Source organism: Novosphingobium sp. ES2-1, assembly GCF_015169775.1.
Lineage (GTDB): Bacteria > Pseudomonadota > Alphaproteobacteria > Sphingomonadales > Sphingomonadaceae > Novosphingobium > Novosphingobium subterraneum.
In genome coordinates this window covers 1,350,932-1,405,993 of record NZ_CP063445.1, presented here as the reverse complement: position 1 = coordinate 1,405,993, position 55,062 = coordinate 1,350,932, and the positions used below count along the sequence as shown (strand labels likewise).

Sequence of the window (55,062 nt, the reverse complement as noted above, 5' to 3'; positions counted from 1 at the left end):
GGCCGCGGTGTCGCTCCTCGCGGATGCGCTCGTTGATAAGCACGTTGGCGTCAACCGCCGCGCCGATTGTCAGCACGAAGCCGGCGATGCCCGGCAGCGTCAGCGTGGTGCCGATTATGCCCATGATGCCAAGGATCATGATCACGTTGATGATCACGGCGAGGTTCGCGTAGACGCCAAAGCGGCCATAAGTGACGAGAATGAACACCGCGAGGGCCAGCGTGCCGACGCCCATCGCGATCACACCCTTGCGGATCGAGTCTGCACCAAGGTCAGGCCCAACGGTGCGCTCTTCCACGACCTTCAGATCCACGGGCAGCGCGCCCGAACGCAGCGAGATCGCCAGCGCGTTGGCGCTTTCCGTGGTAAAGCGGCCAGAAATGATCGCGCTGCCGCCAAGGATGGGCTCGTTGATCGTCGGGGCGGAAAGGACCTTGCCGTCGAGAATGATGGCGAATTGCTTGCCGACATTCTGCGTGGTCAACTTCGCGAACTTCGCGCCACCGTCGGTGTTGAAGGTGATGTTGACGACCGGCTCGTTAGTCTGCTGGTTGTTTGTCTGCTGGGCGTTGGTCAGCTGATCACCACGGATGCCACCAAGTCGCTTGACTGCGATCGACGGTACGCCGCCGCCTTCTGCAGGGCTGACGAAGGGCACGATCTCGCTGCCCGGGGGCGCGATGCCTTTCGCCACGTCAGAAGGCAGTGCCGAAGTATCGACGAGCTTGAACTCGAGCTTGGCGGTCTGACCAAGCAGGTTCTTGAGCGCCTGCGGGTCCTGCAGGCCGGGAACCTGCACGACGATGCGCGTCGGCCCCGAACGGATGATCGTTGGCTCCTTCGTGCCGAGTGCGTCGATGCGCTTGCGCACGACTTCGACCGCCGTGTCCATCGCTTGGGTAACGGCCTGCTGGATACCGGCGTCGGTCGGCTTCAGGACGAAGCGGTTGCCATCGACGACGTTGATGTCCCAATCACGTTGGCCGGTGAGCCCTGCCCCGTTGGTCAGCGGCAGCACCGCTTCGCGCACTGCATCGACTTGCGAGGCATCGGCGACAACGAAAGTCAGCGCACCATCGCGGTTGGAAATATCGCTGATGCGGATGTCTTTGCCATCCTGCTTCAGCTTGTTGCGAACCGATTCCTCCATGCCTTCGATGCGCTGCTGGCGCACCTGCGAGGGATCGGCTTCAAGCAGGATGTGGCTGCCGCCCGCAAGATCGAGGCCGAGGTTGACCTTGGGCTCGGGCAGTGCACTCGGCCAACCAAGGCCCATGGTTGCAGTGAGCGACGGGATGGCGGCTGCAACGCAAACCAGCGTTATCAGCCAAAGCCAGATCACCTTCCAGCGCGGAAATTCGAGCATGGGCGTTCAGCCTTCAGGAAAGTGAGATCAGTCGTTCGCAGGCGAAGAGCCGACAGGCGGCACGATGTCGCCAATTGTGGCGCGCACGGCCTTGACCTTGACGTTCGGCCCGAGTTCCAGTTCGACGTAGTGATCGTCGAGCTTGATCACCTTGCCGATCAGTCCGCCGGCAGTGACGACCATGTCGCCCTTCTTCATGCCTGCGATCTTTGCCTTGTGCTCCTTCTGCTGGCGCATCTGCGGCCGCAGGATCAGGAACCAGAAGATGAAACCCATCGCCACCAGCGGCATGAAAGTCATCCAGGCAGGCGGCTGGCCGGCATTTGCTGCGGCGGCGGAAAGAGTGCTGAGCATCATGGGTCCGTTTCTGGGATCGCAAGGCAAGGATTACAACCGGGCCGACTGCGGTTATCCCGCATTTACCGGCCCCGGCATGAACAAGCGGCGCGGTTAGCAGTTTGAACTGCGCAAGGCAATCTGACGCGCTGGCCGAGAGGCTGGGCACGCCGCAGCCGATCCTCCGAACCTTTCGCCAATCTCGCGCTTGCCATCCTCAAAAGTGCTGCCTATAGGCGCGCTTCCGGTCGGGACGTAGCGCAGCCTGGTAGCGCATCACACTGGGGGTGTGGGGGTCGGAGGTTCGAATCCTCTCGTCCCGACCAATTCAAAAGGCCCGCGAAGCGCATTGTGCTCGCGGGCCTTTTTGCTGTCTTCGTTTTCCTACACCGCGTCTTGTGGTTATATGCACCCGCGTCCCGCAACCTGGAAGGACGCAAGCATGGCAAACTCCGAAGCCCTGATTTCATCGGTTTCTGCGATTATCGACAAGATCATCCCCGATGCTGCCTCGCGCGATCAGGCAAAGCTCGAACTGCTTCGCCTTGAGAGCGCACGAGAATTGAAGCCGCTGAAGGCGCGCATCTCGGCGACCCTCGCCGAATCCCGCGCTGACGATCCGTGGACTCGCCGGGCGCGCCCTGCCTTTCTCTATGTGATGTACGCCGTGATCCTGTGGGCCTTGCCCATGGGCCTGCTGGCCGGGCTCGATCCGGCTGCTGCGCGGGCGATCATGACCGCGACGAGCGCCTATCTCAACGGCTTGCCCGAACCGCTCTATGCCTTGTTCGGCACCGGCTACCTTGGCTATACTGCGGCACGGCAGTGGGGAAAGGCCCGAGGAACGGACCGCTGAATGCGCAACGCCTTGGTTAGTTTCTGGTAACCTCCGCCTGATATGAAAGCAGGCATGAGAACGAGGTCGGACCGCTTTTTGATGCCTTTGCTGGCCGCAGGCAGGCGCGCGCCGCTTGTGGCCAGCCTTGCTCCGCTTGGCTTGATCCTTGCGCTGGGCGGCTGCGGATCCTCCGACAACGAAAAGCTCGAAGCGCGGATCGCAGCGCTGGAGGCGAAGGCAGACGCGGCCGACAAGCGCTCGCGGCAAGCGTTGAGCATGGCGGCCACCAGCAACCCCGCGCCAGTTGTCGAGAGCGGCACCACCGACAGCTTCGGCGAGCCCTCGCTGTCCGATGAAGTCACCGACGGATCCGCCGACAGCGCGATATACGAAAACACGATCGAGGCACCTGCGGGTCCCCCCATCGCCCCCGGCTTTTAATAATCACCTCCCTCTTGCCCTTGCGACTTTGCCCGCATTGTCTATCACGACAGGCATTCGCGATCGGGGGATCTGATGACACAAGCTTCCGGCCAGGGCACGACCGTCTATGTGCTCAATGGCCCCAACCTCAACCTGCTCGGCCTGCGTGAACCGGAAATCTACGGTTCGCAGACGCTCGACGACATCGCCGGCATGCTCGAAGATCACGGCCGTGAACTGGGTCTCGAGATCGACATGCGCCAGTCCAACCATGAAGGCCATCTGATAGACTGGCTCCATGAGGCGCAGGCCGAGGGCGTAAAGGCCGTGCTGCTCAACGCCGGTGCCTACACCCACACCTCGGTGGCGATCCACGATGCGATCAAGTCGATCAAGGTGCCGGTGATCGAGGTTCACCTGTCCAACCCGCACAAACGCGAGGCTTTCCGCCACCATTCCTATGTCGGCATGGCCGCGCTTGGCACTGTCTGCGGCTTCGGCGCAAACAGCTACCTCGCGGCATTGGACGCCGTTTCGCGCCTTTGAAACAGGCGTTTTTCCACTTTCACTGATCGCTGCCACTTGCCAGTCCATCGCGTTGGGGGCATGGCGCGCGGTCAGAATTCATACCCCGCGAGGAAATTCAAATGGGTCACGAACGCGGCGACAAGGCCGAAAACATGGCGATCGACGGCAAGCTTGTACGCGAACTGGCAGAGCTTCTTGCCGAAACCGGGCTGTCTGAAATCGAGGTCGAGGATGGCGAGCGCAAGATCCGCGTAGCCCGTCAGCTGACTGCTGCGCCGGTCGCTCAGGTTGCGGTTGCAGCCCCGGCCCCGGTCGCTGCACCTGCCGCGGCGGCAGCACCTGCTGCGCCTGCCGCTGCTCCTGCAGAAGACCATGCCAACGCCGTGAAGTCACCCATGGTCGGGACCTGCTACCTCGCCGCCGAACCGGGCGCAGCGAACTTCGTCGCCGTCGGCCAGAGCGTGAAGGCGGGCGAAACCCTGCTGATCATCGAAGCGATGAAGGTGATGAACCCGATCACTGCGCCTGCCGCGGGCGTGGTAAAGGCGATCCTGGTCGAGAACGCGCAGCCGGTCGAATTCGACCAGCCGCTGGTCGTGATCGCGTAAAGGTCCGCTGATGGCCATCAAGCGCCTGCTTATCGCCAACCGCGGCGAAATCGCGCTGCGCATCCACCGCGCCGCGCACGAAATGGGCATCGAGACGGTCGCGGTGCACTCCACCGCGGATGCCGACGCGATGCACGTGCGCCTCGCCGATCATGCGGTGTGCATCGGTCCGCCCGCAGCGAAGGATAGCTACCTCAACGTCGCGGCGATCATTTCGGCAGCCGAGATCACCCACGCTGACGCGATCCACCCGGGCTACGGCTTCCTTTCGGAGAATGCCAAGTTCGCCGAGATCGTCGAAGCCCACGACATCACGTGGATCGGCCCCAAGCCCGAGCACATCCGCACGATGGGCGACAAGATCGAGGCCAAGCGCACCGCTGGCGCGCTCGGGCTGCCGCTTGTGCCGGGTTCTGACGGCGCGGTTTCGGATCTCGAGGAAGCCAAGGCCATTGCCGAAAAGGCCGGCTATCCGGTGATCATCAAGGCAGCATCGGGCGGCGGCGGTCGCGGGATGAAGGTCTGCAACAGCCCGGAACAGCTTGAAACCCTGATCCAGCAGGCTGGCAGCGAAGCCAAGGCCGCCTTCGGCGACGCCACGGTCTACATCGAGAAGTACCTCGGCAACCCGCGCCACATCGAATTCCAGATCTTCGGCGATGGCAATGGCAACGCCATCCATCTCGGCGAACGCGACTGTTCGCTGCAGCGCCGCCACCAGAAGGTGCTTGAAGAAGCGCCCTCGCCGGTGATCTCGACCGAAGAGCGCAACCGCATGGGCGGCATTGTCGCCAGGGCCATGGCTGACATGGGCTATCGCGGTGCGGGTACAATCGAGTTCCTGTGGGAAAACGGCGAGTTCTACTTCATCGAGATGAACACCCGCCTGCAGGTGGAGCATCCTGTTACCGAAGCAATCACCGGCGTCGATCTGGTGCGCGAACAGATCCGCATTGCCGATGGCAAGCCCCTGTCGGTCAGCCAGGACGAGATCGAGTTCAAGGGGCACGCGATCGAGTGCCGCATCAATGCGGAAGATCCGTTCACCTTTGCCCCTTCGCCCGGCCTGGTTAAGAGCTATCACGCCGCGGGCGGCATGCACGTACGGGTCGATTCCGGGCTCTATGCCGGGTACAAGATCCCGCCGTACTATGACTCGATGATCGCCAAGCTGATCGTCTACGGCCGTACACGCGAAGGGTGCATCATGCGCCTCAAGCGCGCGCTTCAGGAAATGGTGATCGAAGGACCCAAGACCTCGATTCCGCTTCACCAGCGCCTTTTGAACGAGCCTGATTTCCTCTCTGGCGACTACACCATCAAGTGGCTGGAAGAGTGGCTGGCCAAGGACGCCTGATCCGCCATCTTCCCAAACAAAAAGCCCCCGCATTGCGGGGGCTTTTCCGTTCTGCTCAGTCCATGACCGGCAATCTTGCACGAATGGCCCGCCAAGCCGGCTCGGGCCGGTCGTTCTTCACCAGGATCGCTTCCACCTCGTCGAATTCCTCGAGTTCGAGCGCCTCTGTCACGCTGAGCGGAAAATAGACATTCTCGTCGTTGTCCATCCGCACGGCATAGGCGCCGCGCCCTTCCTCGCTTTTCGTAACGATGCACATCGCCTTCACTGCCATGGACAATACCTTTTATTTCGTAGCGTTACATAAGACCGCCAATCCGGCAGGCTTCGAGACAAAGCCCGCAAGGCGCCGCATAGTCAACCCTAGCGCTCGCGCGGCTTCCACGTAAGTACGCGCCCGACATAGCCGATAAGCACGATGACCAGCGTCGCAGTCGCGATCGGCCCGGTGTACTTCTCGATCTCTCCAAAGTTGCGCCCGAGGTAATAGCCCGCGCCACTCAGGATCGCATTCCAGATTGCAGCGCCAGCGAAGGTGAACAGTAGAAACCGTACATGCCCCATGTGCGTAAGACCGGCTGGCAATGAGATCATCGTGCGCATGAACGGGGCAAACCGCACAGCGAAGACTACCCACTGGCCATGCCGCCGAAAGAACCGGACTATTGCCTCTACGTCCTCCCATTCGACGGTAAGCCAGCGCCCGAAGCGACCGACAAAGGGGCGCAGTCTCTGATAGCCCAACGTCCGGCCGAGGAGATACCAGCAATAGTTGCCCAACGTCGATCCGACAGTGCCTGCCAGCATCAGCGGCCAGAATTCCATTCGGCCCCGCGCCACGGCGATCCCGCCCAGCCCCATGATAAGCTCGGATGGAATTGGCGGAAACACGTTTTCGATGACCATCAGGAACGCGATGCCCCAATAGCCACCGCCTTCGATCAGGTGGACGATCCAGTCATTCATGAGAAGGGTAACGATTCCAAACGGCCAAAAGCTCCTGCTTCCGATGGAGGAGCCCGGATGCCCTTACAGCCGCCGCTCGATCGCGTCCCAGATCATCCCCGGCGTATCGGTGCCGTTGAACTTGTCGATCGCGACAATCCCGGTCGGCGAAGTTACGTTGATCTCGGTCAGGTACTTGCCGCCGATCACGTCGATGCCAACGAAGATCAGGCCAAGACGCTTCAGCTGCGGCCCGAGCGCTGCACAGATTTCCTGCTCTTCCGCCGTCAGTTCCGTCTTTTCGGCATAGCCGCCGACCGCAAGGTTCGAGCGGAACTCGCCCTCACCCGGCTTGCGGTTGATGGCGCCGGCGATCTCGCCATCGACCAGCACGATACGCTTGTCGCCCTTGGCGACCTCGGGAAGAAACGCCTGCACCATGTGCGGCTCGGGCCAGGTCTGGTTGAACACCTCAAACAGCGCGCCAAGGTTTTCGCCTTCGGGCCCGACGCGGAAAATAGCCTTGCCGCCATTGCCGTGGATGGGCTTCACGACGATCGCGCCATGCTTCTTCTGGAACAGCCGCACTTCCTCGACCGAGCGGGTGACGATCGTTGGCGGCATGAAGCGCCGATAATCAAGCACCATGACCTTTTCAGGCGCATTGCGAACGCTCCGGGGATTGTTGACGACCAGCGCTTCACCCTCGATCCGCTCGAGCAGATGGGTGGCCGTGATGTAGCCCATGTGGAACGGAGGGTCCTGCCGCATGAGGATCACGTCGATATCGCGCCCAAGGTCGAGCCGGCGCACGTCGCCTGTCTTGTAGTGGTCGCCCTCCACGCGCTGCACCGTCACCGGACGGGCATGAGCGATCAGCCGGTCATCCTCGTCCAGCGTCAGCGAGCCTACGTCGTAATGGTAAACCTCGTGCCCGCGCTCCTGCGCCGAAAGCATGAGTGCGAAGCTGGAATCTCCAGCGATATTAATCGAGTGGAGCGGGTCCATCTGGACCGCAACGCGAAGAGTCATGCTTGCACTGATCCTCAGGGGTTTATCTCAGGTGCGCCTTAAAGCCGATTTGTAGCTTGTGCGACCATTTTCAGATCGCGCCTCGAAGGCGCCCCCGAAATCCAAGGAGCCATTGATGCGCAAGCTGTTCACCGTTGCCGCTGCCGGAATCGCCGTTCTCGGCTGGTCGTCACAGGGCGTTGCCAACCCCGACCCGCACCCCACCAGCGCCCCGAAGGACGATCACAAGGGCGACAAGAAGGACGAGCATCACGACGAGCACAAGGACGGCGAACACAAGGAAGAGCACAAGCCCGCCCACTAAGCGTCGGTCAGGTGCCGGGTTGCCAGGCGTTGGCAATCCGGTACGGCCACTTTCCCTGTGCCATCAGGATAACGTCAATTCGGACGTCATCGCCAGGCCTTGCATACTTTCCGGCAAGCATTTCCGCCGCCCTTGCGACGCGTCGCAGGCGGTGAGCGTCAATCGCGGCGCCCAGTTGCCGGGCATCCTTGCGCCATTTCACTTCGATGAACGCAACCGTTCGCCCTTTTTGCGCGATCAGGTCGACCTCGCCTGCCATGAGCTTCACCCGCTGCGCCAGAATGCGCCAGCCCTGAAGCCGCAGCCACCACGCTGCCAGCCATTCGGCCCGCCGTCCTTGCTGCTCAGCCTCGGCACGCCTCATTCCTTGAGTGCCATGGCCCGTGCGTAAAGCACCTTGCGATCCAGCCCAAGCGCCTTTGCCACCTTGCCTGCCGCTTGCGATGTAGACATCTCGGCCAGCGCCGCGCGCAGTTCCGCGTCGATGACGTCGTCCTCGGGCGCTTCGGCCTCTCCGGGTGGCGCAATGAGAAGCACGATCTCACCTTTCGGCGGCTGCGCCGAGTAGTGCGCCGCAAGTTCCGCTGCAGAGCCGGAACGACACTCCTCGTGCAACTTGGTCAGCTCACGCGCAACCGCGACCTCGCGTCCGGGCAAACGCTCGGCGATTGCTTCCAGCGAAGCCACAAGGCGGGGCCCCGTTTCATAGAATGCCAGCGTGGCCGGGACGCCGGATAGTTCGGTCAGGACATCGCCCCGCGCCTTCTCCTTGTTCGGCAGGAACCCCGCAAACAGGAACCGATCCGTCGGCAACCCCGCCATCGACAAGGCGGTCACGACCGCGCTCGCACCGGGCAACGACGTGACCGATATCCCCCGCGCCCGCGCCTCTCGCACCAACCTGTAACCCGGATCGGAGATCAGCGGCGTTCCGGCATCCGATACCAGTGCAACCGCCTTGACCGCCATTTCTGCCAGCAGCGCTTCCCTCGCGCCGTCGCTGGCATGATCGTCATACCGTCGCATCGGCTTGTGAAGGCCCAGCAGATTCAGCAATTTCCCTGTCACCCGCGTATCCTCGCAGGCTACCAGATCGCAGCGCCCAAGCGTGTCTGTGGCGCGACGGGTCATGTCACCAAGATTGCCAATAGGCGTGGCAACAATATAGAGACCGGGTGCAAGAGGCGACGTATCCATGGCTTTTCCATGGACCGGCGATGACAGAGCGACAAGAGGGTGTGCAGGGAATGATCGAGGGACAATTGGGCGACTGGCGCGAAACTGGCTTGCGCCGCTCCCGCAGATGGGTTGTCACCGGCACGCTGGCCCTTCTGGCAGGTTGCACCGTCATCCCCAAGGGCACTGGCCCGATCGCAGAACCGACCGAAAAGGCTCCTGACGCAAACGTCCTGCCAACCGATGCCGGCCGCCATCGTGTCGCGCTGCTGGTGCCAATGACAGGGCCAAACGCATCGGTTGGTCAATCGATAGCCAATGCTGCAACGATGGCCGTGCTCGATACCAGCGCGGCAAACCTGCGCATCACAACATATGACACAGCAACGGGCGCTGGCAGCGCGGCCGCCCGCGCCATTGCCGACGGCAACAAGCTGATCCTCGGCCCCCTGCTGTCCGATGATGTCGTTCTGGTCTCAAATGTTGCGCGCCCGGCCAAAGTCCCGATGATTACCTATTCGAACGACAGTGCCGTCGCTTCGCGAGATGTCTTTGTCATGGGTCAGGCCCCCGGCCAATCGATCACGCGCGTTCTCGGCTTCGCCAAGTCGCGTGGGATCAAGTCCGTTGCCGCAATCATCCCGACCGGTGATTACGGGCAGCGGGCGACCGCAGGGTTGACCGAGGCCGCGCGGGCCAATGGCGTCGCCGTCACCGCCATCGAAACCTATGATCGCGGCAATACGTCGGTTGCCAGCGCAGTACGCCGCGTCAAGGACAAGGGCCGTTTCGACGCGCTGCTGATCGCGGATGGCAGCCGCATCGCGCTTCAGGCGGGTCCGCTGGCGGGCAAAGGCGTCAAGCTTCTGGGAACCGAACTGTGGAGCGGTGAAGGCGCGATCGCGAAATCTGTCGCCATGCGCGGCGCATGGTTCGCTGCCGTCTCCGATCAGCGCTTCGGTCAATTTGAAAAGAGCTACGCCACACGTTTCGGCGCGACGCCATCGCGGCTTGCAACGCTGGGCTACGACAGCGTCCTGCTGACGCTCAACATTGCCCGAACATGGAAGCCGGGCACCACCTTCCCAACGGCGAAGCTCTACGATCCGCAGGGCTTCATCGGCCTTGATGGCGTCTTCCGCTTCACGGCAAGCGGCATGGCCGAACGGGCGATGGAGGTGCGTGAAGTTGGCACCGGCACCTTCACCACCGTATCGCCCGCTCCGGCAAAATTCTGATAGGCCGAAAGCGGGGGATTTCGCAGGATAAGGCGGCATCCCCGCTTGCGCCGGGATTCCCGTGTTCTATACCCGTTCGCATGTCCGACGACCTTTTCGACAAGCTCCCCGCCACCAGCGCAGCCGAGGCCTATGACGGCTCCGCCATCGAAGTTCTCGAGGGCCTCGAACCGGTCCGCCGCCGCCCCGGCATGTACATCGGCGGCACGGACGAGCGCGCGCTGCACCACCTCGCCGCCGAAGTGCTCGACAATGCGATGGACGAGGCGGTCGCCGGCCACGCCAACCGCATCGAGGTCATGCTGGAGGAAGGCAATCGGCTGACCATTTCGGACAATGGCCGGGGTATCCCCGTTGACGAACATCCGAAATACCCCGGCAAGTCGGCGCTGGAAGTCATCCTCACAACGCTTCACTCCGGCGGCAAGTTCTCCGGAAAAGCCTACGCAACCAGTGGCGGTCTGCACGGCGTCGGCGTTTCGGTGGTCAACGCGCTTTCCTCACTCACCCGGATCGAGGTGGCGCGAAACAAGGAGCTATACGCGCAGGAGTTTTCGCGCGGAAATCCGACGACCAAGCTGTTGAAGATCGGCAATGCCCCCAATCGGCGCGGCACGCAGGTCACGTTCATCCCCGATCTCGAGATATTTGGCGAAGACGCGAAGTTCAAGCCTGCCCGCCTGTTCCGGCTGGTCCGATCCAAGGCCTATCTCTTCGCAGGCGTCGAAATCCGCTGGAAGTGCGCTGCCTCGCTTGCCAGCGAGGAAGTGCCGGCGGAAGCCGTCTTCCAGTTCCCCGGCGGCCTTGCCGATCATCTCGCGGAACAGGTCTCGGGCCGCGAATGCGTCACCTCCGTGCCTTTCGCCGGCCGACAGGACTTCCCGCTCGGCCCCAATGGCGAAGAGAACGGCCGCGTAGAATGGGCTATCGCCTGGCCACTGTGGTCCGATGGTTCCTATTCGTGGTACTGCAACACCATCCCCACGCCCGATGGCGGCACCCACGAACAGGGCCTGCGTGCCGCACTGACCAAGGGCATCCGCGCCTTTGCCGAACTGATCGGCCAGAAGAAGGCCAAGGACATCGCGCCAGAGGACATGATCACCGGCAGCGAGATCATGCTTTCGGTCTTCATCCGCGATCCGCAGTTCCAGAGCCAGACCAAGGACCGCCTGACTTCGCCAGAGGCAGCGCGCATGGTTGAAGCTGCGGTGCGCGACCATTTCGACCACTATCTCACCGACAACATGGAGCGCGGCAAGGCGTTGCTCGGCGCGGTGATGGAGCGCATGGACGAACGCCTGCGCCGCAAGGCGGAGCGCGAGGTCAAGCGCAAGACCGCCACCAACGCCCGCAAGCTGCGCCTTCCCGGCAAGCTCACCGATTGCTCGGGCGAAGGTGAAGGCGAGACCGAACTGTTCATCGTCGAAGGCGATTCCGCAGGCGGCAGCGCCAAGCAGGCGCGTGACCGCAAGACGCAGGCAATCCTGCCAATCCGCGGCAAGATCCTCAACGTCGCCAGCGCCACGGCCGACAAGATCCGCGCCAACCAGGAAATCGCGGACCTCGCACTCGCGCTCGGCTGCGGCATGCGCAAGGACTGCAACCCGGACGCGCTGCGCTATGATCGGGTAATCATCATGACCGACGCCGACGTCGATGGCGCACACATCGCCACGCTGCTGATGACGTTCTTTTTCCAGGAGATGCCCGAGCTGGTCCGGCGCGGCCACCTCTACCTCGCCCAGCCTCCGCTCTATCGCCTGACCAGCGGCAGCACCTCCGCCTACGCCAAGGACGACGCCCACCGTGCCGAGCTGGAAGCGACCAAGTTCAAGGGCAAGAAGGTTGAAGTCGGTCGGTTCAAGGGCCTTGGCGAAATGAACCCGCAACAGCTGCGCGAAACCACGATGGCGCCTGCCACCCGCAGCCTCATCCGCATCACCCTGCCGCCTGAATACGAGGGCCGAGCGGCGGTGAAGGAACTCGTCGACCGCTTGATGGGCCGCGATCCCGCCCAGCGCTTCATGTTCATCCAGAACCGCGCGAGCGAGATCGATCCGGAGTTGATTGACGCGTAACCTCCCGGAAGGCGTCGTCGGCGTCATCCAAGCAGCCACTACAGAAAATGGCTGCTTACCGATCGATACGCCTAAACAAACGCGCCAGCGCTAGCCATGCTTGTCCTGCGCGGGTTTGGCAGGTTGGACAGTCCATTCAGGGGGCGTATCGTTCGGCTCATCGGCTTCGGCTGCCTCCTTCGTAGGATGCACGCGCGATGCGGCATGGTGGACAGGCGCGTAAATCGTATAGAGCTGGATAGGCTCGTCGCCGATGTTCGTGACGTTGTGCCAGGTGCCAGCGGGCACCAAAACGCACCAGCCATCCGACACTTGCCGCTCGAACGTCAGCTCATGCTCGGTTGGCCCCATCTGCACCAGGCCTTTTCCCGCGTCGAGCCGTAGGAACTGGTCCGTCTCGGGATGTGCTTCCAACCCGATGTCTCCGCCGACAGGAATCGACATGAGCGTTACCTGCAAATAGCGCCCCGTCCAGGCGACCGAGCGATAGTCGCCATTGGTCTTGGTCGCCACTTCGATATCGAAGGCTAGGGGTTGCGGGCCGATATCCTGAATGCGTTCTCCACTACTTGCCATGAAACGATCCCTTCGCAGTTTACAGTGATCGTTACCCGCCAGGGGGACTATGTTTCCGCACCACTTCCCATTCGGGTTTAGCCAGCAACTTGACGATCAGGATCGCCCTTTTTCGCTCGGAAATCAAACCGTATCCGCACCCACTCCCCGATCTGAGGCTTTCCATTGACCCTGGGTGGTCGCACCAAAAACTGCCAGCTCGCCTGCCGGATCGCGCGGGCAAGGCCTGATCCCGGCGGGCTTTCGCCAAGTTCCTGGCAATCCTCGACGTGGTACTTCTCCACCGTCCTGCACGCGATCATCGCCCAGTCCCCCTGCATCCGGCGCTGGGGCAGGTAGGGGCCGATCTCGGCATCGGTGGGTTCGCGATACCATTGCGCGGCAAAGAGCCGCACGCCGCCCGGTCCTTGCCCTACGCTGGCGGAATCGCCCGGACTGCCCGCGCCCACCTGTTGCGCCCCGCCGGACTCTGCCCGCTTCATGTTGCTGATGTCGGTCGCGCGGTAGTCGTTGCGCGACAGCTCGATGAATCCTTCGGGCCATTCCACCTTGCCAGGCACTGGCACTTGAGGCGGCGCAGCCACCGGCTGGCTCACAGCGGCTTCGGCGGATTCCGCCTGCTTCTGCCGCTTCTGCTCCTGCTTTTGCGCCTTCTCTTCGTCCTGCCCCTGAGCGGATAGGTCGATCGCGGTCAGGTGCGTGCCCTTCCCATCGCCGAAGCCGGTAACCGCGCCCATTCGCCACATGATCAGGAACACCAACAAGGTTGTGACTGCGGCAAACGCCATTGCTCCAGCCCGCTCGCGCGGCGATGCCTGATAGCCTTGCTTCGCCATGACATTGCGGGGTGCGACCATTCCCGCGTCGCTACACGGCGGTTTCGGGCACTTCAATCGCCGAGACGGCCAAGCATAAGTTAGCGACAATTTGACACGACATACATGACGGATGCGTCACCAACCAAGTTCAAAAATGACGCGTGCGTCATCAACATGCTCCGAAACTGACACGTGCGTCTAACTATGAGTTCGAAGATGACGCGGCCGTCAGTTCAGCAACCCCCTTGCGCCGCACTCTCAGCCGCCTTATCGCTTAACCGAACGATTAAGCACACAGGAACCGCCGATGCGCTTTGAAGGCACCAGCAATTACGTCGCTACCGAAGATCTCAAGGTCGCCGTCAACGCAGCCGTCCTGCTGCGCCGCCCTCTTCTGGTAAAGGGAGAACCCGGCACCGGCAAGACCGTGCTCGCTCATGAAATCGCGAAGGCGGTGAACGCGCCGCTTATCGAATGGAACGTGAAATCCACCACCAAGGCGCAGCAAGGCCTTTACGAATACGACGCAGTCGCCCGCCTGCGCGACGGCCAGCTCGGCGATGAGCGGGTGCACGACATTCGCAACTACATCAAGAAAGGCAAGCTGTGGGAGGCCTTCACCAGTCCCACCCTTCCCGTTCTGCTGATTGACGAGATCGACAAGGCGGACATCGAGTTTCCGAACGACCTCCTGCAGGAGCTCGATCGCATGAGCTTCGACGTGTACGAGACGCAGGAGCGCATCGAGGCGCGTGAACGCCCGATCGTCGTGATCACCTCGAACAACGAGAAGGAACTGCCCGACGCCTTCCTGCGCCGCTGTTTCTTCCACTACATCAAGTTCCCGGACCGCGACACGATGCAGGCAATCATCGACGTCCACTTCCCCGGTATCCAGAAGACCCTGGTGAGCAAGGCGATGGAGGTGTTCTACGAGATCCGCGAAGTGCCCGGCCTCAAGAAGAAGCCCAGCACTTCCGAACTGCTCGACTGGCTCAAGCTCCTGCTGAACGAGGACATGCCATTGGACGTCCTCCAGAACCGCGATCCGACCAAGGCGATCCCGCCGCTTCACGGCGCGCTGCTCAAGAACGAGCAGGACATCATGCTGTTCGAGCGCCTGGCGTTCATGGCCTGGCGTCCGGGGAACTGAGGAAGATTGCCATGCCCCATGTCGGCGGATGCCTTTGCGGCGCGGTGCGCTACACCATCTCCGCCGACCCACTGGGCGCCCGCATGTGCTGGTGCCGAGATTGCCAACGCATCGCCAGCGGATCGGCTACGGTGAACGTGCTTTTCCCGGAAGCCGCCGTGGCGATCGAAGGCAAACTCGGAACCTTCGTGATGATTGCCGACAGCGGCAACACAGTCGAACGTGGCTTTTGCAATGTCTGTGGCGCGCAAATCTACAGTCGCACCGTCACGCCGACAGGCCTGCCGATGCGCGTTCGCGCGGGAACGCTCGACGACCCCGAACTCGCGCCGCCAACGGCAGTCATCTGGGCGGACAGTGCGCCGAGCTGGGCTCCGCTACCCGGACATCTCCCGCGCCATCCCAAAGGTCCGCCGCCCGCCAGTTGAGCGTGCGGACCTTGCCGATGCAAGGGCGTCTCACTCCCGCGGCCCAAGCTTTTCCAGCTCTACCTGCGCGAACATCGCCTTTACCGCCGGCCGCTCGTTGATCTGTTCGATCCAGCGCACCAGGTGAGGCGTGTCCTCCTTGTTCACCAATTCCTTGAAGCCGAACGGCATGCCGTTGGCGATGGCGAAGTTGCAGATGTCGGCCAGGGTGTACTGCCCCGGCACCAGCCATTCATGGTCGGCAAGGTGGTCGTCCAGCTTTCGCACTGAGTAGCCGATCTTGCGCATTTCCTCGTCGAGCATGTCCTGCGGGAAGCCTTCGCGGGCGCGCCGCCACTTCACCTGCTGCTCGACCACCGGGATCGCTTTCACCTTTTCCTCGAACTCGGCGTCAGTAAGGCCCTTGACCATGTTGCCGACATAGCGATGCCAGCCAATGGTCGAGACGCACCAGCAGAAGTATTCGTCCACCCACTTCGTCCAGATGCGCATCTGTGCGCGCCCGAAGCTGTCGGCTGGGCGGAGCGAGACTTCCGTCGGGTATTCGTCCTCGAGATACTCGCAGATCACGGTTGATTCAGTGATGACCTTGTCGCCGTCCACCCCAGAGTCGACCAGCGCCGGCACCTGACCGCGCGGATTGATCGCCTTGAACCAATCGGTGTGATGCTCGAACTTTGCAGGATCCAGCCGATGCTTCTCGACATCGAGGCCCTTTTCGAACACCGTCAGCAGCGGTTTCATCGAGTTGGCAGCCGGTCCGAAACTGTAGAGCTTGAGTGTCATGGCTTTATCCTCTCCAAGTGGCAGCACCATAGACAATTGTATGTAACACTAACAATACCCAATTGCTGAAAGCCTGAAGGAAGCCTTTTGCCATGCCCTATTCCGGTCAATGTGCTTGCGGTTCCGTCCACCTCGAGGTCGCCGGAGAGCCAATTGCGACTCGCCAGTGCTGGTGTCGCCAGTGTCAGCAGATTGCGGCCGGTGGCCCGACCAATAACGCGATCTTCAAGGCGGAAGACGTCAACATCACCGGCACCCTGGCCCATTCCGAATGGACGGCGGTCAGTGGCAACACCCTGACGTTCCACTTCTGCCCCGCCTGCGGCACGCAGATCTTCGCGCAGAGTTCTGCACGCCTTCACCTGAAGACAGTGCGCTTCGGTCCCCTTGACGCAGGCCACGGCCTGCGCCCCGAAGCGATCATTTGGACCGAGGATGCACCGCCTTGGGCTCAGCTCGACCCTTCTCTCGAAAGCTGGCCGCAACAGCCCCCTGTTCCGCCGCCCGTCAGCTAAGGCATGAGCGACCTTGCGCCGACGCCCACCGCCCATACACGGTTTGCCGCCATTCGCGCGCGGCTGGAGGCCATCGATCCAGCGCCGGGACCCACGGCGTGGATCTACGAATTCCTGCTGTTCGGCTTCAAGCAGGGGTGGGCCTGCCTGTTCGGTGGCCTGATGCTGGCGATGCTGCTGGGTACGCATCTGTTCTGGCCGACGGATGCACCGATCGCCCGCTATGACGCGCTGACGATCGGTGCACTCGCGATCCAGATCACCATGCTGCTGCTCCGGCTTGAGACTCTGTCAGAGGCCAAGGTCATCCTCGCCTTCCACGCGGTCGGCACGATCATGGAACTTTTCAAGACCGCCTACGGGTCATGGACCTACCCGGAACCAAGCCTGCTGCGGATCGGCGGCGTGCCGCTGTTCTCCGGATTCATGTACGCCTGCGTCGGAAGCTATATCGCCCGTGTCTGGCGCATCTTCGATTTCCGCTTTCCGCATTATCCGCCTGCCGCGTGGAGCTACGCACTGGCAGTTGCTGTCTACGTGAACTTCTTTGCGCATCACTGGCTGCCGGACGTTCGCCTGCTTCTCTTCGCGGCGATGGGCCTGCTCTTCTGGCGCACCCGCGTGATCTTCCGCGTGTGGCGGGAAAACCGTTCCATGCCGTTGCTGCTTGGCTGGTTCCTCGTGGCGCTGTTCATCTGGTTCGCGGAGAACATCGCCACTTTCTCACGCGCGTGGATCTATCCCAGCCAGGAGGCGGGCTGGACCCTTGTCTCCCCTGCAAAGCTCGGCGCTTGGTACCTTCTTATGTACATCTCGTTCGTGCTGGTTGCGGCCGTTCACCGCGTCAGATCACGTTGAAGCAGTCCTGCCCCGAACGCTTCAGCACGCCGCACAGCGCATGGGCGCCGGGGGCGCTGGCGCGCAACCGCCAATAGCGGCGCTGGCCGACCACCGCAGGGACAACGGCCTTCTGGAAGCTCGCCAGTTGCGGGTACATCGCGACCGCGCCCTGCCAATGCGCCTCTGCTTCGGCAGGGCTCAGCGCCGCAGCAAGCTGAATCGTCTGGACCCGCGCTGCTGCAGCCATCATCACCCGCGGGCCTGCTGCGGGCATGGCAGCGGGAGCTTGCGAATTGAGCGCCAGAGTCACCGCCCCCTGCTCTGAACGCAGCGTAGCATTCGTCACCACCACTGTCGTCCGGTCTGCCTTCGTCAGGTCGAACAGCGCCTTGGCAAAGCTGCGCGGCAAGCGGATGCAGCCGTGGGAGGCCGGATAGCCCGGGACATACCCGGCATGGATTGCAATGCCGCGCCAAGTCAGCCTCTGCATGTAGGGCATCGGGGCGTTGCTGTAGATATTGGAACGATGGAACACCCGCTTCTGCAGGATCGGGAATACACCGGCCGGGGTCGAATGTCTGCGCTTGCCTGTAGAGACCGGCGAGGAACCCCAATGCTCGCCATCCTTGAACACGTGCATCCGTTGCGACGCCTTGCTAACCACGACCAGCACACCCGATTGCAGAACGTCCGCAACCGGCGGGGGCAATTGTTGGCGGACAGGCTGCGCGACTAGCGGGGCGACTGGCGGGGGCGGGATCTGCTGGATCACCGCCTCCTGCACATCAGCCCGCGCCTCCCGCGCCGACAGCGCCAAGCCGAGGCCCGCCAAACCAAGCAGAAGCACAAAGATCGCAAGCAAACCCGTAGCGCGACTCATGGTAAACTGCCCTTAACCATGTTTCCTCATGGCTTAACCGTTTGTCGCTTCCGCTCAACCGCCTATCGCGCAACAGCCCTTGCCGATCGCAGCGGCAGCGCTTAATCACTCGGTTAAGTCAGAGGAGCCGCAGCCCGTGTTTTTCAATTTCGTCGACGAGTTGCGTGCCGCAGGCATTCAAGCCAGCTTCAAGGAGCACCTTGTCCTGCTCGAAGCGCTGGACAAGGACGTGATCGAGCAGACACCGGAAGCATTCTACTATCTTAGCCGCGCCACCTTCGTGAAGGATGAAGGTCTGCTCGACCGCTTCGACCAGGTGTTCAACAAGGTCTTCAAGGGCCTGCTCACCGATTACGGCCAGCGCCCGGTCGACATCCCCGAGGACTGGCTCAAGGCCGTGGCCGAAAAGTTCCTGTCCGAAGAAGAGATGGAGAAGATCAAGTCCCTCGGCTCGTGGGAGGAGATCATGGAGACGCTCAAGAAGCGTCTCGAAGAGCAGGAGAAGCGCCATCAGGGCGGCAACAAGTGGATCGGCACGGGCGGCACCAGCCCGTTCGGCAATTCCGGCTACAACCCGGAAGGCGTCCGCATCGGCGGCGAGAGCAAGCACAAGCGCGCGGTAAAGGTCTGGGAAAAGCGCGAATTCGCAAATCTCGACAACACTCGCGAACTCGGCACGCGCAACATCAAGATCGCCTTGCGCCGCCTGCGCCGCTTCGCCCGCGAAGGGGCAGCAGACGAACTCGATCTCGACGGCACGATCGAAGGCACGGCGCGCCAAGGCTGGCTGGACATCCGGATGCGGCCGGAAAAGCGCAACGCGGTCAAGCTCTTGCTGTTCCTCGATGTCGGCGGATCGATGGACCCGTTCATCAGGCTGGTCGAGGAACTGTTCAGCGCGGCAACCGCAGAATTCAAGAACATGGAGTTCTTCTACTTCCACAATTGCCTGTATGAAGGCGTGTGGAAGGACAACAAGCGCCGCTGGTCGGAACGCACCAAGACCTGGGACATCCTCCACAAGTTCGGCCACGATTACAAAGTGGTGTTCGTTGGCGACGCGGCAATGAGCCCCTACGAGATCACCCATCCCGGCGGCAGCGTCGAGCATTTCAACGAGGAATCGGGCGCGGTGTGGATGCATCGCGTGGCGCAGACCTACCCCGCCACGGTCTGGCTCAATCCGGTGCCGGAAAAGCAGTGGACGTATTCGCAGTCGACCAAGATGATCAAGGACCTGATCGGCGGCAGCATGTACCCCCTGACTCTCGAGGGACTCGACGGGGCCATGCGCGAACTCACTCGCAAGAAGCACTGACTCAAGGGGGCAGGCAATGGGCAAGACGATCCTCGCGCAACGGACGGCAGAGGGTCGATACGACCTGCTGCTGAATCGACCTGACAAGTTCAATGCCCTGTCGCAGGCCGTCCTCGCCGAACTGCTGGCCGAACTTTCGGACATCGCGGGCGACAATGAAGCGCGCGTCGTAGTCCTTGCCGGAGCGGGAAAGGCCTTCTGTGCCGGACATGATCTTGCCGAGATGCAGGCTGACCGCAATCTCGACACCTACCGCAGGCTTTTTGCTGCCTGTACCGACGTGATGGAGGCGATTGCTGCTCTCCCTGTTCCCGTCATTGCCAAGGTCCATGGCGTTGCCACCGCCGCAGGTTGCCAATTGGTCGGCGCCTGCGACCTTGCCGTCGCTTCCGAAGACGCGCGCTTTGCTGTTTCAGGAATCAACGTCGGCTTGTTCTGCTCAACCCCTGCCGTGGCGCTCAGTCGGAATGTGCCTGCAAAGCGTGCTTTCGAGATGCTGGTGACCGGGAAATTCATCGATGCCCGCACCGCCGCCGACTGGGGCCTTGTCAATACCGTCGCTCCGGCCGAGGCGCTTGATGCCGCAACCGATGATCTCGTCGCCACGATACTCGCCAAGAACCCCGATGCGATCCGCCGTGGCAAAAGGCTTTTCAACACCCAGCGCGAGTGCTCCCGCTCCGAAGCATATGCTCTCGCTTGCGAAGTCATGGCGCAGAACATGATGGACGAAAACACCGACGAGGGGATCAATGCCTTTCTGGAAAGGCGTGCCCCAGTCTGGCGGACGGCCTGACGAATAGAAACAGTTCATATTCTCGGCAATTAGTATTGTCCGTACCAGAAACCCCGCTAGTCATCAGCTGACGTTGGGGGGATTGCCATGAATTTGAAGAATGCTCTTGCCGGGCTCACGGCTATGTCGCTTGTGCTTCAGCCCATCCCAGCATTCGCAGCAGACCAACCGACACCAGCTCCAACTGCTCCAGTTCCTGCTGCCCCAATTCCTAATGGCAAAGCCCCCGCCGGTCCATCGGCCTTTGTCCGCTGCGACGGCTTCCCGAACAAGGCCTCTACCTTGGGCACGGTTGCCCGGCTTGTGGCGATCACTGCCGTGATCGGCCTGCTCCTTCCTCCGCGCGAAGGCTATGATCCCAAGAAACGCGCCAACGGTGTGGACGGCATCAAGGCTTGCGACGAAGCCCTTTCCGGTCCCGAGCCTGCAAAGGACGGCGGTCGGCGCATCGAGCTGATCTTCGGTCGTGCGATTCACCGGATGGAAATGCAGGACTGGGACCGCGCCATTGCCGACATCCGCTCGGTCACGACGGACCAGCCGGATCTCACTGCCACGCTTGCCTACAAGCAAAGCCTGGGCCTCACCGCGATCGAGCTGCAGGCCATGGCGCTGACCGGCAAGGGCGATTACGCAGGCGCCCACGCACTCGGCCTTGAGCTGGCCAATCAGGCGCCCTTCGATATCAAGGCGCAACTCTCCGCGATGCAATATCTCGCGATCGCCAGGGCTTATGGCCCTGCCGAAGCGGCTGTTTTCGATCAGGCGGTGCGTGTCTACCCGCTCGCCGTGCTCGAACGCGCTGCAGCACGGGCCGTCGATGGACGTTTTCTTGAAGCAGCGTCCGACTACAAGGCCTTTGCCGATCTGCTCGGCACCCTTCCCAAGGTGCGCGGCTATTCCTCGCTGGCACGCGCCGCTGTCGCGTACCGTCTCGGCGGGAACGTGGCAGAGGGCGATCGACTGATGAAACTGGCACTCGCCGCAGCAGAAGCCGACACGGCCCAGGGCAAGACTGACTCACCGGTAACTGCAACAAACGAAGCCAATGACCTCTACGCCATCGTTGTGGCGCTCGATTCCGGACAGGGCATGCGCGCCCGCACGCTGTTTTCCGCGCGTTCGCGCTGGCCGACGATCAACGCCGGGCTGGTTGCCGGAGTGGCCCGAAAGCTGGAGACGGTGGGCACACCTGCGGAACGCGCCAACACGCCAATTCCGACAGCCAAGGAGGTTCTGGCAGCGGAGGAGACACGCATCGCCGCCCAGATAAACAATACCGGCGATGACAATTCCGATCGGTTCGACACTTTCCGTCCTGCCTTCGCCCAGACCGAATTCGCCAAGTTCGCCGCGAACGTATGGAAGACGGACAAATCGAAATACGTGACCACGCCGAAGACCGACATCGAGTATGGCGAGTTTGTCGACACTTCGCGCAATGGCACCGGTGCACCCGGCACCTATGCCTTGCTCCTGCATCTTGCACTGCTGACCAAAGCCCGGGGGCATAGCCACTTCATGCTCATGCCTGCCCAGACCTCCCTCTATCGCGCCAGATTCCGCACCGGCACGCCAGGTGACGGGAAAGTCTTTGCGGAAATGGCATTCGAGCCCGAGGCGGTCATTGCCTCGCTGGCGCCGCTGATCCCTCAGCCCCTCAAGAAGTGACGGCCTGAGGAAGCGAGAGCTTCGACATCGAGGGCGCGACCTACCATCTGACCCTCGCGCAAATCGCGTATTGCGCGACAGGTCGAGGGCAACCCAGTCTCCGGCAAGAGGTTCGGATCTTCCGGAAACAAAGGACCAATGACCTTGAAGCTTGCAGCAGTCTGTCTGGCGGTTTCGGCGCTATTGCCAACAATCGTGGCATCACCTGTGCTCGCCGCCGAGAGCGATAAAGCCCAGCCACCCCTCGTCCCCGCCGAATTCAGCGTGCCTACGCTCGTCGAAGAGCCAGCCTTCAAGCTGGTTCCGCTGGGTCCTGAACTCGTGAAGATCGACTATGACGCCTACATGTCGTCGATCGACCATTTGCAGAAGACCTTCACGCGCAGCACGTCGTGGCCTCATGCCGGGATAACCGACGCCGAGGCGATGGCCGACATGCAGACCGAGCAGGCCCGTTTTGCCCAGCGCAAATCATTTGCCTATGCAGTGTTGACGCCCGACGGCAAGCGCGAGCGGGGCTGTGTCTATGTGAAGCCAAGCCCGGTCGCAGGTTACGATGCCGTGGTGCTGATGTGGGTAACCAAGGCAGAGCATGACGCCGGCTTCGACAAGGAACTGCAGGCGTGGGTGATGAAGTGGATTGCCAGCGAATGGCCGTTCAAGAATGTTGCCTATCCCGGTCGCACAATTAGCTGGGACACATGGGACGCGCTTGTTCCTGCCAAGGCGTACTGACGCCGCCAGCGAAATCCTTGACTCCCGCCCTGCATCTGCCAGCCTTGACCGCGGGTTCGATCAACGGGAGCGATCGTGTCAGGGCATACCGTAGAAGAGCGTAAGCTTGCCCGACGCGCGGTGATTGCCGCCACAACCGGCAATGCGCTGGAATTCTACGATTTCATCACCTTCAGCTTTTTCGCGATCCAGATCGGCAAGGTATTCTTCCCTTCGGAAGATCCGTTTGTCAGCCTGATGGCCTCGTTGGCGACCTTCGGCGTCGGCTTTATTGGTCGCCCGCTTGGCGCATGGGCGATCGGCGCATGGGCAGATCGGCACGGACGCAAGCCGGCGATGCTCATGAGTATGACCCTGATGGGCGTATCGGTCGCGGTCCTCGCGCTCACGCCGTCCTATGCCGCCATCGGTGCCGTTGCGCCAGTGGTCGTGGTGCTGGCGCGCCTGCTGCAGGGTTTTGCTTTGGGCGGCGAAGTGGGCTCGGCCACGACCTACATGCTCGAAACCGCGCAGGATCATCGGCGTGGCTGGTCGATCAGTTGGCAAGGGGCGAGCCAGGCCATCGCATCATCGGCCGGATCGCTGGTCGGCCTCTGCCTCAGCCTTGCCCTCACGCCTGACCAGTTGACTGCCTGGGGCTGGCGAGTGGCCCTGCTGCTGGGCACGGTGATAGTGCCGTTCTCGCTGTGGATCCGCCGGTCCCTGCCTGAAACGATCCATGCGCCGGACCACCTGCCCACCGGTCACGTTCCTGCCGGAGTCTGGCGCACCGTCATTCTCGGGATGATGATGATCTCGGGCGCGACCATCGCCACCTACCTGTTCAACTACATGGCGACCTATGGCCAGAACACTCTGGGCTATTATGCCAGCATCTCGCTGGGCAGTACGCTGGCGGTAAATGTCGCGCGGTTCTTCGCGATCCTGCTCGGCGGCTGGATGAGCGACCGGTTCGGGCGGCGGCCACTGATGATCTGGCCGACATTGGCTTTCACGCTGGCGATCGTGCCCGCTTACGTCACGGTGACTGGCACGCACGATCCGGTGATGTTCATTGCCATCAACGGCTTGCTGGCCTTCGTGTCGACCTTGCCGAGCGGTGCCGTCTATGCCGCAATTGCCGAAAGCCTGCCCAAGGCAAGCCGCGCCCGCACCTTCGCACTGGTATATGCCCTGCCCGTCACGTTCCTGGGCGGATCGACGCAGTTGGCGATCACCTGGCTGCTGAAGATCACCGGAAATCCGATGGCCGTCGCCTGGTACATGGTCTCGGCCGCCGCCGTGGCCCTTCTGGCAATGGCCTTGATGCACGAAAGCGCCCCGCGGCGGACACAGGCAGCCTCAGCCTGAGGTTCGTCAGTAAAGCAGGAAGCGCGTCCGCTCTTCGATCCACTCCGTCTCATCGGCTCTCGCCAAGGTGTCGAGATCGTCCGCAGTGCTGGCCGCATCGTCCACCCACTCGCGCAGCGCAGTGCCGCCGTTGATCACGTCGATCGCCAGCTTGTCGAAAACGTACTCGTAAGGAAAATCGCGCCAGATCGGGTAATCCGGATAGAGCCTGCGGATGGCCTTGAAGGCCAGCGCCTGCAGCCGCCACGGACGGAACGCGTGGTGATCGTAGAACTCGCCCTCGGCATGGATCATCAGCGCATTGCAAAGTGTTTTCGCATGCTTGTGGAAGGTCGGCTCGAACCAGCATTCGCGGATGGCGCATCCCTCCATCCATTGCGGCGCGAAGCTGCGCATTTCGGCAAGGACGGCCTTGGCGTCAACGTCGGGCGCCCCGAACAGCACTTCCAGCGGGCGCGTCGTGCCACGCCCTTCGGACAAGGTCGCGCCCTCGATCATCACGGTCCCGGCATAGGCTCGCGCCATGTTGAGACTGGCGGCGTTGGGTGACGGGTTGATCCAGATCCGGCTCTGCGGCCAACCGAAGCCGGGACCTTCAGGCTCCCAGCCCTCCATAGTGATCACGCGGTAGTCGACGTCGAGCTTGAAGTGCTCCACGAACCATGCGCCCATCTCGCCCAGCGTCATTCCATGCCGCATCGGCATCGGGCCTGCACCAACGAAGCTCTCCCAGCCCAGCAGCAGCGTGGTGCCTTCGACAGGGCGGCCCGCGGGATTGGGCCGGTCAAGCACCCATACCGCCTTGCCGGTGCCGCCATCCCTGTTTGACTCGGACGCGGCCTCAAGCAGATAGAGCAGCGTGGTGACGAAGGTGTAGATGCGGCAGCCGAGGTCCTGCAGGTCGAACAGGAACACCTCCGCAGTGTCCATCATTGCCGCGGTCGGCCGGCGCACCTCGCCATATAGGCTGAACACGGGGATGCCGTAGATCGGGTCCATCTCGTCGGCGGTCTCGACCATGTTGTCCTGCTTGTCGCCCTTGAGGCCATGCTGCGGGCCAAGGGCGGACGTGATGTTGATGCCGCCGGCGATCAGCGCATCGAGCGAATGGACCAGGCCTTCAGTGACCGAGGCCGGATGGGCCACCAGCGCGACGCGCTTTCCTTCGAGTGGCTTCCTCAGGGCGGGGTCGGCAAGCAGCCGGTCGATACCGAATTTCATGGCTGGTGCGGTGCCTCAAGGCGGCTCGCGAAGCAAGACTCGTGATGGAAGTCTGGCCGGTCTTCACGGTGGGCCATCGCCCAGTATGACTTGTGCCCGCCCTCTTCCTCGATCACCGCAGTCAACCCGTACACGAAAGGAAGCGCGGGCAAGGCCGCCGTGGGCAGCGCGACGTCGAAGATCAGCACTGACTGCCCCCGGCGCGGCGTGCAGACCGGTGGACGAGGCATCGCACGCTCAACCATCCCCTCGCGATAGCCGCAAAAATCATAGGCCGCCCACGCCTGCGAAGGCGAGAAGTTGAACTCGACATAGTCGTCGCGATGCTGAGGCCTCATGAAAAGCTCGAAGCACGTCGTCTGCCAAAGGCCATCAGCCCGGACCTTGCCTGCAAACGGTGGCAACACGATGCGCCCTGCGCCCTCCACCCGCCAGCGCAAGGTCAACCATCGCGGCTCGAACGCAAGTATCCGCGCACAAAGTCCGGTAACGCCAAGCGGCGGCGTCGTGGGGTGATGCACAAGCTCGAACGTTTCCAAGCGCTGTTCTCCGTGCTAGGCGCGCCGCCACAGGAAAGAAGGCTCCGATGACCCAGTACCAATCCACCCTCCTCCGCCTGCTTGACGAGCGCGGCTACATTCATCAGCTGACCGATGCCGAAGGGCTCGACAAGCTGGCCAGCGAGGGCGTGGTGCCGGGCTATATCGGCTTTGACGCCACTGCGCCATCGCTCCACGTCGGCAGCCTCGTGCAGATCATGATGCTGCGCCGCCTCCAGCAGGCCGGGCACAAGCCGGTGGTGCTGATGGGCGGCGGCACGACCCGTATCGGCGACCCGACGGGACGGGACGAGAGCCGCAAGATGCTGTCGGACCAGACGATCGAGGACAACATTGCCTCGATCTTCACGGTGTTCTCAAAGCTCCTGAAGTTCGGCGATGGACCTACCGACGCCGTGATGGTCAACAATCACGATTGGCTGGGCAAGCTGGGCTACATCGAGTTGCTCCAGGAAGTCGGCACGCACTTCACGGTCAATCGCATGCTCACGTTCGATTCGGTCAAGCTGCGGCTCGAGCGCGAACAGCCGATGACCTTCCTCGAATTCAACTACATGATCCTGCAGGGCTACGATTTCCGCCATCTCAACAAGGCGATGGGCGTGCGCCTGCAGATGGGCGGCTCGGACCAGTGGGGCAATATCGTCAACGGCATCGAACTCACCCGCCGCAAGGATGGTAAGGAAGTCTTCGGTCTGACGACGCCGCTGCTCACCACCGCCGATGGCAAGAAGATGGGCAAGACTGCGGCCGGCGCGGTGTGGCTCAACGAGGACGCGCTGCCCGCGTGGGATTTCTGGCAGTTCTGGCGCAACACGGATGACCGCGATGTCGGCAAGTTCCTGCGCCTGTTCACAGATCTCCCTCTCGACGAGATCAAGCGGCTCGAGGCCTTGGAAGGTAGCGAGATCAATGCCGCGAAAGTCGTTCTGGCCAACGAGGTAACCCGGCTTGTGCGTGGCGAAGAAGCCGCCAAGGCGGCCGAAGCCACCGCCTCGGCGACCTTCGCTGGCGGCGGGCTCGGTCAGGACCTGCCCGTTTTCGAATCAGCCGAAGACAGCATCGGAATCATCGACGCGCTTGTCGGGCTTGGCTTTGCAGCCAGTAGAGGGGAAGCGAAGCGCCTTGTGGCCGGCGGCGGAGCAAAAGTTGCGGGCGAACCGGTCACCGACGAAAGCTTTCGCATTGCCCTGTCCTCCGAAGAGATCCGCATCTCGTCGGGCAAGAAGAAGCACGGCATCCTTCGGCGCGCCTGACATGCGTGCTCTCGTCAATCTTACGTGATCCATAACGGCAGAGGCCTGCCGGTTCCGGCAAGCCTCTGCCGCAGCTTTACGAATTGTTCGCCATTTCGGTCCTATATCCTTCGGCATAGTCACTCATGCGCCAGGAGGAACGATGCGCGGCGGAGCCCAGCTTTCAGTCACCGATCTGCGTCGTTCCACCCGGCACCCGGTCAATTTGCCCGTGATCGGGGAACATCGCGCACGGGGCGACATCATGCTGCAGTTCGCCAATATCTCGACAACCGGGTTCATGGCCAATGGCTGCGGCGATCTTGGTCGAGGAGAACGCGTTACAGTGCGGCTGCCGGTCATCGGACGCATTGAGGCCTTTCTCGTGTGGACCGACGGCGATCGTGCCGGTTTCCAGTTCGAGCGAATCATCCGCCTTGATGATTTCAACAAGCTGATCCGCGCCATCCAGCCCGGCCCCCGGTCGCGCAGTCAGGGCTGACGCTCCGCCCATGGTCCTTGCCGCAGCCCAGTTGCTGCGCCAGCCCCAAATTTTGCTTTCTTGGCATCGTCCCGGTCGGCTGGCATTGCACCGGCCGTGACCACAGCTCCTCCTGATTCCCCGACTTCGGCTTCGCCCTCCTCGCCTCTTGCCATTCCCGATTACCGGCGATTCTGGATCGCCCGCTTTTTTTCGGTGCTTGCGACATCGGGAATGGTAGTGATCCTCGGGTACCAGCTTTATGACGTTGCCCGCGGACAATACGGGATGTCGATCGCCCAGGCCGCATTCCAGCTTGGCTTGCTCGGCCTTGCGCAGTTTCTGCCGCTGTTTCTGCTTACTCCCGTAGCCGGAGTGGTCGCCGACCGGTTCGATCGGCGCAACGTTGCGGGGCTTGCGATGTGCATCGACCTGGTTGTCGCCCTGTCACTCGCGATCTGCACTTATGCCGAGGCCCTGTCGTTACCTTTGCTGTTCGGGCTTGGCGCTCTCCACGGAACCGCGCGCGTCTTTATCGGCCCTGCGCTATCCTCCATTGCACCCAATGTCGTACCTGCAGAACTGATGCCAAAGGCGGTGGCGATCAATTCGATGGCATGGCAGACCGGCTCGGTCGGCGGCCCGGCCATTGCTGGCCTGCTTTTCGCAGGGCACCCGTCCCTGCCCTATTGGTTGTCGACCGGGTTGCTGGCGCTGGGCGCTTTCTGCATCTTTGGCATCCGCAGGATTCCGCCGCCGGAAGGCAACCGCAACGCGCACCCCTTGCGCCAGATTCTCCAGGGCCTCTCGTTCGTGTGGAACGACCGATTTCTGCTCGGTTGCGTCACGCTCGATCTATTTGCAGTGCTCCTCGGCGGAGCCACCGCACTGCTGCCGGTTTTCGCCCGCGACATTCTCTTCATCGACGGACGACCGGTCGGCGCCGATGGCCTCGGCTTGATGCGGGCAATGCCAGGCCTCGGTGCTGCGCTTGTCGCGTTCGTCCTGGCCCGCAAGCCAATCACGCAGAATGTCGGCAACAAGATGCTATTGGGCGTCGTGATCTTCGGCCTCTTCACCATCGGCTTCGGACTATCGACGAACTATTACCTGTCGCTGCTGATGCTGGTCGGCATCGGCGCGGGGGATATGGTTTCGGTATTCATCCGTAGCACGCTCGTGCAGTTGCACACCCCGGATGACGTTCGCGGACGTGTCTCCTCCATCTCCGGCCTGGCCATTTCGGCATCCAACGAACTGGGCGAAATGCAATCGGGCGTGGCCGCGGCCCTGATCGGTGCTGTCGGCGCCGTGATCTTCGGCGGCATCAGCGCCATTGCCGTGACGGCGGCGTGGTTTTTCCTTTTCCCGGAACTGAAGAACGCGCGAACCTTTGCAGCGCGGTACAGATAGTCCTAGGCTGTCCCCCAAGACTCCATCCAATCCCTTCACCAAGAGGAGCCAAGCGACATGAGAGCGGATTCCATCCTCGCCACTATCGGCAACACACCGCACGTTCGCCTGTCCCGCCTGTTTCCCGACCACGAGGTATGGGTGAAGAACGAGCGCGCCAATCCCGGCGGCTCGATCAAGGACAGGATCGGCCTCGCCATGATCGAGGCAGCAGAGGCTGATGGCAGCCTCAAGCCCGGCGGCACGATCATCGAGCCGACCTCGGGCAACACCGGTATCGGTCTTGCCATGGCCGCAGCGGTCAAGGGCTACAAGCTGGTCCTCGTCATGCCCGAATCAATGTCGCTCGAACGCCGCAGGCTGATGCTCGCCTATGGCGCCACCTTCGACCTCACCCCGCGCGAAAAGGGCATGAAGGGCGCCATCGAGCGCGCCCGCGAACTCGTCGAATCGACCGAGGGTGCATGGATGCCCCAGCAGTTCGACAATCCTGCCAACGTCGCCGTCCACGTACGGACGACGGCCCAGGAAATCCTCAAGGATTTCGCCAGCGAGCCGATCGACGTTCTGATCACCGGGGTCGGCACCGGCGGCCACCTCACCGGCTGCGCCGAGGAGCTGAAGAAGCACTGGCCCTCGATGAAAGCCTACGCGGTCGAGCCGACGCTTTCGCCGGTCATCTCGGGCGGACAGCCGGCCCCTCACCCGATCCAGGGCATCGGCGCCGGTTTCATTCCCGGCAACCTTCACACCAAGTCTATCGACGGAGCCATTACCGTCGATCCGGCCGATGCCAAGGAAATGGCGCGGCAGTGCGCGGCCAAGGAAGGCATCCTCGTCGGCATTTCCTCAGGAGCGACCTTGGCGGCGATTGCCCAGAAGCTTGGAACCCTGCCCGCCGGCAGCCGCGTGCTCGGCTTCAACTATGATACCGGCGAGCGCTATCTTTCGGTTCCGGACTTCCTGCCGGAGTAAGCGCAATGGCGGTCGATCAGGTCGATTACGCAGACGGTGACTTGGCCCTCACCGGCTTTCTGGTGAAGCCTGAGGGGCCGCCCCGCGCAGCCGTGCTGGTCCTGCCGACGATCGCCAACTGCAATGCCCCGATGATCCGCCGCGCCCACATGCTGGCGCAGGCGGGTTGTCTGGCGATGGTCGCCGATTTCTACGGCGTACAGGTCCGCGATTTCGACCACGCGCGTGAACTGGCGGGGCCATTGCGCGCAAGCGCGGAAAGCTACCGCCAGCGCCTGCACGCCGCCCTTGCTGCTCTGACCGGGCGAGCGGAAGCGCAAGGTCTGCCCGTTGCCGCGATCGGCTACTGCATGGGCGGACAGGCCGCACTCGAGTTGGCGCGCGACGGAGTGGAATTCGTCCTGGCCGCCAGCTTCCACGGCCTGCTCGACACGCAGGCCCCCGCCGCACCCGGTGCCGTGAAAGCCCGGATCCTGGTCTGCCATGGCGACGCCGACCCGATGGTTCCGCGCGCGCAAGTCATGGCATTCTGGGAAGAAATGGACGCTGCCGGGGCCAACTGGCACTTCCACAGCTACAGCGGCGTGCGCCACGGCTTCACCGATCCGGGCAGCGACGAGCGGGGCATGGCCGCCATCGGCTATGACGCCAGCGCCGACCGCCAGAGCTGGGCTGCGTTGATGGAACTGCTTGACGAAGTCCTCGGCTAGGCCAGGCCCCAGTCCCGCAGCGCTGCAACATTGCGCTCGGCAAGGGTCAGCAGCAACCGATCGCCGTGATCGCTCTCCGGCATGGCGAGGATCGCCCCTACCGTGAACTGCAAGGGGACCGGCAAGGCCATCGCATATTCGGCCCGGGCCTCTTCGAGTCCCCACTCGGGTGCAACCTCCGCCATCGCTGCAACATGGCGTTCAATCAACGCGGCCTCGCAAGCCCGGCGATCCTCAGGCGAAAGTGAACCCGACAAGAAATAGGCAAGGTCGAACATCGGACTGCCGCGCGCGGCAAATTGCCAATCGATCAGCCACGCGCGTGGGCCCTCTGGTGTATCCTCGAACAGGACATTGTCGACGCGGGGCTCGCCGTGAATCAGCGCGTCCCCCTTCGCCGCAGCTTCGATATGCCCGCGAATGCGCGGCACGAAACTCTCTATTGCGTCGATCAGCGCGGGCTCTGCCCTTCCGGCAAAGCGCCGCTTCCATTCCGTCACAGCGAGCGCGAACCCCTCGGCAGACCGCCCTGCAAGCGCCGCGCGATCAAACAGCCAATCGGCTGCATCCAAGCGCGGATCACCCCAGGTTGCCGAATGCAGCGCTGCGAGTTCGCGCGCCACCGCCTCGGCTTCGGCCACGCTGCAGCCGGCGATCTGGTCTCCCGGACGGGCTCGCTCAGACAGGTCCTCGAGCACGAGATTGATCGTGCGACCGTCTGCGCCGGTCCTGGCCCAATAGGCGCGTGGCGTAGCGAGCGGCGGCACAGGCCCAAGGAACCGGTAGACCTCGCACTCCCGGTGATAGACGCCATAATCGCCCGCCAAGGACACGGCCTGCGGAATGCCCGATGTGATCTTGCAGATGACGGACCCAACCGCATCCGCCGCATTCGCCGCATTCGCATTGTAGGTTATCGCCGCCCGGATCGTCTGCGACAGATTGCCGTGTCCGATGGGTGTTGTGGCAACGAGGCTCACCCTCGGCGCAGGCACATCTCCATGCTGGAACACTGCCTGCAGCCATGCGGGCGTGATCCCGTCCATCGTGGCAACAAGCGCAGGTTCGGGCAGGTCCTGCGGCACCGAGGCGTCGCCTTCACGCCCCCAGCGACCGGCAACGTAGCTCGAATTCCAGCAGTCGGTGAACTTGCCGTCGACCGCCTTGAACACTTCGATTCCGCAGAGTTCGATCCGCTCACCCTTGCGGGTGTGCATGTTCCACACCGAGGTCACATAGGTATCGTCGGCATGCAGCACTTCGTGCTCGAAGTACGGCTCAGCCTTTTCGCTCTGCTGACGCACCCGCGCAATCTGGTCCTCGAGCGAAAGCGCCGTCACACTGCCGGGATCGTGACGAACAATCGGATCGGCACAGAGCTCTCGAATGAGTTCGGCGTTGCGGTTGTTCCAGACTTCCGTCCAGTAGAGCTCGATAAGCTCCTTGGGGCTGCGCCTGATCATGCCTGTCTCCCGGTATCGGCAGAACTAGGCCTCAGCGATGCGCAGCCCGTCAAGCGAGCCGACTTGTCAGATCACCGCATCAGGCGATGGCGAGCTGCTCCGGCGTCAGCGCCATGATCGTATCGCCACCGGCCTCCACCTGGCGGCGCAGCGCCCCGGCTTCGGTGGTATAGCGCGTTGCCCAATGGCGGGCGCAGGTCAGCTTGGCCTCGTAGAACGCCTTGTCTTCGGTGCCATCTGCCAGGGCAGCAGCCGCAACCTTTGCCATGCGCAGCCACATCAGGCCGAGGGACACGATGCCCGTCAACGTCATGTAGGCATAAGCGCCGGCGCCAAGGTTGTTCGGGTTGGCCATGGCGTTCTGCATGAACCACATCGTCGCGGCCTTCAGTTCGCCGTTGGCCTTGGCGAGACGTTCGCCGACGAGCTTTACCGTCTCATCCGAGGACTCTTCGGCACACTCGGCATCGATCAGCGCAAAGAACGCCTGGATCGCGCGCCCGCCGTTCAGCGCCAGCTTGCGCCCGACAAGGTCCATCGCCTGAACGCCATTGGTGCCTTCGTAGATCATCGCAATGCGCGCATCGCGGACAAACTGGTCCATGCCATTCTCGGCAATATAGCCGTGACCGCCCCAGACCTGCTGCATGTCGGTGGCCACCTTGTAGCCCATGTCGGTGCCATAGCCCTTGATCACCGGGGTGAGCAGGCTGATCAGGTCGTCAGCCATCTGGCGCTCCTCTGCCGTCGCCGCCTTGTGCGACAGGTCGACCTGCAGCGCGCCCCACAGGCACAGCGCGCGCATGCCCTCGATGAAGGTCTTGGCGTCCATCAGCATGCGGCGCACGTCGGGGTGGACGATGATCGGATCAGCCTTGGCCTGCGGATCGGCCGGCCCCGTCAGAGCGCGGCCCTGGCGGCGGTCAAGCGCATAGGCAAGGCCGTTCTGATAGGCGACTTCGGCCTGCGCCAGCCCTTGCATGCCCACGCCAAGGCGCGCGGCGTTCATCATGATGAACATGGCGGCAAGGCCCTTGTTCTCCTCGCCGACCATCCAGCCCTTCGCCCCGTCATAATTCATGACGCAGGTGGCGTTGCCGTGAATGCCCATCTTTTCCTCGATGGACCCGACCGAGACGCCGTTCTTCTCGCCCAGCGAACCGTCGTCATTGACGATGAACTTTGGGACAATGAACAGTGAAATGCCCTTGCTCGATTCCGGGGCACCCGGCGTCTTGGCGAGAACGAGGTGGATGATGTTCTCGGTCAGGTCATGATCGCCCGCCGAGATGAAGATCTTGGTGCCGGTGATGGCGTAGGAACCATCGGCCTGCGGTTCGGCGCGGGTGCGGATCATGCCGAGGTCGGTGCCGCAATGCGGCTCGGTCAGGTTCATGGTTCCGAGCCATTCGCCGGTCACCATCTTGGGCAGGTACTTGGCCTGCTGCTCGGGCGAGCCTTTGGCGATGATCGCCGAGATCGCGCCATTGGCAAGGCCGGGGTACATCGCAAATGCCTGGTTGGCCGTGGCGAGGTACTTCTCCATGATGAAGCCCATCACGTGGGGGAGCCCCTGACCGCCGTAGGCTTCGGGCGCGGAGAGCGTCCCCCAACCCCCTTCGACATACTGGCGATAGGCGTCCTTGAAGCCGGTCGGCGTGGTCACGCTGCCGTCGGGATGGCGAGTGCAACCTTCCCGGTCCCCGGAAAGGTTGAGCGGAGCGATGACCTCGGAAACGAAGCGTCCTGCTTCCTCGATGATCGCATCGGTCATATCCGGCGTTGCGCTTTTGAAGCCCGGCAGGTTGCCATAGCTTTCAAGGCGGATCAGTTCGTTGACGACGAAACGGGTGTCGCGGGTCGGCGCGTTGTAGATCGGCATTTGGTCCTGTCCCTTTAAGCGTTCGGCTTTCAGACCGTTGGATCGCGGCCTTCAGACCGCTCCTTGGCGATGACGAGATCGACAAAGCTGGTCAGCTCGTCGATGGTCGCAGCAATGTCCGCCTGTTGGCGACGCAGGTTCTCGATCCGCTCACGACACTTGGCAATCGTGACTCGGCGCTGCTCGGCGCGCCCGTCACCCATGTCGTAAAGATCGATCATGTCGCGAATCTCGGCGAGGCTGAAACCCACGTTCTTGGCGCGCATGATCCAGGCGAGACGCGCGCGGTCCCGCTTGGAATAGATGCGTGACAGCCCGATCCGTTCGGGCGCGATCAGCCCTTCGTCTTCATAGAAGCGCAGTGCACGGGCCGTCACCCCGAACTCGTTGGAAAGATCGGAAATGGTGAACTGGTCACGCTTGAGCGCATCGGGCTGATCGAGATGCCCGGTGTGCTCGTTCTGTGCAGACGGATCGCGAGTCGCTGTGGCGGCATGCTGTGACATGTCGCCAAGCTAACTAACCTTTACGTAAGCGTCAATCGACGATGCGTTGCAACGAGCCTTCCGGAGTAATGCGACGATAGAAGCAGGTCGGCGCCAGCGTGTGACACGCTGGACCCGCCGGTTCGACCCGAAGTTCCAGCGCGTCCTGATCGCAATCCACCCTGATCTCGACGATCTTTAGCACGTGGCCTGAGCTTTCACCCTTCATCCACAGCTTGCCGCGCGAACGTGAGAAGAAGTGCGCAAAGCCGGTCTCGAGCGTCCGCTCCAGCGCCTCGCTATTCATGTGCGCCAGCATCAGTAGAGCCCCGCTCGCATGATCGACGGCGACAGCGGTGAGCAGGCCGTTCGAATCGAATTTCGGCATGAGTTGGTTGCCCTGCTCGCGCAGCCCGGCATCGCATGAAGATGACAAAGTGGGGGTTGCCTTCCTGAAGGTCACTGTGTGTGGCGGTTTTGTTGCACGATAACCACACAATGCTGCAAAAGCCATGGCCGCAGAACAATCTGCTTCCGTCCAAAGCATGAATGGGTGATGAAGACGCAGCGGTTTGAGGGAACCGTCAACTGAACCGCCAGCCCGCAACCGGGCGGCAGTGGACGTAGCGCCAATGTTCAGGGACACTTGATGAGGGGCCGGTTGGCTGCCTCGCAGCAGGCCCAAAGGGGCCGCGCGAAGCGAGACCGGATGGTGAGGGTAAAAGCGGGACGGTCAGGGGGCCGTCGGTATCGCGGTCAACGCGGACGCCGCAAGATTTTCGTCACGAGGGCGCCCGGAACTTCGGTTCCGGGCGTTTCCTTTTGTCGTCGGCATCAGCCCTGCACATCCGGCTCCGGGAGAGCGCGCAGACCATCAAGGGCTTCGTCGAGAACCCGCGAAAAGCAGGCAATCTTCACCTCGGCCACCTTGGCCTTGCGCAGTGCCACCATGCAGGCATCCGTCGTCGCGCCGCTGGTCAGCACGTCATCGACCAGCAAGACGCGCGCTCCTGACAAGCGCGAAGCGAGGCGCGGATTGGGCTGAATCGCACCGGTAAGCGCGCGAGCTCGAGCCTTGCGGTTCAGACCGCCAAGTGACGGCGTCGCCCGCGGGCGAAGCAGTCCATCAACCATGAGTCGCTGGCCGGTCAATCTCGCAAGTTCCCGCGCCAGAAGAGCCGACTGGTTGAATCCGCGCCGCATCAGCCGCCAGCGGTGGAGCGGCACCGGCACAACAAGCCATTCTCCTTCAAGTCCGGCGAGCCTTGGCAGAATCATCCGGGCCATCATCGGCACAAGCCCGATTCGCCGTCCATGCTTGAGAGCCAGCACCAGCGCGCGGGACGGCTCGTTATAGAGCGTCGCAGCGGAGATACCGGTGTGCCTGGGTGGCTCTGCCATGCACGGCGCGCAGAGCAGGTCGGCCTCTGCCCCGTGCTGTTCCCCCATCGGGCGTTGACAGAGCTTGCAGCAAGTGCCCGACGGGACGACGATCTTGCCCCAGCAGCCCAGGCAAAGCCCACCATGCGCCGCCACGGGACTGCCACACAGCGGGCAGCGGGGCGGGAACACGAAGTCGATGATCGGCGTCAACACGGCGGAGAACTGTGCAGCATACAAAGGCATTGCCGCATCGTCGCACGATTGCCCCTCTTGGCAAGACCGGCGGACACGGGCACTGCCCGGAAATGGCCAGCACTCCCCCCGTTATTTTTGCTCGAAATCGGCGGAATGCCGTCCGCCGCCGCATGGCGCATCTGCAAACGGCTCCGGACGCGCCGCGCTATATCGTCGATGACATGGTCGAGGACGTGATCGAGCGCCTGTCCTTCCTCCGCCACGAACCCCGGCGGGCTCTGGTCATCGGCGACTGGACCGAAGCGATTGGTGCGGCGTTAGGGGCCTCAAGCGCAACTGTTGACCGCCGCGATCCTGCATTGGGAGACGTGCTGGTCGACGAAGAGGCGCCCTACCCTGCCCCTGCCGGGTACGACTTCATCGCCAGCCTCGGCACACTCGATACCGTCAATGATCTGCCCGGCGCGCTGGTGCACCTGCGCCGCGCTCTGGCCGATGGTGGGTTGATGATTGCGTGTTTCCTCGGGGCGGGGTCGCTACCGGCGTTGCGCGCGATCATGCTCGAAGCCGATGGTGACCGCCCTTCCCCGCGCATCCATCCTCAAGTCGACGTGCGCGCTGGCGGGCAGCTGTTGCAGCGGGCCGGTTTCGCCGACCCGGTGATCGACAGCCATCACGTCGACGTACGATTCAGCTCGTTCGCCGGGATGATCGCTGACTTGCGTGGACAAGGTCTTAGCAACTGCCTTGCCCGACCCGGCACACCGTTGGGGAAAGCCGCGCTGGCCCGCGCACATGCAGCTTTCGACGCTCGCCGGGATTCCGACGGCAAGGTTAACGAAAGGTTCGAGATTCTGACACTCAGCGGCTGGGCGAAGGCCCTGCGCCCGCCCAAGTTCTGAGCCGCCCACAAGGCAAGTTCGACGCACCAACGTGGAGTGTTTCCCCGGGGAAACACTCCAGTTAGGTTATCAGCCCAAAGCCGCCTGGGCCGCCGCGAGCCGTGCAATCGGCACGCGATAGGGGCTTGCCGAGACGTAATCGAGGCCGGTCTTCTCGCAGAACGCGATGGAAGCCGGATCGCCACCATGCTCGCCACAGATACCGAGCTTGATGTCCGGGCGCGTCTTGCGGCCACGTTCTGCTGCCAATTCGACGAGTTGGCCGACGCCTTCAATGTCGAGACTCACGAACGGATCGCGCGGGTAGATGCCCTGGTCGACGTAGGGGTTTAGGAACCGCGCTGCGTCGTCACGGCTGACGCCGAGCGTGGTCTGGGTGAGATCGTTGGTACCGAACGAGAAGAACTTGGCTTCCTCGGCAATCTCGCCTGCCATCAGTGCGGCGCGCGGCAGCTCGATCATGGTGCCGACCATGTATTCCAGCGTCCGCCCCTTCTCGGTGAAAACCGAGAGCGCGACCCGGTCGATCAGTGCGCGCAGGATTTCGAGTTCCTTGCGCGTGGCGACCAGCGGGATCATCACTTCGGGAATCGGTGCATCGCCGCTCTTCTCGGCAACGTCGCAGGCCGCCTCGAAGATGGCGCGGGCCTGCATCTCGTAGATTTCCGGGAAGGTAATGCCGAGGCGGCAACCGCGGTGGCCCAGCATCGGGTTGAATTCGTGGAGTTCGCCCGCCCGGCGCTTCAGGTGTTCGACGCCAAGCCCTGTGGCTTCGGCGAGTTCGGCGAACTCGGCGTCGGCGTGGGGCAGGAATTCGTGCAGTGGCGGGTCGAGCAGGCGGATCGTGACAGGCAGGCCCGCCATGACCTCGAAGATCGACTGAAAGTCGCTGCGCTGTTCGGGCAGCAGCTTGGCAAGGGCAGCGCGGCGGCCCTTCTCGTCCTCGGCCAGGATCATCTGGCGCACTGCGCTGATGCGGCCTGCTTCGAAGAACATGTGCTCGGTGCGGCACAGACCGATGCCTTCGGCCCCGAACTGGCGCGCGACCTGGCAATCGAGCGGCGTTTCGGCGTTGGTGCGCACCTTCATGCGGCGGTGCTTGTCGGCCCAGGTCATCAAGGTGCCGAAATCGCCAACGAGTTCCGGCTCCACCGTCGGCACGAGACCGGCCATGACATCGCCGTTCGAGCCATCGAGAGTGATGACATCGCCCTCCTTGATCTCGCGGTTGCCGATCTTCGCTGTCCGGCTGGCCATGTCAATCGACACGCCCGACGCGCCCGAGACGCAAGGGCGGCCCATGCCACGCGCGACGACGGCAGCGTGGCTGGTCATGCCTCCGCGAGCCGTGAGGATGCCCTTGGCAGCGTGCATGCCGTGGATGTCTTCGGGCGAAGTTTCGACGCGGACGAGGATCACGGCGTCACCACGTTCAGCGCGGGCTTGCGCGGTATCGGCGTCGAACACGACCGCGCCCGAAGCCGCGCCCGGTGATGCCGGCAGGCCCTTGGTCAGCACGTCGCGCTGCGCCTTGGGATCGAGCGTGGGGTGCAGAAGCTGATCGAGCGCCATCGGATCGATGCGCTTGATTGCGGTGGCTTCATCGATGAGGCCTTCAGCCACCATATCGACCGCCATCTTGAGGGCGGCCTTGGCGGTGCGCTTGCCGGAGCGGGTCTGCAGCATCCACAGCTTGCCCTGCTCGACGGTGAACTCGATGTCCTGCATGTCACGATAGTGCTTTTCGAGCAGCTCGAACACAGCGGCGAGCTCGGCATAGGCGCCGGGCATCGCCTCTTCCATCGACAGCGGCTTGGCGCCTGCCCGCTCACGTGCGGCGCGCGTCAGGTACTGCGGCGTGCGGATGCCGGCGACGACGTCTTCGCCCTGGGCATTGACCAGCCATTCGCCGTAATAGGCCTTCTCGCCGGTCGCCGGGTCGCGGGTGAAGGCGACGCCAGTGGCCGAAGTATCGCCCATGTTGCCGAAGACCATCGCCTGCACGTTGACGGCGGTGCCCCAGTCATGCGGAATGTCGTTGAGCTTGCGGTAGACCTTGGCGCGGTCGGACTCCCAGCTGTCGAACACGGCGCCGATGGCGCCCCACAGCTGTTCGTGCACGTCCTGCGGAAACGGGCGGCCGAGCTGGTCTTCCACGATAGCCTTGTATTCGCCGACGAGCGCCTGCCAGTGTTCAGCACCAAGCTCAACATCGTTGAAGAAGCCGTTGTCCTCCTTGACGATTTCCAGTGCGTCCTCGAAGCGGTGATGGTCGAGGCCAAGCACCACGTCGGAATACATCTGTATGAAACGGCGGTAGCTGTCCCAAGCGAAACGTGGATCGCCCGAACCGGCGGCAAGGCCTTCAACGGTCTGGTCATTGAGGCCGAGGTTGAGGACGGTGTCCATCATACCCGGCATCGAGACGCGCGCGCCCGAACGGACCGAGACGAGCAGCGGGTTGGCGGCATCGCCGAAGGTGCGGCCGGTGGCCCTTTCGATGTGGGCAACGCCGTTGGCGACGCCTGTGCGCAAGGCATCGTCAAAGGCCTTGCCGCTGGCGTTGTAGGCGGTGCAGACTTCGGTACTGATCGTGAAGCCCGGAGGCACCGGCAGGCCGACCCCGGCCATCTCGGCAAGGTTCGATCCCTTGCCGCCGACGATGGTCTTGTCCTTGGCCCGCGCGTCCGAAGACGATGCGCCGCCGCCGAAGTGGAATACGTATGCGCTCATGCCGCCAACGAGGCTCCCTGCGTAAGTCTGTTCTTGCCGGAACGGGCCCGGAGTCGGCCCGCTCTTAGCCTTCTATGCGCGAAAAGTCCGCAACTTTGTGCACTGCAGCACGGAAGCGGTCAAGCAAGGCCAAGCGACTGGAACGCTTGTTAGCGTCCGCATCATTGACCGTAACCTGATCAAAGAACGCATCGATGGGCGCGCGCAAGGACGCCAATGCCGCCATAGCCGCGGTGAAGTCCTCGGCCGCAATCGCGCCTGCCGCCTGCGGTTCTGCGGAATTGAGCGCATCGACCAGCGCCTGTTCGGCAGGTTCGCGGGTGTAGTTGCATTCGGGGTGCGAGAACTGCGCAGCGACGCCCTTGAGCGCGGGGTCGTCAACCAGCACAAGCGGGTCTTCCTCGCCGGTCGGCGGGACGACGCCCTCGCCTTCGGACCCGGCGTTGGGGTTGGTGGCGAAGCCTTCCTTCTTGAGGATGTTGGCCGCGCGCTTGTAGCCCGCGAGCAGGTTGGTGCCATCCTCGGTGCCGACGAAGGCTTGCAGCGCGTGGACGCGGGCGAGCAGGCGGACGAGATCGTCCTCGCCGCCGAGGGCGAACACGGCGTCGATCAGGTCGTGGCGGACACCTGCTTCGCGTTGCTGGACTTTGAGCCGGTCGGCGAAGAAGGCGAGGAGGTCTTCAGACGAGTTTTCGACGGCGATGCCCTGATTGCGATAGAGCTGAGCGGCAGCGCGGAACAATTGACCAAGCGACAACCGCAGATTGTTCTCGGTGATCAAGCGGATTGTTCCAAGAGCCGCACGACGAAGCGCAAACGGATCCTTAGAGCCCGTAGGTTTGAGATCGGCACCGAAAAAGCCGACGAGCGCATCAACCTTGTCGATCAGAGCTACAAGGATCGACGCCCCGGCGGTTGGTACCGCATCGGCTTGGCCCACTGGCTTGTAATGATCTCTCACCGCGTCAGAGACGGCGGAAGGCAGTGCCTCCGCTTCGGCGTAGTATCCTCCCATGAGCCCCTGAAGCTCAGGAAACTCGCCGACCATCTCTGTCACGAGGTCAGCCTTGAGGATCGCGGCGGCCTGTTTGGCAGCCGGGACTCCCGCCTCCAACTGGCCCTGAAAATCGTTTACAAGCGAAATAAAGCGCTCATGGCGTTGCGCCACCGTCCCCAGCTTCTCGTGGAACGTGATGCGCGAGAGCTTCTCGGCGTGGAGCGACAACGGCTTCTTCTTGTCCTGCTCCCAGAAGAAGCGGGCATCGGAGAGACGCGCTGCCAGCACCTTGCGGTTGCCGTCGACGATGGCAGCGCCGCCGTCCTTGGCCTCGATATTGGCGGTGCACACGAAGGCGTTGGCGAGCTTGCCAGCAGCGTCGCGGCAGATGAAGTACTTCTGGTTGACGCGTGCGGTGAGCTGGATGACTTCGGGGGGCACGTCGAGGAAGGCCTCGTCGAAGCGGCCGAGCAGCGGGACCGGCCATTCGGTGAGGCCGGCGTTCTCGATCACCAGACCTTCGTCCTCAACCAGCACGAGGCCAGCGGCTTCAGCGGCGGTCTTGGCCTTCTCGCGCACCATCGCCTCGCGCTCGACATGGTCGACGATGACGTGGCAGGCGCGGAGCTTCTCAGCGTAGTCATTTGCGCTGCCGATGGTGATTTCGCCCGCATGGTGGAAGCGGTGGCCAAGCGTCGCGTAGCCGGACTTTACGCCGCCGATCTCGCACTCGACCAGATCCTCACCCAGGATGGCAACGATGCCGGAGAGCGGGCGCACCCAGCGCAAGCTTTCGGTGGAGAGCGAGGCTGCGCCCCAGCGCTGGCTCTTGGGCCAGGGGAAGGCGCGGATGATCGCGGGGATGGCTTCGGCGAGCACGTCCTTGGTGGCGCGACCCGGCTTTTCGGTGATCGCGAACCAGACGCCATCGCGCTCGGTCAACTGGTCCTTGGTAAGGCCGGTCTTGCGCAGGAAGCCTTCGAGCGCCTGTTCGGGGGCGGAAGTCTTCGGGCCCTTGGTTTCCTCGGACACGGCCTCGGTCGCCAGCGGCAGATCGCGGGCAATCAGGGCGAGACGGCGGGGAGTGGACCAGACGGTAATCTCGCCAGCCTTGAGGCCGGCAGCGTCAAGCTGCTTGCGGAACAGCTTTTCGAGATCGGCGCGGGCGCCTGCCTGCATGCGGGCCGGGATTTCTTCCGAGCGCAGTTCGAGGAGGAAATCGCTCACTTGCTCCACTCCGGATACTTGGCCGCCCACTGATCGGCGTTCTTTTCCATGTAGGCCTCGCACGAACCGCGGGCGAGATCGCGGACGCGGCCCATGTAGCTGGCGCGTTCCTGCACCGAGATCACGCCGCGCGCCTGCAGCAGGTTGAACAGGTGGCTGGCCTCGATCGCCTGCTCGTAGGCGGCGATGGGCACGCCTGCCTCGAGGCTGCGGAGGCATTCGGCCTCGGCGCGGCGGAAGCCTTCGAACAGGCTGTCGGTATCGGCGACCTCGAAGTTCCACTTCGACATCTGCTTCTCGTTCTCGAGAAACACCTCGCCATAGGTGACGCCGTGGCTGTTGAACTTCAGGTCATAGACGTTGTCGACGCCCTGGATGTACATGGCGAGGCGCTCGAGCCCGTAGGTCAGTTCGCCCGCGACCGGCTTGCAATCAAAGCCGCCCATCTGCTGGAAGTAGGTGAACTGGGTGACTTCCATGCCATCACACCAGACTTCCCAGCCGAGGCCCCAAGCGCCCAATGTGGGAGATTCCCAGTCGTCTTCCACGAAGCGGATATCGTGGACCAGCGGGTCGATGCCGATCTCGACGAGGCTCTGCAGGTAGAGTTCCTGCAGGTTTTCGGGGCTTGGCTTCAGGATAACTTGATACTGGTAATAGTGCTGCAGGCGATTGGGGTTCTCGCCATAGCGTCCGTCAGTCGGGCGGCGGCAGGGCTGCACGAAAGCGGCGTTCCACGGTTCCGGCCCAAGCGCGCGCAGTGTGGTGGCGGTGTGGAAGGTCCCTGCCCCCATCCGCATGTCATAAGGCTGGAGGATCAGGCAGCCCTGTTCGCTCCAGAAAGCATGAAGGCGCAGGATCATGTCCTGCAGGCTGAGGGGCGTTGTAGCAGTATCGGCCATGGTCGCGCGGCTTTGGCCGATGCGCCCGGCAAATTCAACCGGCAAGCGCGGTTTTCGCCACCATGTCAGGTATTCTTGACATAGTCAGAGAATCGCGACATATTGTCAGTATAACCTGACATATGGACAGGTCAGCATGACATGAACAACCGATTGAGAGTTTTGCGCGCCGAGCGACAGTGGAGCCAGGCCGATCTTGCCCTGAAGCTCGACGTGTCGCGCCAGGCGGTGAACGCGATCGAGACGGGCAAGCACGACCCCTCGCTCCCCCTCGCCTTTCGCATCGCGCGCCTGTTCCAGCTTCGTATCGAGGAGATCTTCGATGATGGTTTCCAACATGACTGACGACCGGATCGACCAGCCCGCCATGAGCCTCGGCAAGCTTGCCTTGCACATGTTTGGCGCGACGATGGCGGCGGTGTTCTTCTCCGGCGCTGCGGCGGGCCTTATTGGTGCGCTTGGCAAGGAAGAACAGGTCAAGCCGATCGGATGGGTCATCATGGGCGTGTTTGCTGCCCTGACGCTCGCCGCATTATGGTTCGCATGGGTCAGCGCGCGCCGTTACTATCGCGAGAACGGTCCGCTTTCGCCCCGTGCCCGCCGCGCCACGATCAGCGCTGTGGTCGCAGGCGGACTCGGCCTCGTCATGGGGGCGTGGATGAGTATTGCCGGCGACGCACCGGGACAGCCGTTCGACGTGGCCAATGCCCCCCTTCCCGCAGGCGTTGCCGCCGCACTTATCGCGGTCATCGTGCTCGTCATCACACCGGTCACGTGGTTCTGGCATCGCAATATCGACGAGCACGAAGAGCAATCCTACCGTACCGGGGCCTTGGTCGGGCTCTACTTCTATAGCGCAGTGGCGCCGATCTGGTGGCTGGGCCATCGCGGCGGGTTTCTGCCGGCAGTTGACGGCATGACGGTCTACCTTGCCACGATGGCGGTATGGGGCGTGGTCTGGTTCCGCCAGCGCCACCTCTGACGCCACCCCTTCAAACCTTCATTCCCCTGCAACCTGTTTGCGGGCACAAGGAGCCTGATGATGAAACGCGCCTATCTTACATTCGCCGCCACGGTTGCCCTGGCCGTCTTCGCCTTTGCCGGAGCGGTCCACGCCGAGGCGCCTGCTGCCAAGCCTGCTGCGGAGGCACCCGCGCCGAGGCAGTTGAAGCCTGCGCTGTGGAAGGTGGCGGACGCCGACACGACGATCTACCTGTTCGGCACGATCCATGCATTGCCAAAGGGTCTTGTCTGGCTTGACGGGCCAGTGGGACAGGCGCTCGACGGGTCAGCCGAACTCATTACCGAGATTCCGGAAGTGCCGGCGGCAGAGCAGCAGAAAACGGTGATGGCTGTCGGCCTGCTCAAGGGCGAGACGCTGCGTTCGCTGATGCCTGATGCAGATCGCGTAGCTTATGAGGCGCTGCTGGCGAAGCTCAAGATTCCGGCGGAGGCGTTCGATCCGCTCGAACCTTGGCTGGCCGGAATCACCTTGGGCGTCATGCCCTATGCCATGGCCGGATATGGGGCCGACAGCGGCGTGGAAGCAGTCCTGCGCAAGGCCGCTTTGGCCAAGGGCAAGAAGCTCGGCGCACTGGAGACGGTCGAATACCAGCTGGGCCTGTTCGACCAGTTGCCGCGCGAGGCGCAGCTCAAGTTCCTTGGTGAAGCGGTGCGGGATTTCGACAAGAGCTTTGCCATCATCGGCACGATGACTGATGAATGGGGTTCGGGCGATCCGGAAGGGCTCGGCAAGCTGATCAACGAGAACATGGACGATCCTGAACTGGCTGAGACGCTGCTTTACCAGCGCAACCGTAACTGGGCTTCGTGGATTGCCAGGCGGCTCGACCAGCCGGGTACGGTGTTAATCGCAGTGGGCGCAGGGCATCTGGCCGGCGTGCAGAGCGTGCAGGATATGCTCAAGGCCCAGGGTCTGACGGCGACGCGGGTGCAATGAAGCAGCTGACTCGCTTCCTGCCGCGCCTGTTGTGGGCCGTGGTCCCGGCATTGCTGCTGGGCATGGCCATGGCTTGGCTGGAGCGCGGGAAACCTGCGCCCGAGCCGGACACGCGGGTCGCGCTCTGGCAGATCGAAGACAAGACCGGGGCGGTGCGCGGCTATCTGTTCGGCACGGTCCACGCGCTGCCACCGCAAGTAAAGTGGCTGCGGCCTGCGGTGGGCGAAGCACTGGCGCGGTCGGACCGGCTGGTGCTCGAGATTGCCGAGCCGCTGGACCAGAAGACGGCAGGGGATGCGCTGGCGGAACTGGCCGGAACCGAAGGGCTGCCCCCGGCTTCGCAACGCCTTGGTCCGGCGTATCGGGTGAAGCTCGCCGAAGTCTATCGCAAGCTCGGTCTTTCCGATGCGGACTTTGCCGATACCGAAAGCTGGGCAGTGGCGCTGCAGCTTGCGGCGATTGCCGGGCAGAAGGCGGGAGCCGATCCTGACAGCGGGGCAGAGCCTGCCCTGCGCAAGCTGGCAGTGGGCAAGCCGGTCGCGGGGTTCGAGACGATCCACAGCCAGTTCGGCGTGTTCGACGCCCTCCCTGCGCGCCAGCAACAGGTGCTGCTGCAGGAAGTGACGGTGGAGGCCGCGAGCGACAAGGATGAAGAGGCCGACATGGTCGCGCTCTGGCTCAAGGGCGACGACCTTGGCATTGCGCGCGAGGCGAACGAGGGGTTTCTGGCCGATCCTGGGCTGCATCAAGCGCTACTGACGGACCGGAACCGGGCTTGGGCGGATCAGCTGGACGCGATGCTGAAGCAGGGCGCAAAACCGTTCGTGGCCGTGGGCGCCGCGCATCTGGGAGGGTCCGACAGCCTGCAGCGCCTGATGATGGCGCGGGGGTGGACAATCAAGCGAGTGCCTTGAGAGCGCCCACTGATTTCTTGCATTTCCCGGCAAACCCGCTAAGGGCCGCCGCTTCCCTGTCATGGTCATCCCTGGAGGCGTGGCGGAGGAAGCGTGATTTAACTTAGCTGAAGGTACTGACACATGAGCGAGACGCTTACGCTGTCGGCCGAGACGCGCGATCGGGCAGGCAAGGGAGCCTCCCGTGCACTGCGTCGCGAAGGCCGCACCCCCGCCGTGATCTATGGCGGCAACGAAGAACCCATCGCGATCCACCTTGAAGAAAAGGCGCTGAACAAGGCGCTGGGCACCGGCCACTTCTTCAACTCGGTCGTCGAGCTCACTGTCGGTGGCCAGACCATCCGCACCCTGCCCAAGGACGTCGCCTTCCACCCGGTGACCGACCGTCCGCAGCACGCAGACTTCCTGCGCGTTTCGAAGGACTCGGTCGTCCACGTCGACGTGCCGGTGGCCTTTATCAACGAAGAGAAGTCGCCGGGCCTCAAGAAGGGCGGCATCCTCAACATCGTTCGTCACGAACTCGAACTGATCTGTCAGCCTGACGCGATCCCCGACGACATCATCGTCGACGTTGCCGGCTACGAAGTCGGCGATTCGATCCACATCAGCGCCGTCACCCTGCCCGCAGGCGTGAAGCCCGCGATCTCGGACCGCGACTTCACCATCGCGACGATCGTGGCCCCCTCCTCGCTGAAGAGCGAAGAAGGCGACACCACCAAGGAAGGCTGATAGCCCGCCTTGGCCCTGCTTCGGCAGGCGCGCTGAAAAGACACCCCTTCCGCTATGTGCGGGAGGGGTTCTTTTTTTGCACCGTGTTATCTGGCAAGGCGCACGGCCAAGCAACCAAGGACTTTCCGCACATGCAACTCTGGGTCGGCCTCGGAAATCCCGGACCGCAATATGCGCTTCACAGGCACAACGTTGGCTTCATGGCACTCGACACGATTGCCGAGGTCCACAACTTCGGGCCAGTGCAGAAGAAGTTCCAAGGCTGGCTGCAGGAAGGCCGGATCGGCAATCAGAAGGTCCTGCTGCTCAAGCCTGCGACCTTCATGAACGAGAGTGGGCGTTCCGTCGGCGAAGCGATGCGCTTCTACAAGCTGGGCATGGACGCGCTGACGGTCTTTCATGATGAGCTCGACCTCGCGCCATTCAAGGTAAAGGTGAAGCAAGGCGGCGGTACTGCTGGCCACAATGGCCTGCGCTCGATCGATCAGCATCTTGGGGCCGATTTCCGGCGTGTCAGGCTTGGCATAGGGCATCCGGGCCACAAGGATCGTGTCACGGGCCATGTCCTGGGCGCATTCGCCAAGGCAGAGCAGGACGACCTGATCGAGATGCTGGGAGCAATCGCTTCAGAGGCGGGCTGGCTTGCTTCGAAAGATGACGTTCGTTTCATGAACGATGTTGCCTTGCGGCAGAATGGCTGACGTTCTGGAAACGAACGGGAAACACTATTCGTCGCCTTGCTTTACAGCGCCCTTTGCGTCGGCGAAGGTTAACCACGTAACGCCCTGTAATTTCACAGTTGGCACCGGTTTTGCTTAGCCAGGGGCAGACTGAGATTAACCAACGGGGGTTAACATGAACATTCGCTCGATCTTTCTCGCCATGGCAGCAACTGCAGGCCTGTCAGCTGCTTCGCCAGCCAACGCAACCTGGTGGCTGACTCACAAGCACTACTGCAACTGCGGTCACAGCGGCGGTTCGTCGCTCTGCGGGGGTACGACGTCTTCAGGTGGCACGACCACCACTTCGGGCGGCACCACGACAACTTCGGGTGGCACCACCACCACTTCGGGCGGTACGACAACGACCTCGGGCGGGACCACAACGACGTCAGGGGGCACGACCACCACTTCGGGCGGCACGGCTGTGCCAGAGCCGGGCATGCTGGGCATGATGGCTCTCGGGCTTCTCGGCATCGGCTTCGCCCGCTCACGCAAGACCAAGCCCCGCGCCTGACGCAATCCCGCTATCAGGCGCCCGTCTGCGCCTGATAGCGGGCCAGAGTGTTGCGAAACACCGCGTTCGTCGGTTCGGCCGAGCTCGCCTTGCGGAGAAGGGTGATTGCAGTCGGCAGGTCCGTTCCCGTCCGGGCGCGAACCAGACCGGCCATGTACAACGTATCAGGATCTTCGGGGCGCAGTGCGCGAGCCTTGTCTGCCGCCCTGATCGCCTCTTCGCCCTTCCCGGCATGGCTAAGCGCAAGTGCCAGTCGCTTGAGGACCTCAGGGTCATCTCCTGACTGCGCAAGTTGTGCATAGGCCTGTGCCGCAGCGCTCCAGTCTTCACGCGCCAGAGCGGCCTGGCCTTCAGCTGCCAGTGATTGCGCCTGTCCAGCCTGAGCGGCACGCAGCCGCCCGCGCAACGGCGTTGCATCGGGCAGACCCGCGGCGTCGGCAGCCTTTACCGCCAACTCAAGCTCCCGCGGGCCAGCCAACCGGCTGGCTGCAAGGGGTTTTACCGTGCCGAAAGCGGCGAGGGAGTCCCCGGTCGCCAATTGTGCTTCAGCCAACATGATACGCGCAAACGGATTGTTCGGTGAGCGTGTGAGCGCCCTTTGGAACATGGCTCTAGCCTGCTCGGGATGTCCGGTCCGCAGCATCGCCTCGGCATAGCTGAGCCCATTTGCCGACAGGGGATCAAGATCGCGCTCCTGCCTGGCCAACAACGATCGGACCTTATCCCATTCGCCCTTCATCGACGCAAATTGCACCTGCAGATCCCGAACGCGCGGATCATCTGGCGCGACCGCTGCGGCCCGCGATGTCATTGCCAAGGCATCGTCAAGCTTGCCCTGGAGATCGAAGGCATTCGCCCTTGCCAGCCATGGGTCAGGCACGCGCGGGTACTTCTCGGCCATCTGCTCAAGTACTGCATGCGCTTCGGCAAACTGTCCACGCCTCACCGCGATATCCGCGCGAATCAGCGCAGCGTCGAATTTTCCGGCCGGAAGTCGCGACAGGGCTTCAACCTGCCTTGATGCCGCATCGAGATCCTGCGCCGCTATGAGGAACCGCGCGTAGTCGCGCAGGAGGAGCGGATCGCCTCCTGATGCTGCGCCCCGCTGCAGAGCTGCGAAGGCACCCGCTGTGTCTCCCTTGGCGGACAGCGCGGCGGCCCTGACCCGCTCTGCAGCAGGCGAGGCATCCTGCCCCAGAAGTGCCAGCGCCTGGTCCGAGTTGCCCCGCAGGACGGCCGCCTCGGCACGGATCAACGCCAATTCGGCTTGTGATCCGCCCGAGCGTTCAAGCCGGGAAGCCGTGGCGGCTGCACCATCGCCATCGCCCAACCGGAGCTGCACCGCTGCAAGCATGCGAAGAATTGCCGGATCATCACCCGCGTCGGCCAGAGCTGCAGTGAGGTCGACCTTGGCCGCGCCCAGTTCCATCCCGGCAATTTCACGCTCGGCGCGAGCAACACGCTCGGCGGCATCGTCACCACAACCTGTCAGGGCAAGAAGAAGGGCTAGTGCAAGACGGGATGTCATGGGCACTGGATGCCACGTACGCCTGAAGCATTGGTGAAAGCGGAGCAACTTCGTCTGCGAGCATGTCGAGAAATCTTACGACCTCAACATTATTAATCATTACAAATGGCTGAAATCCGTAATTGGCACAGGGGTTGCTTACCTAACAATTAACCGACTTTCGGTTCAGGGGAGCAGTTTCGATGACCTTCAGAAAAGTTCTCGCGGGCCTCGCTGCCAGTGCAGCAATGATGGCAGCAGCACCTGCCTTTGCCGATTCCGTCACGCTCGGCTCGGGCGATATCGGCAGCAGCTTCACGCTGAACTATGACGGCTTCTCGGGCGGAACGTCTATCGACGGGCTGACCGGCTCGACCACGTTCAAGCTGACCGGCATTTCCGGCAATGACTACACGTTCGACTACAGCGTTTCCAACACCAGCTCCTCGCCGGTGACCGATTCGCGGATCTCGAGCTTTGCGTTCAACACCGATCCCACCATCTCGTCGGCCACCAGCACCGGTGCATTTTCGTACACGACGCTGAACTCGAACTATCCGAACGGCATTGGCACCGTGGACGTGTGCTTCAAGGATGCCCAGACCGGGAGCTGTGCAGGCGGCGGAAGCGGCGGCCTGACGCTTGGCGAAACCGGCACCGGTTCATTCACGCTGAGCTTCTCGCAGCCGGTCAGTTCGCTGACGCTCAGCGACTTCTATGTGCGCTACCAGTCGATCAGCGGCGTGCCGGGCATCAGCTCTGCCAGCGGTTCGGGCACGATCAGCAGCACGGGCGGGTCAACTGGCGGCTCTACGGGTGGTACGCCTGTTCCGGAACCGGGCATGCTCGGGCTGTTCGGTATCGGTCTTGTCGGCCTTGCCCTGGCGCGCCGCCGTCAGACTGCGCCGCGTGGCCTGGCTCTCGCAGCCTGATCAAACCGGAAATTCGAAGAAGGGAGCCTGCACACGCGGGCTCCCTTTTTCCTTGCGCTCAACCCTCTTCGGCGCTGCGCAAGTGCCCTGCGATCGTCGCATTGCCGGGCGCCTTGGCGGCAGCTTCGCGCAGCAAGGTTAGGCCGCGCGACCGGTCCTTGCCGCTTTCGACGAGCAGCCAGCCAAGCGTATCAAGCACCGAAGCGTTTGTCGGGGCGGCCTTGAAGGCACGCTCGGCAAATTCCAGTGCCTTGGCCTTGTTGCCAACCATTCCCTGGGCATAGGCCATGTTATTGAGAACCAGCGGGTTCTTTCCGTCAGTCACGGCAAGCAAACGCTCATAGGCGGCAATGGCATTGCCCCAGTTGGACTGCTTCATTGCCGTGTCGGCCTGAGCCAGCGTAGCCGCCAGCGCTTGCGCTGACGGGAATTTCGCCTTCTCCGCCAGCCTCGCCGCTTCGGGATCGCCCGAAGCCTCTGCAGCCTTTGCCAGAAGGCGCAGATCCTCGGCATCGGCTGTCTGGACCTCGGCGAACGGGCGCATCGTCTCGACTGCACCGCGCGCATCGCCAGCGGCGAGCTGCGCCCTGGCAAGTTCGCGGCGGAGCGTTGCACTGCCGGGGTTACGGGTAAGCAGAGGCTGGAGCTTGGCCCGAGCCTGCTCAGGCTGCTTCAACGCTACGAGTGCCTGCGCATAGAGAACCGTCGCCTCATCCTTGTCGGTCAGTTGCGCTTCGTTTGCCTGGAGGACGCTTCGAACGGTAGCCCAATCGCCACGCGCTGCGGCAGCGCGCGCCTGAAGATAGGCGACCTGCCCCCCGCCCTTCACTTCTGCAAGCGATTCAAGGACCTTGTCCATCTCCTTGGTCCGTCCGAGATCGCCGAGCACGGCGGCCTTGCCGGCCAAGGCGGCCAGATTGCCAGGGTAGGACTTTGCCGCCGCATCGTATGCCAACAGGGCTTCGGCAAGGCGGCCTTCGGCGGTCGCGACTTCGGCATCGGCCAGCAGCGCATCGATCATCACCGCGTCTGCCGCCTTCGCCCGGTCGGCCAAGGTACGGGCCTGCTTTATATCACCACGCATGAGACTGAAACGCGCATAGTCGGCCAGCAAGCGCGCATCGGCCTTCCCGGCAGCACCAGCGGCAAAGGCCTTTGCGGCCCCTTCGCGATCGTCCTTGGCAAGCAGGGCAAGAGCGCGGATGCGGTGAGCCGCGGCTGACGTGTCCGTGCCCAAAGCCGAAATTGCATCTTCCGGCAGGCCACGCAGCAGCAGCGCTTCTGCCGAAAGCTGTGCGAAGTCGGCCGGTCGCCGACCTTCGGGAAGCTTCGCCAGGGATGCACCTGCGGCAATGCCGTCTCCCATGGCAAGGGCATTGCGGGCATGGAGTTCAAGCAGCGCGGGATCCTGCGGGTTGGCCTCCAGCGCAGCGGCCAGATCCACCTGAGCGGCGCGATAGTCGTGCGCAGCGAAAGCTTTGCGAGCCCGATCGGCGCGCTCCTGCGGGCTGTCGGTACAAGCCGCCAGCAGCAGCGGCAAGGTCAGGAAGGCCAGCTTCTTCATCGCAATCTCTCCACGGATGAAGCACTTAGTGCCTTCAATCCCTGAAATTTCCGTGAAGGTTTCCAAATGCTGCACGCCCGGCTAAAGGCGCGGCCAGCCAAGGAGTTTGAAGATGGGTTTTCGTTGCGGGATCGTCGGCCTTCCCAATGTCGGCAAGTCGACGCTGTTCAACGCGCTGACCGAGACACAGGCGGCGCAGGCGGCGAACTATCCGTTCTGCACGATCGAGCCGAACGTCGGCAATGTCGGCGTCCCGGACCCGCGTCTCGACACTCTCGCCAAGATCGCGGGCAGCCAGAAGATCATCCCGACCCAGCTTGGCTTCGTCGACATTGCCGGGCTCGTCCGCGGCGCGTCGAAAGGCGAAGGCCTTGGCAACCAGTTCCTCGGCAACATCCGCGAAGTTGACGCCATCGTCCATGTGCTGCGCTGCTTCGAGAACGATGACATTCAGCATGTCGACAACAAGGTCGATCCGATCTCGGACGCCGAAACGGTCGAAACGGAGCTGATGCTCTCGGACCTTGAGAGCCTGGAAAAGCGCGTGCCGGCCGCCGAGAAGAAGGCCAAGGCGGGCGACAAGGAATCGAAGGTCATCGCCTCGGTGCTTGGCCAGGCTCTGGAGCTACTTCGTGAAGGCAAGCCTGCGCGCCTGACCCAGCCGAAGGATGACGAGGAAGCGCGCGTGTTCAGGCAGGCCCAGTTGCTGACCGCGAAGCCCGTGCTTTACGTCTGCAACGTCGAGGAAGAGAGCGCAGCGGAGGGCAACGCCTTTTCGGCCCGCGTGTTCGAGAAGGCCAAGGCCGAAGGCGCCAATGCGGTGATCGTTTCGGCGGCGATCGAATCCGAACTGGTCGGCATGGATCCGGAGGAGCGTTCGGTTTTCCTTGAGGAAATGGGCCTGCATGAGACCGGCCTCGCCCGCGTGATCCGCGCCGGTTATGACCTGCTGCATCTCATCACCTTCTTCACCGTCGGCCCAAAGGAGGCGCGCGCCTGGACCGTGCATCTTGGCGCAAAGGCTCCGGAAGCGGCGGGTGAAATTCACTCCGACATGCAGCGCGGCTTCATTCGCGCCGAGACCATCGCCTATGACGATTTCGTCAGCCTCGGAGGCGAAAGCGCAGCGCGCGATGCGGGCAAGCTGCGGCAGGAAGGCAAGGAATACGTGGTGAAGGACGGCGACGTCCTCCACTTCAAGTTCAACGTCTGAGCCTCAGTTCTCGAAGGCGGCGATGATCGGACACGGTCCGGCGTCGCCTTTTGCACATTCTCGGGCAAGCTTGCGAAGCGATTGTCGCGCCGTCTCAAGGCGCGCGATCTCCTGATCGATCGCTTCCAGACGTGCTTTTGCCATCTGTCGGGCGCGCGGTCGGTCATGCCCGGCATCGAGTGCGAGCAATTCGGCGATTTCCGAAAGAGTGAAGCCGGCGCCTTGGGCGCTGCGCACAAAGCGCAGACGCCGCAAATCATCGGGGCCATAGTGCCTGCGCCCCTCCCTGCCGGTGCGGGCTGGCCGGGGATCATCCAACAGGCCTTTGCGTTGATAGAAGCGCACCGTCTCGACCCCGACGGCTGCGCTTCTGGCGAGTTCGGAAATCGTCATCGCCATATCGCTTGACTCCGTACCATGGTACGCAAGTTATAGGCAGCTTCATGACAAAAGCATACACCCCGAATCGAACCGCCGTGCTGCATCGCATGGTCATGCCAACGCACATCTGCCCTTACGGCGTGAAGGTGAAACATCTTCTCGAACGCCAAGGCTATGAGGTCGAAGACCACTGGCTCCGCACCCGAGAAGAGACCGATGCCTTCAAGCAGGCTCATGATGTCAAGACTACGCCGCAGGTGTTCATCAACGGACAACGCATTGGCGGCCATGACGATACGCGGCGCTTCCTTGGCCTGAAAGTCGCCGATCCTGATGCCACGAGCTACGTTCCTGTTCTGGCCGTTTTCGCGATCGCCGGAGCGCTGGCGCTCGCGATAAGCTTTGCGACGTTTGGCACGCCGTTCACTGGAAGGGCGATCGAATGGTTCATCGCCTTCGCCATGGCGCTTCTGGCCATGCTCAAGCTGCAGGACGTCGACCGGTTTGCGACCATGTTCCTTGGCTACGACCTGCTCGCGAGGCGCTGGGTTCCCTATGCCTATCTCTATCCATTCGGCGAGGCCTTGGCCGGCGTGTTGATGGCAGCGAGGGCACTGCCTTGGCTATCCATCCCGATTGCCCTGTTCATCGGCACCATCGGCGGCATCTCGGTCTTTTACGCAGTCTATGTCCAGAAGCGCGAGCTCAAGTGTGCCTGCGTGGGCGGATCGGGGCGCGTCCCGCTGGGTTTTGTGTCGCTCACCGAGAATGTCGTCATGGTCGGCATGGCCCTGTGGATGCTTTTCATGCCGACAATGAACTGACCGGCCCGGCACCGGTTGGCCTCCGGCGCGTTCCATGCCCGAACTGGAAAGAGGAACGCGCTGGTGGTCGACAAGTCGGAGAAAGTGGTGTGGCTGGCGCGAGTGGGATTTGCTGCACGCGGCCTTGTCTATGTCCTGCTTGGATACCTTGCCCTGACTGCGGGAAAGTCTGACATTGACGATGGTGCCGGCGACATCTTCCGCGTGCTGAATGCCATTCCGGGTGGACCGGTGGTCCTTTATGTCGCATCCGCAGGTCTGGTCGGTTACGCACTCTATCGCCTTTCCGCAGCCCTGTTCGATATCGAACGCAAGGGCACATCCTGGAAGGGGCGCGCATCGAGAGTGGGTTATCTCGCCAGCGCCGTGATCCATCTGGGCCTTGCCTGGACAGCCGCACGGATAGCCAGCGGCGCCCGTGGTGCAGGTGAAGATTCGTCCGCCGAGATGGCTAGTGGCGTGCTTGATTTCCCCTTTGGCAGCACTCTTCTGGGGATTATTGGCGTAGCTATCCTGATTGCAGCAATATTCCAGGCACGCAGCGCCGTTACGGCGGGCTTCATGCGCCATGTTTCTTCGCGAGCGCCTCGCTTCACATGCTGGATCGGCCGTGCCGGCCATGCTGCACGGGCTGTGGTGATGGCCCTGATCGGGTGGTCACTGCTGCGCACCGCATGGTTCGGCGAGAGCGAAGAGGTCGTCTCGCTGGGCAAAGCCATCAACAATTTGCGAGACATGGAGACTGGCTTCCAGTTCGTGGCAGCAGGGCTTCTGCTCTTCGGCGTGTTCAGCATCATCACTGCGCGGTACCGGATCATTCCGGACCCTACCCCGCCAGCCAAGGGTTTGCGGGCAATCAGCATTTAATCGCGCGATTGACTTTATGGCTCGACGCAGCGAACCTGACCGAATGATGTACTTCGAAGATATCGAGCCCGGC

The 55,062-nt window shown here is 62.8% G+C and carries 59 protein-coding genes and 1 tRNA gene (2 of these 60 only partly in view); 36 read left to right on the top strand and 24 right to left on the bottom strand.

Features of this window, described 5'->3' with window-relative positions:
- Together secD and yajC are read right to left on the bottom strand one after the other, a co-directional pair.
- Positions 1–1,366: the 5' portion of a protein translocase subunit SecD gene (gene secD, locus IM701_RS06725; RefSeq protein ID WP_193828167.1), read on the bottom strand. Its footprint begins 242 nt before the window's first position; only the first 1,366 of its 1,608 coding nucleotides appear in the window; it begins with the start codon at positions 1,364–1,366; the stop codon falls past the left edge of the window.
- A 27-nt stretch (positions 1,367–1,393) separates the two neighbouring features.
- On the bottom strand, positions 1,394–1,723 hold the full coding sequence (gene yajC / locus IM701_RS06720; protein WP_039331119.1) for a preprotein translocase subunit YajC: 330 nt from the start codon (positions 1,721–1,723) through the stop codon (positions 1,394–1,396).
- 228 nt (positions 1,724–1,951) lie between these two features.
- Here yajC and IM701_RS06715 point away from each other — a divergent pair.
- The 6 genes from IM701_RS06715 to accC all read left to right on the top strand — a co-directional run bounded on the left by IM701_RS06715 (position 1,952) and on the right by accC (position 5,456).
- Positions 1,952–2,028: transfer RNA gene (locus IM701_RS06715), tRNA-Pro, on the top strand.
- Positions 2,029–2,144: 116 nt separating this feature from the next.
- Positions 2,145–2,558, top strand: a complete 414-nt coding sequence (locus tag IM701_RS06710) for a holin family protein (protein WP_039331479.1) — start codon at positions 2,145–2,147, stop codon at positions 2,556–2,558.
- Positions 2,559–2,612: 54 nt separating this feature from the next.
- Positions 2,613–2,981, top strand: a complete 369-nt coding sequence (locus IM701_RS06705; RefSeq protein WP_156484039.1) for a hypothetical protein — start codon at positions 2,613–2,615, stop codon at positions 2,979–2,981.
- Positions 2,982–3,056: 75 nt separating this feature from the next.
- Positions 3,057–3,509: a type II 3-dehydroquinate dehydratase gene (aroQ, locus tag IM701_RS06700; protein ID WP_193828166.1), complete on the top strand. Its 453-nt coding sequence runs from the start codon at positions 3,057–3,059 to the stop codon at positions 3,507–3,509.
- Between the two features lie 101 nt (positions 3,510–3,610).
- Positions 3,611–4,099 carry an acetyl-CoA carboxylase biotin carboxyl carrier protein gene (accB, locus tag IM701_RS06695; RefSeq protein WP_230487826.1) on the top strand — a complete coding sequence of 163 codons (489 nt, stop codon included), beginning with the start codon at positions 3,611–3,613 and terminating at the stop codon, positions 4,097–4,099.
- Positions 4,100–4,109: 10 nt separating this feature from the next.
- The gene (gene accC, locus IM701_RS06690) at positions 4,110–5,456 is read left to right on the top strand and encodes an acetyl-CoA carboxylase biotin carboxylase subunit (protein ID WP_193828165.1); all 1,347 of its coding nucleotides are present in this window, start codon (positions 4,110–4,112) and stop codon (positions 5,454–5,456) included.
- Between the two features lie 55 nt (positions 5,457–5,511).
- Here the strand turns inward: accC and IM701_RS06685 are convergent, their stop codons facing one another.
- The 3 genes from IM701_RS06685 to gshB form a co-directional block, all read right to left on the bottom strand.
- Positions 5,512–5,730, bottom strand: a complete 219-nt coding sequence (locus IM701_RS06685) for a hypothetical protein (protein WP_039331128.1) — start codon at positions 5,728–5,730, stop codon at positions 5,512–5,514.
- An 89-nt stretch (positions 5,731–5,819) separates the two neighbouring features.
- Positions 5,820–6,422 (bottom strand): DedA family protein, encoded by a 603-nt coding sequence (locus IM701_RS06680; protein WP_193828164.1) that lies wholly within the window; start codon positions 6,420–6,422, stop codon positions 5,820–5,822.
- Positions 6,423–6,485: 63 nt separating this feature from the next.
- Positions 6,486–7,433: a glutathione synthase gene (gene gshB / locus IM701_RS06675; RefSeq protein WP_039331133.1), complete on the bottom strand. Its 948-nt coding sequence runs from the start codon at positions 7,431–7,433 to the stop codon at positions 6,486–6,488.
- 115 nt (positions 7,434–7,548) lie between these two features.
- Here gshB and IM701_RS06670 point away from each other — a divergent pair, with 115 nt between their 5' ends.
- A complete protein-coding gene (locus tag IM701_RS06670; protein WP_039331135.1) occupies positions 7,549–7,737 on the top strand; it encodes a hypothetical protein in 189 nt (62 codons plus the stop codon).
- A 7-nt stretch (positions 7,738–7,744) separates the two neighbouring features.
- Here IM701_RS06670 and IM701_RS06665 read toward each other — a convergent pair whose 3' ends face one another.
- Both IM701_RS06665 and rsmI read right to left on the bottom strand, forming a co-directional pair.
- A complete protein-coding gene (locus IM701_RS06665; protein WP_193828163.1) occupies positions 7,745–8,101 on the bottom strand; it encodes a YraN family protein in 357 nt (118 codons plus the stop codon).
- Positions 8,098–8,934, bottom strand: a complete 837-nt coding sequence (gene rsmI / locus IM701_RS06660) for a 16S rRNA (cytidine(1402)-2'-O)-methyltransferase (RefSeq protein WP_052241864.1) — start codon at positions 8,932–8,934, stop codon at positions 8,098–8,100. Before rsmI ends, IM701_RS06665 begins: the two co-directional genes overlap by 4 nt.
- Positions 8,935–8,954: 20 nt before the next feature.
- Between rsmI and IM701_RS06655 the strand changes: the two genes are divergently transcribed.
- Both IM701_RS06655 and parE read left to right on the top strand, forming a co-directional pair.
- A complete protein-coding gene (locus IM701_RS06655) occupies positions 8,955–10,151 on the top strand; it encodes a penicillin-binding protein activator (protein ID WP_230487825.1) in 1,197 nt (398 codons plus the stop codon).
- Positions 10,152–10,231: 80 nt separating this feature from the next.
- A complete protein-coding gene (gene parE / locus IM701_RS06650; RefSeq protein ID WP_039331141.1) occupies positions 10,232–12,232 on the top strand; it encodes a DNA topoisomerase IV subunit B in 2,001 nt (666 codons plus the stop codon).
- Between the two features lie 90 nt (positions 12,233–12,322).
- Here the strand turns inward: parE and IM701_RS06645 are convergent, their stop codons facing one another.
- Both IM701_RS06645 and IM701_RS06640 read right to left on the bottom strand, forming a co-directional pair.
- Positions 12,323–12,808: a cupin domain-containing protein gene (locus tag IM701_RS06645; RefSeq protein WP_193828162.1), complete on the bottom strand. Its 486-nt coding sequence runs from the start codon at positions 12,806–12,808 to the stop codon at positions 12,323–12,325.
- A gap of 77 nt (positions 12,809–12,885) precedes the next feature.
- Positions 12,886–13,665, bottom strand: a complete 780-nt coding sequence (locus IM701_RS06640; protein WP_193828161.1) for a hypothetical protein — start codon at positions 13,663–13,665, stop codon at positions 12,886–12,888.
- Positions 13,666–13,933: 268 nt separating this feature from the next.
- Between IM701_RS06640 and IM701_RS06635 the strand changes: the two genes are divergently transcribed.
- Together IM701_RS06635 and IM701_RS06630 are read left to right on the top strand one after the other, a co-directional pair.
- The gene (locus tag IM701_RS06635; RefSeq protein ID WP_193828160.1) at positions 13,934–14,779 is read left to right on the top strand and encodes a MoxR family ATPase; all 846 of its coding nucleotides are present in this window, start codon (positions 13,934–13,936) and stop codon (positions 14,777–14,779) included.
- 11 nt (positions 14,780–14,790) lie between these two features.
- Entirely contained in the window at positions 14,791–15,207 is a 417-nt protein-coding gene (locus IM701_RS06630; protein ID WP_039331147.1) for a GFA family protein, read from the top strand.
- Positions 15,208–15,237: 30 nt separating this feature from the next.
- Here the strand turns inward: IM701_RS06630 and IM701_RS06625 are convergent, their stop codons facing one another.
- Positions 15,238–15,993, bottom strand: a complete 756-nt coding sequence (locus IM701_RS06625) for a glutathione S-transferase family protein (protein WP_039331482.1) — start codon at positions 15,991–15,993, stop codon at positions 15,238–15,240.
- 92 nt (positions 15,994–16,085) lie between these two features.
- Between IM701_RS06625 and IM701_RS06620 the strand changes: the two genes are divergently transcribed.
- A complete protein-coding gene (locus IM701_RS06620; RefSeq protein ID WP_193828158.1) occupies positions 16,086–16,508 on the top strand; it encodes a GFA family protein in 423 nt (140 codons plus the stop codon).
- 3 nt (positions 16,509–16,511) lie between these two features.
- The gene (locus IM701_RS06615) at positions 16,512–17,366 is read left to right on the top strand and encodes a DUF817 domain-containing protein (protein ID WP_193828157.1); all 855 of its coding nucleotides are present in this window, start codon (positions 16,512–16,514) and stop codon (positions 17,364–17,366) included.
- Here IM701_RS06615 and IM701_RS06610 read toward each other — a convergent pair.
- A complete protein-coding gene (locus IM701_RS06610) occupies positions 17,353–18,228 on the bottom strand; it encodes a L,D-transpeptidase family protein (protein WP_193828156.1) in 876 nt (291 codons plus the stop codon). The genes IM701_RS06615 and IM701_RS06610 overlap by 14 nt on opposite strands.
- A gap of 136 nt (positions 18,229–18,364) precedes the next feature.
- On the opposite strand from IM701_RS06610, the gene IM701_RS06605 reads away from it, so the two are divergent.
- The 5 genes from IM701_RS06605 to IM701_RS06585 all read left to right on the top strand — a co-directional run bounded on the left by IM701_RS06605 (position 18,365) and on the right by IM701_RS06585 (position 24,098).
- Positions 18,365–19,546, top strand: coding sequence for a VWA domain-containing protein (locus IM701_RS06605; protein ID WP_193828155.1), 1,182 nt, complete (start codon positions 18,365–18,367; stop codon positions 19,544–19,546).
- A gap of 16 nt (positions 19,547–19,562) precedes the next feature.
- Entirely contained in the window at positions 19,563–20,342 is a 780-nt protein-coding gene (locus IM701_RS06600) for an enoyl-CoA hydratase (RefSeq protein ID WP_193828154.1), read from the top strand.
- 282 nt (positions 20,343–20,624) lie between these two features.
- Positions 20,625–22,013: a hypothetical protein gene (locus IM701_RS06595; RefSeq protein WP_193828153.1), complete on the top strand. Its 1,389-nt coding sequence runs from the start codon at positions 20,625–20,627 to the stop codon at positions 22,011–22,013.
- Between the two features lie 138 nt (positions 22,014–22,151).
- Positions 22,152–22,748 carry a twin-arginine translocation pathway signal protein gene (locus IM701_RS06590; RefSeq protein WP_193828152.1) on the top strand — a complete coding sequence of 199 codons (597 nt, stop codon included), beginning with the start codon at positions 22,152–22,154 and terminating at the stop codon, positions 22,746–22,748.
- 75 nt (positions 22,749–22,823) lie between these two features.
- A complete protein-coding gene (locus tag IM701_RS06585; RefSeq protein ID WP_193828151.1) occupies positions 22,824–24,098 on the top strand; it encodes an MFS transporter in 1,275 nt (424 codons plus the stop codon).
- A gap of 6 nt (positions 24,099–24,104) precedes the next feature.
- Here the strand turns inward: IM701_RS06585 and IM701_RS06580 are convergent, their stop codons facing one another.
- Positions 24,105–25,319: an exo-beta-N-acetylmuramidase NamZ domain-containing protein gene (locus IM701_RS06580; protein ID WP_193828150.1), complete on the bottom strand. Its 1,215-nt coding sequence runs from the start codon at positions 25,317–25,319 to the stop codon at positions 24,105–24,107.
- Positions 25,316–25,858, bottom strand: a complete 543-nt coding sequence (locus IM701_RS06575; protein ID WP_193828149.1) for a DOMON-like domain-containing protein — start codon at positions 25,856–25,858, stop codon at positions 25,316–25,318. The genes IM701_RS06580 and IM701_RS06575 overlap by 4 nt, the downstream gene beginning before the upstream one ends.
- Positions 25,859–25,905: 47 nt before the next feature.
- Here IM701_RS06575 and tyrS point away from each other — a divergent pair, with 47 nt between their 5' ends.
- The 5 genes from tyrS (at position 25,906) to IM701_RS06550 (ending at position 30,693) form a co-directional block, all read left to right on the top strand.
- Positions 25,906–27,135 (top strand): tyrosine--tRNA ligase, encoded by a 1,230-nt coding sequence (gene tyrS, locus IM701_RS06570; protein WP_193828148.1) that lies wholly within the window; start codon positions 25,906–25,908, stop codon positions 27,133–27,135.
- Between the two features lie 142 nt (positions 27,136–27,277).
- Positions 27,278–27,616, top strand: coding sequence for a pilus assembly protein PilZ (locus IM701_RS06565; protein ID WP_039331164.1), 339 nt, complete (start codon positions 27,278–27,280; stop codon positions 27,614–27,616).
- 96 nt (positions 27,617–27,712) lie between these two features.
- Positions 27,713–29,008 (top strand): MFS transporter, encoded by a 1,296-nt coding sequence (locus IM701_RS06560; protein ID WP_370584354.1) that lies wholly within the window; start codon positions 27,713–27,715, stop codon positions 29,006–29,008.
- A 57-nt stretch (positions 29,009–29,065) separates the two neighbouring features.
- Positions 29,066–29,983 carry a cysteine synthase A gene (gene cysK, locus IM701_RS06555; protein WP_039331166.1) on the top strand — a complete coding sequence of 306 codons (918 nt, stop codon included), beginning with the start codon at positions 29,066–29,068 and terminating at the stop codon, positions 29,981–29,983.
- 5 nt (positions 29,984–29,988) lie between these two features.
- The gene (locus tag IM701_RS06550; protein WP_193828147.1) at positions 29,989–30,693 is read left to right on the top strand and encodes a dienelactone hydrolase family protein; all 705 of its coding nucleotides are present in this window, start codon (positions 29,989–29,991) and stop codon (positions 30,691–30,693) included.
- On the opposite strand, the gene IM701_RS06545 is transcribed toward IM701_RS06550, so the two are convergent.
- The 5 genes from IM701_RS06545 to IM701_RS06525 all read right to left on the bottom strand — a co-directional run bounded on the left by IM701_RS06545 (position 30,690) and on the right by IM701_RS06525 (position 36,149).
- Positions 30,690–32,156, bottom strand: coding sequence for a phosphotransferase (locus IM701_RS06545; RefSeq protein ID WP_193828146.1), 1,467 nt, complete (start codon positions 32,154–32,156; stop codon positions 30,690–30,692). The genes IM701_RS06550 and IM701_RS06545 overlap by 4 nt on opposite strands.
- Before the next feature lie 79 nt (positions 32,157–32,235).
- Positions 32,236–34,038: an acyl-CoA dehydrogenase C-terminal domain-containing protein gene (locus IM701_RS06540; protein ID WP_193828145.1), complete on the bottom strand. Its 1,803-nt coding sequence runs from the start codon at positions 34,036–34,038 to the stop codon at positions 32,236–32,238.
- A gap of 29 nt (positions 34,039–34,067) precedes the next feature.
- Positions 34,068–34,544: a MerR family DNA-binding transcriptional regulator gene (locus tag IM701_RS06535; RefSeq protein WP_039331172.1), complete on the bottom strand. Its 477-nt coding sequence runs from the start codon at positions 34,542–34,544 to the stop codon at positions 34,068–34,070.
- Between the two features lie 31 nt (positions 34,545–34,575).
- Positions 34,576–34,911 carry a phosphoribosyl-AMP cyclohydrolase gene (hisI, locus tag IM701_RS06530; protein ID WP_039331484.1) on the bottom strand — a complete coding sequence of 112 codons (336 nt, stop codon included), beginning with the start codon at positions 34,909–34,911 and terminating at the stop codon, positions 34,576–34,578.
- 446 nt (positions 34,912–35,357) lie between these two features.
- On the bottom strand, positions 35,358–36,149 hold the full coding sequence (locus IM701_RS06525) for a ComF family protein (protein ID WP_193828144.1): 792 nt from the start codon (positions 36,147–36,149) through the stop codon (positions 35,358–35,360).
- 122 nt (positions 36,150–36,271) lie between these two features.
- Here IM701_RS06525 and IM701_RS06520 point away from each other — a divergent pair, with 122 nt between their 5' ends.
- Positions 36,272–37,003: a methyltransferase gene (locus IM701_RS06520; protein ID WP_370584353.1), complete on the top strand. Its 732-nt coding sequence runs from the start codon at positions 36,272–36,274 to the stop codon at positions 37,001–37,003.
- 69 nt (positions 37,004–37,072) lie between these two features.
- Here the strand turns inward: IM701_RS06520 and ppdK are convergent, their stop codons facing one another.
- The 3 genes from ppdK to IM701_RS06505 form a co-directional block, all read right to left on the bottom strand.
- Positions 37,073–39,736, bottom strand: coding sequence for a pyruvate, phosphate dikinase (gene ppdK, locus IM701_RS06515; RefSeq protein ID WP_193828142.1), 2,664 nt, complete (start codon positions 39,734–39,736; stop codon positions 37,073–37,075).
- A 64-nt stretch (positions 39,737–39,800) separates the two neighbouring features.
- Positions 39,801–41,960, bottom strand: coding sequence for a glycine--tRNA ligase subunit beta (gene glyS / locus IM701_RS06510; RefSeq protein ID WP_193828141.1), 2,160 nt, complete (start codon positions 41,958–41,960; stop codon positions 39,801–39,803).
- A complete protein-coding gene (locus IM701_RS06505) occupies positions 41,957–42,862 on the bottom strand; it encodes a glycine--tRNA ligase subunit alpha (protein WP_062347963.1) in 906 nt (301 codons plus the stop codon). Before IM701_RS06505 ends, glyS begins: the two co-directional genes overlap by 4 nt.
- Before the next feature lie 141 nt (positions 42,863–43,003).
- Between IM701_RS06505 and IM701_RS06500 the strand changes: the two genes are divergently transcribed.
- The 7 genes from IM701_RS06500 (at position 43,004) to IM701_RS06470 (ending at position 47,701) form a co-directional block, all read left to right on the top strand.
- Complete coding sequence (locus IM701_RS06500) at positions 43,004–43,207, top strand: helix-turn-helix transcriptional regulator (protein ID WP_039331181.1); 204 nt, start codon at positions 43,004–43,006, stop codon at positions 43,205–43,207.
- Positions 43,185–43,844: a hypothetical protein gene (locus IM701_RS06495; RefSeq protein ID WP_193828140.1), complete on the top strand. Its 660-nt coding sequence runs from the start codon at positions 43,185–43,187 to the stop codon at positions 43,842–43,844. The genes IM701_RS06500 and IM701_RS06495 overlap by 23 nt, the downstream gene beginning before the upstream one ends.
- A 60-nt stretch (positions 43,845–43,904) precedes the next feature.
- Positions 43,905–44,822 (top strand): TraB/GumN family protein, encoded by a 918-nt coding sequence (locus IM701_RS06490; RefSeq protein ID WP_193828139.1) that lies wholly within the window; start codon positions 43,905–43,907, stop codon positions 44,820–44,822.
- Positions 44,819–45,736 carry a TraB/GumN family protein gene (locus tag IM701_RS06485; RefSeq protein WP_193828138.1) on the top strand — a complete coding sequence of 306 codons (918 nt, stop codon included), beginning with the start codon at positions 44,819–44,821 and terminating at the stop codon, positions 45,734–45,736. The genes IM701_RS06490 and IM701_RS06485 overlap by 4 nt, the downstream gene beginning before the upstream one ends.
- 123 nt (positions 45,737–45,859) lie before the next feature.
- A complete protein-coding gene (locus IM701_RS06480; protein WP_039331184.1) occupies positions 45,860–46,465 on the top strand; it encodes a 50S ribosomal protein L25/general stress protein Ctc in 606 nt (201 codons plus the stop codon).
- A 131-nt stretch (positions 46,466–46,596) separates the two neighbouring features.
- Positions 46,597–47,166, top strand: coding sequence for an aminoacyl-tRNA hydrolase (gene pth, locus IM701_RS06475; protein ID WP_193828137.1), 570 nt, complete (start codon positions 46,597–46,599; stop codon positions 47,164–47,166).
- A 154-nt stretch (positions 47,167–47,320) separates the two neighbouring features.
- On the top strand, positions 47,321–47,701 hold the full coding sequence (locus IM701_RS06470; RefSeq protein ID WP_039331185.1) for a PEP-CTERM sorting domain-containing protein: 381 nt from the start codon (positions 47,321–47,323) through the stop codon (positions 47,699–47,701).
- 13 nt (positions 47,702–47,714) lie between these two features.
- Here the strand turns inward: IM701_RS06470 and IM701_RS06465 are convergent, their stop codons facing one another.
- A complete protein-coding gene (locus IM701_RS06465; protein ID WP_193828136.1) occupies positions 47,715–49,229 on the bottom strand; it encodes a tetratricopeptide repeat protein in 1,515 nt (504 codons plus the stop codon).
- Positions 49,230–49,411: 182 nt separating this feature from the next.
- On the opposite strand from IM701_RS06465, the gene IM701_RS06460 reads away from it, so the two are divergent.
- The gene (locus tag IM701_RS06460; protein ID WP_193828135.1) at positions 49,412–50,140 is read left to right on the top strand and encodes a cistern family PEP-CTERM protein; all 729 of its coding nucleotides are present in this window, start codon (positions 49,412–49,414) and stop codon (positions 50,138–50,140) included.
- A gap of 58 nt (positions 50,141–50,198) precedes the next feature.
- Here IM701_RS06460 and IM701_RS06455 read toward each other — a convergent pair whose 3' ends face one another.
- The gene (locus IM701_RS06455) at positions 50,199–51,704 is read right to left on the bottom strand and encodes a tetratricopeptide repeat protein (protein WP_193828134.1); all 1,506 of its coding nucleotides are present in this window, start codon (positions 51,702–51,704) and stop codon (positions 50,199–50,201) included.
- A gap of 112 nt (positions 51,705–51,816) precedes the next feature.
- On the opposite strand from IM701_RS06455, the gene ychF reads away from it, so the two are divergent.
- On the top strand, positions 51,817–52,917 hold the full coding sequence (ychF, locus tag IM701_RS06450) for a redox-regulated ATPase YchF (protein ID WP_062347861.1): 1,101 nt from the start codon (positions 51,817–51,819) through the stop codon (positions 52,915–52,917).
- Between the two features lie 3 nt (positions 52,918–52,920).
- On the opposite strand, the gene IM701_RS06445 is transcribed toward ychF, so the two are convergent.
- A complete protein-coding gene (locus IM701_RS06445; protein WP_193828133.1) occupies positions 52,921–53,316 on the bottom strand; it encodes a MerR family transcriptional regulator in 396 nt (131 codons plus the stop codon).
- A gap of 44 nt (positions 53,317–53,360) precedes the next feature.
- On the opposite strand from IM701_RS06445, the gene IM701_RS06440 reads away from it, so the two are divergent.
- The 3 genes from IM701_RS06440 to IM701_RS06430 form a co-directional block, all read left to right on the top strand.
- Positions 53,361–54,122 (top strand): MauE/DoxX family redox-associated membrane protein, encoded by a 762-nt coding sequence (locus IM701_RS06440; RefSeq protein WP_039331197.1) that lies wholly within the window; start codon positions 53,361–53,363, stop codon positions 54,120–54,122.
- Between the two features lie 63 nt (positions 54,123–54,185).
- Positions 54,186–54,989: a DUF1206 domain-containing protein gene (locus IM701_RS06435; RefSeq protein ID WP_193828132.1), complete on the top strand. Its 804-nt coding sequence runs from the start codon at positions 54,186–54,188 to the stop codon at positions 54,987–54,989.
- A 43-nt stretch (positions 54,990–55,032) separates the two neighbouring features.
- Positions 55,033–55,062, top strand: partial view of a MaoC family dehydratase gene (locus IM701_RS06430; protein WP_193828131.1) — the 5' end (the start) only. Its footprint extends 429 nt past the window's final position; the window shows 30 of its 459 coding nt (coding positions 1–30); it begins with the start codon at positions 55,033–55,035; its stop codon lies beyond the right edge, outside the window.

Coding starts and splice junctions, on each gene's coding strand:
- IM701_RS06670 (WP_039331135.1), top strand. CDS start 7,549: ATGCGCAAGCTGTTCACCGTTGCCGCTGCCGGAATCGCCGTTCTCGGC.
- IM701_RS06525 (WP_193828144.1), bottom strand. CDS start 36,149: ATGCCTTTGTATGCTGCACAGTTCTCCGCCGTGTTGACGCCGATCATC.
- IM701_RS06705 (WP_156484039.1), top strand. CDS start 2,613: ATGAGAACGAGGTCGGACCGCTTTTTGATGCCTTTGCTGGCCGCAGGC.
- IM701_RS06625 (WP_039331482.1), bottom strand. CDS start 15,993: ATGACACTCAAGCTCTACAGTTTCGGACCGGCTGCCAACTCGATGAAA.
- IM701_RS06465 (WP_193828136.1), bottom strand. CDS start 49,229: ATGACATCCCGTCTTGCACTAGCCCTTCTTCTTGCCCTGACAGGTTGT.
- pth (WP_193828137.1), top strand. CDS start 46,597: ATGCAACTCTGGGTCGGCCTCGGAAATCCCGGACCGCAATATGCGCTT.
- IM701_RS06615 (WP_193828157.1), top strand. CDS start 16,512: ATGAGCGACCTTGCGCCGACGCCCACCGCCCATACACGGTTTGCCGCC.
- IM701_RS06600 (WP_193828154.1), top strand. CDS start 19,563: ATGGGCAAGACGATCCTCGCGCAACGGACGGCAGAGGGTCGATACGAC.
- IM701_RS06680 (WP_193828164.1), bottom strand. CDS start 6,422: ATGAATGACTGGATCGTCCACCTGATCGAAGGCGGTGGCTATTGGGGC.
- IM701_RS06495 (WP_193828140.1), top strand. CDS start 43,185: ATGATGGTTTCCAACATGACTGACGACCGGATCGACCAGCCCGCCATG.
- parE (WP_039331141.1), top strand. CDS start 10,232: ATGTCCGACGACCTTTTCGACAAGCTCCCCGCCACCAGCGCAGCCGAG.
- accB (WP_230487826.1), top strand. CDS start 3,611: ATGGGTCACGAACGCGGCGACAAGGCCGAAAACATGGCGATCGACGGC.
- cysK (WP_039331166.1), top strand. CDS start 29,066: ATGAGAGCGGATTCCATCCTCGCCACTATCGGCAACACACCGCACGTT.
- IM701_RS06630 (WP_039331147.1), top strand. CDS start 14,791: ATGCCCCATGTCGGCGGATGCCTTTGCGGCGCGGTGCGCTACACCATC.
- IM701_RS06440 (WP_039331197.1), top strand. CDS start 53,361: ATGACAAAAGCATACACCCCGAATCGAACCGCCGTGCTGCATCGCATG.
- IM701_RS06610 (WP_193828156.1), bottom strand. CDS start 18,228: ATGAGTCGCGCTACGGGTTTGCTTGCGATCTTTGTGCTTCTGCTTGGT.
- ppdK (WP_193828142.1), bottom strand. CDS start 39,736: ATGAGCGCATACGTATTCCACTTCGGCGGCGGCGCATCGTCTTCGGAC.
- IM701_RS06640 (WP_193828161.1), bottom strand. CDS start 13,665: ATGGTCGCACCCCGCAATGTCATGGCGAAGCAAGGCTATCAGGCATCG.
- IM701_RS06480 (WP_039331184.1), top strand. CDS start 45,860: ATGAGCGAGACGCTTACGCTGTCGGCCGAGACGCGCGATCGGGCAGGC.
- yajC (WP_039331119.1), bottom strand. CDS start 1,723: ATGATGCTCAGCACTCTTTCCGCCGCCGCAGCAAATGCCGGCCAGCCG.
- tyrS (WP_193828148.1), top strand. CDS start 25,906: ATGACCCAGTACCAATCCACCCTCCTCCGCCTGCTTGACGAGCGCGGC.
- IM701_RS06580 (WP_193828150.1), bottom strand. CDS start 25,319: ATGAAATTCGGTATCGACCGGCTGCTTGCCGACCCCGCCCTGAGGAAG.
- IM701_RS06665 (WP_193828163.1), bottom strand. CDS start 8,101: ATGAGGCGTGCCGAGGCTGAGCAGCAAGGACGGCGGGCCGAATGGCTG.
- IM701_RS06550 (WP_193828147.1), top strand. CDS start 29,989: ATGGCGGTCGATCAGGTCGATTACGCAGACGGTGACTTGGCCCTCACC.
- IM701_RS06590 (WP_193828152.1), top strand. CDS start 22,152: ATGACCTTGAAGCTTGCAGCAGTCTGTCTGGCGGTTTCGGCGCTATTG.
- IM701_RS06445 (WP_193828133.1), bottom strand. CDS start 53,316: ATGGCGATGACGATTTCCGAACTCGCCAGAAGCGCAGCCGTCGGGGTC.
- IM701_RS06520 (WP_370584353.1), top strand. CDS start 36,272: ATGGCGCATCTGCAAACGGCTCCGGACGCGCCGCGCTATATCGTCGAT.
- IM701_RS06455 (WP_193828134.1), bottom strand. CDS start 51,704: ATGAAGAAGCTGGCCTTCCTGACCTTGCCGCTGCTGCTGGCGGCTTGT.
- IM701_RS06535 (WP_039331172.1), bottom strand. CDS start 34,544: ATGTCACAGCATGCCGCCACAGCGACTCGCGATCCGTCTGCACAGAAC.
- accC (WP_193828165.1), top strand. CDS start 4,110: ATGGCCATCAAGCGCCTGCTTATCGCCAACCGCGGCGAAATCGCGCTG.
- IM701_RS06545 (WP_193828146.1), bottom strand. CDS start 32,156: ATGATCAGGCGCAGCCCCAAGGAGCTTATCGAGCTCTACTGGACGGAA.
- ychF (WP_062347861.1), top strand. CDS start 51,817: ATGGGTTTTCGTTGCGGGATCGTCGGCCTTCCCAATGTCGGCAAGTCG.
- IM701_RS06685 (WP_039331128.1), bottom strand. CDS start 5,730: ATGGCAGTGAAGGCGATGTGCATCGTTACGAAAAGCGAGGAAGGGCGC.
- IM701_RS06565 (WP_039331164.1), top strand. CDS start 27,278: ATGCGCGGCGGAGCCCAGCTTTCAGTCACCGATCTGCGTCGTTCCACC.
- IM701_RS06505 (WP_062347963.1), bottom strand. CDS start 42,862: ATGGCCGATACTGCTACAACGCCCCTCAGCCTGCAGGACATGATCCTG.
- IM701_RS06460 (WP_193828135.1), top strand. CDS start 49,412: ATGACCTTCAGAAAAGTTCTCGCGGGCCTCGCTGCCAGTGCAGCAATG.
- IM701_RS06485 (WP_193828138.1), top strand. CDS start 44,819: ATGAAGCAGCTGACTCGCTTCCTGCCGCGCCTGTTGTGGGCCGTGGTC.
- IM701_RS06635 (WP_193828160.1), top strand. CDS start 13,934: ATGCGCTTTGAAGGCACCAGCAATTACGTCGCTACCGAAGATCTCAAG.
- gshB (WP_039331133.1), bottom strand. CDS start 7,433: ATGACTCTTCGCGTTGCGGTCCAGATGGACCCGCTCCACTCGATTAAT.
- aroQ (WP_193828166.1), top strand. CDS start 3,057: ATGACACAAGCTTCCGGCCAGGGCACGACCGTCTATGTGCTCAATGGC.
- IM701_RS06710 (WP_039331479.1), top strand. CDS start 2,145: ATGGCAAACTCCGAAGCCCTGATTTCATCGGTTTCTGCGATTATCGAC.
- IM701_RS06645 (WP_193828162.1), bottom strand. CDS start 12,808: ATGGCAAGTAGTGGAGAACGCATTCAGGATATCGGCCCGCAACCCCTA.
- rsmI (WP_052241864.1), bottom strand. CDS start 8,934: ATGGATACGTCGCCTCTTGCACCCGGTCTCTATATTGTTGCCACGCCT.
- IM701_RS06540 (WP_193828145.1), bottom strand. CDS start 34,038: ATGCCGATCTACAACGCGCCGACCCGCGACACCCGTTTCGTCGTCAAC.
- IM701_RS06500 (WP_039331181.1), top strand. CDS start 43,004: ATGAACAACCGATTGAGAGTTTTGCGCGCCGAGCGACAGTGGAGCCAG.
- hisI (WP_039331484.1), bottom strand. CDS start 34,911: ATGCCGAAATTCGATTCGAACGGCCTGCTCACCGCTGTCGCCGTCGAT.
- IM701_RS06620 (WP_193828158.1), top strand. CDS start 16,086: ATGCCCTATTCCGGTCAATGTGCTTGCGGTTCCGTCCACCTCGAGGTC.
- IM701_RS06655 (WP_230487825.1), top strand. CDS start 8,955: ATGACAGAGCGACAAGAGGGTGTGCAGGGAATGATCGAGGGACAATTG.
- IM701_RS06490 (WP_193828139.1), top strand. CDS start 43,905: ATGAAACGCGCCTATCTTACATTCGCCGCCACGGTTGCCCTGGCCGTC.
- IM701_RS06470 (WP_039331185.1), top strand. CDS start 47,321: ATGAACATTCGCTCGATCTTTCTCGCCATGGCAGCAACTGCAGGCCTG.